The 57671-nt window shown below is 72.4% G+C and carries 49 protein-coding genes (1 of these 49 only partly in view); 22 read left to right on the forward strand and 27 right to left on the reverse strand.

Features of this window, described 5'->3' with window-relative positions; genetic code table 11:
• Nucleotides 1–236: 236 nt before the first annotated feature.
• The 5 genes from ABZ780_RS00365 to ABZ780_RS00385 form a co-directional block, all read right to left on the reverse strand.
• On the reverse strand, nt 237–1046 hold the full coding sequence (locus ABZ780_RS00365) for a metal-dependent hydrolase (RefSeq protein WP_357012525.1): 810 nt from the start codon (nt 1044–1046) through the stop codon (nt 237–239).
• Nucleotides 1047–1148: 102 nt separating this feature from the next.
• Complete coding sequence (locus ABZ780_RS00370) at nt 1149–2783, reverse strand: serine/threonine-protein kinase (protein ID WP_357482647.1); 1635 nt, start codon at nt 2781–2783, stop codon at nt 1149–1151.
• Nucleotides 2784–2901: 118 nt separating this feature from the next.
• Nucleotides 2902–4806, reverse strand: a complete 1905-nt coding sequence (locus ABZ780_RS00375) for a protein kinase (protein WP_357482650.1) — start codon at nt 4804–4806, stop codon at nt 2902–2904.
• A gap of 85 nt (nt 4807–4891) precedes the next feature.
• Nucleotides 4892–6226, reverse strand: coding sequence for a glycosyltransferase family 4 protein (locus ABZ780_RS00380; protein WP_357482654.1), 1335 nt, complete (start codon nt 6224–6226; stop codon nt 4892–4894).
• Nucleotides 6227–6363: 137 nt separating this feature from the next.
• Nucleotides 6364–8307, reverse strand: a complete 1944-nt coding sequence (locus tag ABZ780_RS00385; protein WP_357482657.1) for an amylo-alpha-1,6-glucosidase — start codon at nt 8305–8307, stop codon at nt 6364–6366.
• 42 nt (nt 8308–8349) lie between these two features.
• On the opposite strand from ABZ780_RS00385, the gene ABZ780_RS00390 reads away from it, so the two are divergent.
• Complete coding sequence (locus ABZ780_RS00390) at nt 8350–11058, forward strand: glucosidase (protein ID WP_357012531.1); 2709 nt, start codon at nt 8350–8352, stop codon at nt 11056–11058.
• Between the two features lie 206 nt (nt 11059–11264).
• Here the strand turns inward: ABZ780_RS00390 and ABZ780_RS00395 are convergent, their stop codons facing one another.
• Entirely contained in the window at nt 11265–11648 is a 384-nt protein-coding gene (locus ABZ780_RS00395) for a DoxX family protein (protein WP_357482660.1), read from the reverse strand.
• A gap of 172 nt (nt 11649–11820) precedes the next feature.
• On the opposite strand from ABZ780_RS00395, the gene ABZ780_RS00400 reads away from it, so the two are divergent.
• Nucleotides 11821–12495 (forward strand): nucleotidyltransferase domain-containing protein, encoded by a 675-nt coding sequence (locus ABZ780_RS00400; protein WP_357482662.1) that lies wholly within the window; start codon nt 11821–11823, stop codon nt 12493–12495.
• A gap of 76 nt (nt 12496–12571) precedes the next feature.
• A complete protein-coding gene (locus ABZ780_RS00405; RefSeq protein ID WP_357482664.1) occupies nt 12572–12871 on the forward strand; it encodes a ribosomal protein L7/L12 in 300 nt (99 codons plus the stop codon).
• A gap of 22 nt (nt 12872–12893) precedes the next feature.
• Here the strand turns inward: ABZ780_RS00405 and ABZ780_RS00410 are convergent, their stop codons facing one another.
• Complete coding sequence (locus ABZ780_RS00410) at nt 12894–13511, reverse strand: TetR/AcrR family transcriptional regulator (RefSeq protein WP_357012535.1); 618 nt, start codon at nt 13509–13511, stop codon at nt 12894–12896.
• Nucleotides 13512–13632: 121 nt separating this feature from the next.
• Here ABZ780_RS00410 and ABZ780_RS00415 point away from each other — a divergent pair, with 121 nt between their 5' ends.
• From ABZ780_RS00415 to ABZ780_RS00425, 3 genes are all read left to right on the forward strand, one after another.
• Nucleotides 13633–14478: an SDR family oxidoreductase gene (locus ABZ780_RS00415; RefSeq protein WP_357482667.1), complete on the forward strand. Its 846-nt coding sequence runs from the start codon at nt 13633–13635 to the stop codon at nt 14476–14478.
• Nucleotides 14479–14562: 84 nt separating this feature from the next.
• A complete protein-coding gene (locus ABZ780_RS00420) occupies nt 14563–15141 on the forward strand; it encodes a WHG domain-containing protein (RefSeq protein WP_357012537.1) in 579 nt (192 codons plus the stop codon).
• Between the two features lie 86 nt (nt 15142–15227).
• Nucleotides 15228–15935: an HAD family hydrolase gene (locus tag ABZ780_RS00425; RefSeq protein ID WP_357482671.1), complete on the forward strand. Its 708-nt coding sequence runs from the start codon at nt 15228–15230 to the stop codon at nt 15933–15935.
• A 426-nt stretch (nt 15936–16361) separates the two neighbouring features.
• On the opposite strand, the gene ABZ780_RS00430 is transcribed toward ABZ780_RS00425, so the two are convergent.
• The 5 genes from ABZ780_RS00430 to ABZ780_RS00450 form a co-directional block, all read right to left on the reverse strand.
• A complete protein-coding gene (locus ABZ780_RS00430; RefSeq protein WP_357012540.1) occupies nt 16362–16640 on the reverse strand; it encodes a hypothetical protein in 279 nt (92 codons plus the stop codon).
• A 47-nt stretch (nt 16641–16687) separates the two neighbouring features.
• Nucleotides 16688–17119, reverse strand: a complete 432-nt coding sequence (locus ABZ780_RS00435; protein WP_357012541.1) for a hypothetical protein — start codon at nt 17117–17119, stop codon at nt 16688–16690.
• A gap of 185 nt (nt 17120–17304) precedes the next feature.
• Entirely contained in the window at nt 17305–18009 is a 705-nt protein-coding gene (locus tag ABZ780_RS00440) for a VOC family protein (protein ID WP_357482674.1), read from the reverse strand.
• Between the two features lie 37 nt (nt 18010–18046).
• Nucleotides 18047–18229 (reverse strand): DUF397 domain-containing protein, encoded by a 183-nt coding sequence (locus ABZ780_RS00445; protein WP_357484036.1) that lies wholly within the window; start codon nt 18227–18229, stop codon nt 18047–18049.
• The gene (locus ABZ780_RS00450; protein ID WP_357482677.1) at nt 18226–19023 is read right to left on the reverse strand and encodes a helix-turn-helix transcriptional regulator; all 798 of its coding nucleotides are present in this window, start codon (nt 19021–19023) and stop codon (nt 18226–18228) included. The genes ABZ780_RS00445 and ABZ780_RS00450 overlap by 4 nt, the downstream gene beginning before the upstream one ends.
• A 253-nt stretch (nt 19024–19276) precedes the next feature.
• Between ABZ780_RS00450 and ABZ780_RS00455 the strand changes: the two genes are divergently transcribed.
• Nucleotides 19277–19567: a flavin reductase gene (locus ABZ780_RS00455; protein WP_357482680.1), complete on the forward strand. Its 291-nt coding sequence runs from the start codon at nt 19277–19279 to the stop codon at nt 19565–19567.
• 37 nt (nt 19568–19604) lie between these two features.
• On the opposite strand, the gene ABZ780_RS00460 is transcribed toward ABZ780_RS00455, so the two are convergent.
• Nucleotides 19605–20003 carry a hypothetical protein gene (locus ABZ780_RS00460; protein WP_357482683.1) on the reverse strand — a complete coding sequence of 133 codons (399 nt, stop codon included), beginning with the start codon at nt 20001–20003 and terminating at the stop codon, nt 19605–19607.
• On the reverse strand, nt 20000–20323 hold the full coding sequence (locus tag ABZ780_RS00465; protein WP_357012549.1) for a hypothetical protein: 324 nt from the start codon (nt 20321–20323) through the stop codon (nt 20000–20002). Before ABZ780_RS00465 ends, ABZ780_RS00460 begins: the two co-directional genes overlap by 4 nt.
• 223 nt (nt 20324–20546) lie before the next feature.
• Between ABZ780_RS00465 and ABZ780_RS00470 the strand changes: the two genes are divergently transcribed.
• From ABZ780_RS00470 to ugpC, 4 genes are read left to right on the forward strand one after another with little or no spacing between them, the layout of a single operon-like run.
• Nucleotides 20547–21833: an ABC transporter substrate-binding protein gene (locus ABZ780_RS00470; RefSeq protein WP_357012550.1), complete on the forward strand. Its 1287-nt coding sequence runs from the start codon at nt 20547–20549 to the stop codon at nt 21831–21833.
• Entirely contained in the window at nt 21830–22804 is a 975-nt protein-coding gene (locus ABZ780_RS00475; RefSeq protein ID WP_357012551.1) for a sugar ABC transporter permease, read from the forward strand. Before ABZ780_RS00470 ends, ABZ780_RS00475 begins: the two co-directional genes overlap by 4 nt.
• 1 nt (nt 22805) lies before the next feature.
• Nucleotides 22806–23648 carry a carbohydrate ABC transporter permease gene (locus ABZ780_RS00480; RefSeq protein ID WP_357482687.1) on the forward strand — a complete coding sequence of 281 codons (843 nt, stop codon included), beginning with the start codon at nt 22806–22808 and terminating at the stop codon, nt 23646–23648.
• Between the two features lie 10 nt (nt 23649–23658).
• The gene (ugpC, locus tag ABZ780_RS00485; RefSeq protein ID WP_357012553.1) at nt 23659–24867 is read left to right on the forward strand and encodes a sn-glycerol-3-phosphate ABC transporter ATP-binding protein UgpC; all 1209 of its coding nucleotides are present in this window, start codon (nt 23659–23661) and stop codon (nt 24865–24867) included.
• Nucleotides 24868–24941: 74 nt separating this feature from the next.
• Here the strand turns inward: ugpC and ABZ780_RS00490 are convergent, their stop codons facing one another.
• Complete coding sequence (locus ABZ780_RS00490; RefSeq protein WP_357482689.1) at nt 24942–26042, reverse strand: winged helix DNA-binding domain-containing protein; 1101 nt, start codon at nt 26040–26042, stop codon at nt 24942–24944.
• Between the two features lie 160 nt (nt 26043–26202).
• On the opposite strand from ABZ780_RS00490, the gene ABZ780_RS00495 reads away from it, so the two are divergent.
• The 4 genes from ABZ780_RS00495 (at nt 26203) to wrbA (ending at nt 28485) form a co-directional block, all read left to right on the forward strand.
• Nucleotides 26203–26601 (forward strand): DUF4190 domain-containing protein, encoded by a 399-nt coding sequence (locus ABZ780_RS00495; protein WP_357482692.1) that lies wholly within the window; start codon nt 26203–26205, stop codon nt 26599–26601.
• Nucleotides 26602–26646: 45 nt separating this feature from the next.
• A complete protein-coding gene (locus ABZ780_RS00500) occupies nt 26647–27405 on the forward strand; it encodes a HipA family kinase (RefSeq protein ID WP_357482695.1) in 759 nt (252 codons plus the stop codon).
• A complete protein-coding gene (locus ABZ780_RS00505; protein WP_357482697.1) occupies nt 27402–27770 on the forward strand; it encodes a DUF3037 domain-containing protein in 369 nt (122 codons plus the stop codon). Before ABZ780_RS00500 ends, ABZ780_RS00505 begins: the two co-directional genes overlap by 4 nt.
• 97 nt (nt 27771–27867) lie before the next feature.
• Nucleotides 27868–28485 (forward strand): NAD(P)H:quinone oxidoreductase, encoded by a 618-nt coding sequence (gene wrbA, locus ABZ780_RS00510; protein ID WP_357012559.1) that lies wholly within the window; start codon nt 27868–27870, stop codon nt 28483–28485.
• Nucleotides 28486–28580: 95 nt separating this feature from the next.
• Here the strand turns inward: wrbA and ABZ780_RS00515 are convergent, their stop codons facing one another.
• On the reverse strand, nt 28581–30497 hold the full coding sequence (locus tag ABZ780_RS00515; RefSeq protein WP_357482700.1) for an anthranilate synthase family protein: 1917 nt from the start codon (nt 30495–30497) through the stop codon (nt 28581–28583).
• A gap of 261 nt (nt 30498–30758) precedes the next feature.
• On the opposite strand from ABZ780_RS00515, the gene ABZ780_RS00520 reads away from it, so the two are divergent.
• The 3 genes from ABZ780_RS00520 to ABZ780_RS00530 all read left to right on the forward strand — a co-directional run bounded on the left by ABZ780_RS00520 (nt 30759) and on the right by ABZ780_RS00530 (nt 35239).
• On the forward strand, nt 30759–32171 hold the full coding sequence (locus ABZ780_RS00520) for an FGGY family carbohydrate kinase (RefSeq protein ID WP_357482703.1): 1413 nt from the start codon (nt 30759–30761) through the stop codon (nt 32169–32171).
• A gap of 99 nt (nt 32172–32270) precedes the next feature.
• Complete coding sequence (locus ABZ780_RS00525; protein WP_357012563.1) at nt 32271–34820, forward strand: nitrate- and nitrite sensing domain-containing protein; 2550 nt, start codon at nt 32271–32273, stop codon at nt 34818–34820.
• A gap of 5 nt (nt 34821–34825) precedes the next feature.
• Complete coding sequence (locus ABZ780_RS00530; protein ID WP_357012597.1) at nt 34826–35239, forward strand: roadblock/LC7 domain-containing protein; 414 nt, start codon at nt 34826–34828, stop codon at nt 35237–35239.
• Nucleotides 35240–35316: 77 nt separating this feature from the next.
• Here ABZ780_RS00530 and ABZ780_RS00535 read toward each other — a convergent pair whose 3' ends face one another.
• Complete coding sequence (locus ABZ780_RS00535; RefSeq protein ID WP_357012564.1) at nt 35317–36657, reverse strand: GH1 family beta-glucosidase; 1341 nt, start codon at nt 36655–36657, stop codon at nt 35317–35319.
• Between the two features lie 840 nt (nt 36658–37497).
• Between ABZ780_RS00535 and ABZ780_RS00540 the strand changes: the two genes are divergently transcribed.
• Nucleotides 37498–40404: a glycoside hydrolase family 48 protein gene (locus ABZ780_RS00540; RefSeq protein WP_357482706.1), complete on the forward strand. Its 2907-nt coding sequence runs from the start codon at nt 37498–37500 to the stop codon at nt 40402–40404.
• Between the two features lie 316 nt (nt 40405–40720).
• On the opposite strand, the gene ABZ780_RS00545 is transcribed toward ABZ780_RS00540, so the two are convergent.
• Nucleotides 40721–41386, reverse strand: coding sequence for a DUF3159 domain-containing protein (locus tag ABZ780_RS00545; RefSeq protein ID WP_357484038.1), 666 nt, complete (start codon nt 41384–41386; stop codon nt 40721–40723).
• A 161-nt stretch (nt 41387–41547) separates the two neighbouring features.
• On the opposite strand from ABZ780_RS00545, the gene ABZ780_RS00550 reads away from it, so the two are divergent.
• Nucleotides 41548–42435: a phosphatase PAP2 family protein gene (locus tag ABZ780_RS00550; RefSeq protein WP_357482709.1), complete on the forward strand. Its 888-nt coding sequence runs from the start codon at nt 41548–41550 to the stop codon at nt 42433–42435.
• A gap of 43 nt (nt 42436–42478) precedes the next feature.
• Here the strand turns inward: ABZ780_RS00550 and ABZ780_RS00555 are convergent, their stop codons facing one another.
• Nucleotides 42479–43342 carry a DUF1028 domain-containing protein gene (locus ABZ780_RS00555; RefSeq protein WP_357012569.1) on the reverse strand — a complete coding sequence of 288 codons (864 nt, stop codon included), beginning with the start codon at nt 43340–43342 and terminating at the stop codon, nt 42479–42481.
• Between the two features lie 179 nt (nt 43343–43521).
• Here ABZ780_RS00555 and ABZ780_RS00560 point away from each other — a divergent pair, with 179 nt between their 5' ends.
• Nucleotides 43522–44505, forward strand: a complete 984-nt coding sequence (locus ABZ780_RS00560) for an LLM class F420-dependent oxidoreductase (RefSeq protein WP_357484041.1) — start codon at nt 43522–43524, stop codon at nt 44503–44505.
• Nucleotides 44502–45293, forward strand: a complete 792-nt coding sequence (locus ABZ780_RS00565; protein ID WP_357482712.1) for an SDR family oxidoreductase — start codon at nt 44502–44504, stop codon at nt 45291–45293. The genes ABZ780_RS00560 and ABZ780_RS00565 overlap by 4 nt, the downstream gene beginning before the upstream one ends.
• A gap of 7 nt (nt 45294–45300) precedes the next feature.
• On the opposite strand, the gene ABZ780_RS00570 is transcribed toward ABZ780_RS00565, so the two are convergent.
• From ABZ780_RS00570 to ABZ780_RS00605, 8 genes are all read right to left on the reverse strand, one after another.
• On the reverse strand, nt 45301–46074 hold the full coding sequence (locus tag ABZ780_RS00570) for a MerR family transcriptional regulator (protein WP_357482715.1): 774 nt from the start codon (nt 46072–46074) through the stop codon (nt 45301–45303).
• Nucleotides 46075–46119: 45 nt separating this feature from the next.
• Nucleotides 46120–46881: an ABC transporter permease gene (locus tag ABZ780_RS00575; RefSeq protein ID WP_357482719.1), complete on the reverse strand. Its 762-nt coding sequence runs from the start codon at nt 46879–46881 to the stop codon at nt 46120–46122.
• Nucleotides 46878–47675 carry an ATP-binding cassette domain-containing protein gene (locus ABZ780_RS00580; protein WP_357482722.1) on the reverse strand — a complete coding sequence of 266 codons (798 nt, stop codon included), beginning with the start codon at nt 47673–47675 and terminating at the stop codon, nt 46878–46880. Before ABZ780_RS00580 ends, ABZ780_RS00575 begins: the two co-directional genes overlap by 4 nt.
• Before the next feature lie 69 nt (nt 47676–47744).
• The gene (locus tag ABZ780_RS00585; RefSeq protein WP_357484044.1) at nt 47745–50036 is read right to left on the reverse strand and encodes a transglutaminaseTgpA domain-containing protein; all 2292 of its coding nucleotides are present in this window, start codon (nt 50034–50036) and stop codon (nt 47745–47747) included.
• A 125-nt stretch (nt 50037–50161) separates the two neighbouring features.
• A complete protein-coding gene (locus ABZ780_RS00590) occupies nt 50162–51331 on the reverse strand; it encodes a DUF58 domain-containing protein (RefSeq protein ID WP_357484048.1) in 1170 nt (389 codons plus the stop codon).
• 14 nt (nt 51332–51345) lie between these two features.
• A complete protein-coding gene (locus ABZ780_RS00595) occupies nt 51346–52341 on the reverse strand; it encodes a MoxR family ATPase (RefSeq protein ID WP_357012577.1) in 996 nt (331 codons plus the stop codon).
• A 28-nt stretch (nt 52342–52369) separates the two neighbouring features.
• Nucleotides 52370–54994: a fibronectin type III domain-containing protein gene (locus tag ABZ780_RS00600; RefSeq protein WP_357482724.1), complete on the reverse strand. Its 2625-nt coding sequence runs from the start codon at nt 54992–54994 to the stop codon at nt 52370–52372.
• A gap of 181 nt (nt 54995–55175) precedes the next feature.
• Nucleotides 55176–57671, reverse strand: the 3' portion of a protein-coding gene (locus ABZ780_RS00605; RefSeq protein ID WP_357482728.1) for a tetratricopeptide repeat protein. Its footprint extends 93 nt past the window's final position; the window shows 2496 of its 2589 coding nt (coding positions 94–2589); its start codon lies beyond the right edge, outside the window; the stop codon is at nt 55176–55178.

The following is a 57671-nucleotide window of genomic DNA, read 5'->3' on the forward strand; positions in this document are numbered from 1 at the left end:
GGACACGGGACACGGGACACGGGACACGGGACACGGGACACGGGACACGGGACACGGGACACGGGACACGGGACACGGGACACGGGACACGGGACACGGGACGCGAGGACGCGAGGCGGGGCGCGGAGGCGGCATCCAGTGCACGTGTGCGGCGGCCAGCTTGGGCAGCCGCAGCGTGCGTCAGGACTCCGGCACCCGCTCGTGTGGTGCCGGAGGCGACGATGGCGCCGCGCCGGTCATAAGTCGATGTTGAACCGCTGGAGCACCGAGGGGGCGATCAGGCCGGCGGTGGCGAGCACCGACACCACGGTCAGGACGGTGCGCAGCACGACCACCTCGGCCTTGCTGCCGGTACGCAGCGCGATGCTGTTCGGCAGGCCGATCATCGTCCACATGCGGCGTCGGATAGGGATAGGCCAGAGGATCGGCACCCCGGCTTTAGTGATCATGTCGCCGAGGATGTGCACGAAGCAGCCCACCCCGACGGCCGTGCCGATCAGCGGGTAGCCCCGCCCGCCGGGCAGGTTGACGAAGGTGAACCAGGCCGCGCCGGCCGACGCGAGGGTCACGATCACCCAGCCGGCCCGCTCGGCCCAGCGGTCGAACAGCCCGCGCAGGGCGAGGCCGAACATGAAGAACAGGATCGTGATCACCGCCCACTTGCCGTACGCGGCGCAGAGCGTGGTGGTGCCCCAGCCGACCAGCAGCGTGAACGGGATGGTGTGGGTCAGCGTCCGGTGCCCGTTGTTGCGGCGCGGATCCTTGCTGAGCTTCGTCGCGTAGTAGACGCCGAGGGAGATCTTCTCCATGACCTCGGCGACGAAGAGCGAGAAGACCCCGAACGTGCGGGCCACGGTGGCGCCACCTTGGTTGCGGGTCACCTTGCCCGACAGGTCCAGGTCAGGAAAGAGCGCGCCACCCGCGCACACCGCGGTGCCCACCGCCAGTGCCAGCGGTGACTGCTGGTAGTCGGCGAACTGGTCCAGCGCCCAGGACCCGGCCAGCCATACCGCCGCGCCGGACAGCGCGTGCGACGGTCCCATCATCTCGGCTCACCCTCCCCAGGGATCTTGAGCGCCAAAGCTACGCCACTGTAGTCAGCGTCCGTGCCGCAGGGGCATCCGCCGAGTCGTCTACAACGGACAGTGTCAGAGGGTGGGTGTGAAGCTCTGCCGGATCATCACGAAGTATGCCGCGTTGACCTGCCAGTCGAACTCTTTTGTCAGCCACGAGACGGTGTACGCGCGCCCGGGCGAGGTGTTGGCGAGGAACCGGATGCTGTGCACCCGCTCGCCGGCGGCGTTCTCCCAACTGCACTCCCAGAGCGCGCTGCCGTCGAAGACGTCCAGCGCGGAGATGTCCACCTTCCGGTAGCCCGGCAATGCGTCGCCACCGACGAGCCGGATCTCCTCGGACCTCAGGTGCGCCACCGGATCCACCCGCGTCGGCCCCGCCTCGACGCTGAGCACCCGAGCCCCGCTCGGCTCCCGGAAGCAGGTCACCGCACCCTCCGTCCAGCGAGCCCAGCCCACCGGTGCCGCGATCCGAAAGCCAGCCGGGTCGTCGTGCCAGGTCCAGCCGTCCCGCAGCCGGTACCGCGAGTCGGCCGGCGGAGACACCGACGGCACCGGGGTGGCCGCCGGCGGCGGGACCGTCGCGCAGGCGAACGCGACAGGTCGGGTGGCGGTCGCGCCGCCCCCGGAGCCCGACGGTGGTGTCCGCTCGTCGTGGCGGTTCACCAGCGCCGCCGTGACACCTCCGGCGATGAGCAGGAGGGTGGCCGTGAACGCCCCGGCCAGGGCGATCATCTGTCCGCGCCTACCGCCCCGGCGTCCCGCCGGGCGGGCGGGCGGAGTCGGTGGGTCATCGGCCTGATCCGGGTGGTCGACCCAGGTGGGGGACGCGGACCGGGCCGCGTCGCGCACGGCTGCCACCGCCGCCGAGCGCGCCGGTTCGGTGGGCTGGTCGTGGCCCGCCGAGGCGGCGCGCAGCAGCGGCTCCACCTCGGCGGCGGTCAACCGCCGCCACGGGTCGCGCTGCAACAGGCCGGTGAGGGCGGGACGCAACGGCCCGGCACGGCGCATCGGGTCCGGCGGTTCGACGGCCAACGCGCTGAGCGTCGCCATCGCGCTGGATCTGGCGTACGGGGACTGCCCCTCGACCGTCGCGTAGAGGGTCGCGCCCAGCGACCACAGGTCGGTACGCGGGTCCGACACACCTTCGCGGGCCCGCTCCGGTGCGACGAACTGCGGTGAGCCGAAGACCATGCCCGGACCGGTCATCGCCCCGTCGCCACCGTCGAAAGTCGCCAGCCCGAAGTCGGTGAGCACCACCCGCCCGTCGTCGGCGACCAGCACGTTGTGCGGCTTGACGTCGCGGTGCAGCACACCGGCGGTGTGGGCGGCCCGCAACGCGGCGAGCACCGCCAACCCGATCCGCGCCGTACGCTGCGGACTCAGCGGACCCTCGGCGCTGATGATCTGCTGCACCGACCGGGACGGCACGTACTCCATCACGATCCACGGGCTGTCCCGGTCGTGCACGACGTCGTAGATGCGTACGACATTGGGGTGGTTGAGCCGCGCGGCCGTGCGGGCCTCGCGCAGCGTCCGAAACCGTAGATCCGCGCGGTCGGACTCGGCCAGCCAGGACGGCGGCACGACCTCCTTCACCGCGACGTCGCGGTGCAACATCTCGTCGCGGGCCAGCCACACCCGGCCCATCCCGCCGATGCCGACCAGGTCGAGCAGCCGGTACCGACCCGCGATCAGCAACTGCTGCACGGTCGCGCCCCCTCGGTCACCCCGAGTTACACGATAACCACCGATGCGGGATTTCTCATCCGCTGAGCGGCCTCGATCCATGTCGGACAGGGGCTCAGCCACGGCCGTCCGGCGCAGGTCAGGGGGGTGGTCGGAAACTGTTTCGCACCGTCGTCCAGTCCGCGCCGGCGGCCGTCCAGTCCCTGTCGTGGGTGATCCAGCCCAGGGTCCAGCGCTTGCTTCCGACCACCTGTTGCCGTGCGTGCAGCATTCCGCCGTGCGGGGTCCGCCACCGGCACTCCCACTCCGCGCCCGCGCCGGTGAGGGCGAGCCGAATCTCGTCGTACCCCACCAGGGCCCCGGCCGTGGCCGCCGCGTCGCGCAGCGCGCGCAGCCGGGTCATCGGGTCGGACGCGCCACCCTCGGTGACGCTGAAGGCCCGGCCGGTCGCCGGGTCCTGGAAGCAGGCCGCGGCGCCGTCGCGGGAGTAGCGCCAGGTCGCCGGTACGGAGACCCGGAAGCCAGCGGTGTCGGCGTGCCAGACCCAGCCGGGCGGAGGCCGCAACCGCTCGCCTCGTGGCGGCGATGCGGCCGGCACCGGCGCGCCGACGATGTCCGGGCGTACGCAGGCAAATGGCGGAGGGGCGATGTCCCGACCATCCGGCGGCGGGAGGGGCCATCCCCGGGCGTCCCCGGGCGGCGGCCCGTCACCGTACGGCCCGTCGCGGTCGCCGGGCAGATGGTCCGGCGTCGACGCGGTGGGTTGGGCGGCGGTGTCGCTCGGGCCGTCGCCGTCGAACGCCAGCGCGGTGCCGATGCCGGCTGCGGCCGCTACCAGCAGCGCGGTGACGACGAGGGTGGCCCGGCGTGCCGTGGACCGCCCTCCCGATCGGGCGGGCACCGCAGCCGGTGCGGGGGAGGCCACCTCCGCCGGAGACACGCCACCCGGGCCGGTGTCGGCTGGCCGGGCATCGGCCGCGCGGGTGTCGGCCGGGCCGGCGTCGCCCGGGCTGGTGTCGGCCGCGCTGGTTTTGCCCGAACGGGTGTCGGCCGGGCTGGCGTCGACCGGGCTGGTTTTGCCCGGACGGGTGTCGTCCTGACGGGTGTCCGCCGGACGGGCGCCGGATGCGTCGGGCTCGGGCAACGGGATGGTGGGGTCCCAGCCGGCCACGTCCTCCGGCCGCGGCGTCGAGTCGGCCGGGGCCGCCTGCGCCGGGGCCGCTGGATGCGGGAGGGTACGGCCGGTCGCGGCGGCGGTGAGCAGCTCGTGGGCCTCGTCGTGGCCGAGGCGTTGGCGCGGGTCGCGGCGCAGCAGCCCGGCGAGGACCGGCGCGAGCGGCCCGGCGTGGGGTGCCGGGTCCGGCGGACCGGCGGCCAACGCGCTGAGCGTGGCCATCGCGTTGCTGCGGGCGTACGGGGAGCGGCCCTCCACTGCGGCGTGCAGGGTGGCGCCGAGTGACCACAGGTCGGCGGCCACGGTGGACACGCCTTCCGCGGCGCGCTCCGGGGCGACGTACTGCGGGGAGCCGACCACCATTCCGGGGCGGGTCATCGCGCCGTCGCCGCCGTCGAAGGTGGCCAGCCCGAAGTCGGTGAGCATCACCCGCCCGTCGTGGGCCATGAGCACGTTCTGCGGTTTGACGTCGCGGTGCAGCACCCCGGCGGCGTGCGCGGCCCGCAGCGCGTCGAGCAGGGCCAGGCCGATCCGGGCGGCGCGGGCCGGTTCCAGCGGCCCTTCGCCGTCGAGGACGTCCTGCAGGGTGCGCGAGGGGACGTACTCCATCACGATCCACGGGCTGCCCTCGACCGGGACGACGTCGTAGAGCCGGACCACGGCGGGGTGGTTGAGCCGGGCCGCGGTGCGCGCCTCCCGCAGGGTGCGCGAGCGCACCTCGGCCCGATCGTGGTCGGTCAGCCACGTCGGCGGGACGACCTCCTTGACGGCGACGTCGCGGTGCAGCATCTCGTCGCGGGCTCGCCACACCCGACCCATGCCTCCGCGACCCACCAGGTCGAGCAGCCGGTACCGACCAGCGATCAGCACCTGCGCACGCTCCTCCTCAGCCGCTGTCCGGGCTACACCCTAACCAGCGGATCGGAAGTCACCTATAGGTCATTTGACGTAGAACTCAGCATGCGGCGTGGTCGACGGCGGCGAGCAGATTGCCCTCCGGGACGGCGATCCGGCTACGGCCACCCGCCAGTCGGGCGGCGGCGCGTCGGGCTTGCAGCGGACCATGCTCGCGGCGGGCGGTGGCGTAGCTGTTGGCGGTGCGGGCCGCGATGGCGGCCCAGCCGTACCGCTCGCCGACCATGGCGCGGGCGCGTCGGGCCATCCGCCTGGCGAAGACCTCGTCGCCGAGGAGTTGACCGACCGCGCCGGCGAGGGCGTCCGGGTCGCTGTGCGGAAACGTCACTCCCGTCACGCCGGGCTCGACGATCTCGGCGAGACCGCCGGTGCGGGCCACCGCCAGTGGTGCTCCAGCGGCCGCCGCCTCCAGCGCCACCATGCCGAACGGTTCGTAGAGGCTGGGAACCACTGTCGCGTCGGTGGCGCCCAGCACCGCCGGCAGTTGGGTGGCGTCGAGGAAACCGGTGAAGCTGACGGTCGCGTTGAGCGCCAGGCGGCGAGCCTCGGCCTCCAACTCGGCGCGGTAGGGACCGTCGCCGGCGATCACCACCCGCAGCCCGGGGTGCCGCTCGCGCAGCCGGGGAACCGCGTGCACGAGGTGCTGCACACCCTTCTCGTAGACGAGCCTTCCGGCGTACCCGACCAGGGGGCCGTCCGCGGCGAACCGGGCCCGGGCCGACGCGACCGCGCGCGGCCGGGCACGCCAGGCCCGGTCGTCGACCCCGTTGGGCACCACGTCGACCTGCTCGGCCGGTACGTCGAAGAGCGCGCCCACCTGGTCGCGCATGTAACCCGAGCAGGTGATCACCCGGGTGGAGGAGCCGGTGAGCCAGTGCTCGACGCCGTGGATGGTGCGGTTCATCTCGTCGGGCAGCCAGCCCTGGTGCCGACCCGCCTCGGTGGCGTGCATGGTCGTGACCAGCGGCAGGTCCAGGTGTTCGGAGAGGGTGATGGCGGTGTGGGCGACGAGCCAGTCGTGGGCGTGGATGACGTCGTAGGTGCCGGCCTCGGTGGCGCGCAGCGCGGTGCGGGTGAGGGTGTGGTTGAAGGCCATGGTCCAGGCCAGGAGGCTGTTGGTGGCGAGGGGGAAGGTGACGGGGTCCTCGGGGGCGCGCAGGACGCGGACGCCGTCGGCGTACTCCTCAAGGGGTGCGCCCTCGGCGTGGCGGGTGACGACTGTGACGTCGTGGCCGGCGTTGGCGAGCGCGACGGAGAGGGCGTGGACGTGTCGGCCGAGGCCGCCGACGAGCACCGGCGGGTACTCCCAGGAGAGCACCAGCACCCGCAGGCGTCTGGCGGGGTGGATGTCGATCACGTGGGCGTCGGGTGACATGGCGGCCCCCTTTGAGTTGTCCCCGGGCGCGCGCCGACCGGCACCGAGCCGGTGCCGCCGTCGCGTCTGGATCGGGCCCCATCCTGCCGGGACCGAGATAACCAGCGGAGACACCGCCGTTGCGGTCATGTAAAGCGCTACTGGCCCTTTCGGCGCACCCGCAGCAGCTCGGCGACCGACCATGCCTGGAACGGGCAGCCGGTCGCGGCGTGCGGCGCGAGGCCGTCGGCTGTCTCGCTCACCGAGCCTAACCCATATTCGGTCAGATGAGCCTCAATACTGACCAATACGTCAGCGACCGACATCTTGCCCCTGCGGCACGCGTCCACGTACGGGCCGAGCAGCCACGGCCACACCGTGCCCTGGTGGTAGCCGCCGTCGCGCTCGGCCGGGCCACCCCGGTGCCGGCCCACGAACTCCGGCGAATCCGGGGCGAGACTGCGCGGCCCGAGCGGGGTGAGCAGCCCAGCCGCGACCCGGCGCAGCGTCGGCTCGTCCGGCTCCAGCGGCGCGAACGGCAGCGACCAGGCCAGCAGCTGATTGGGGCGCAGCGCGTCGTCGTCGTGCAGGGCGGCACCACCCAGCGGGTACGCGGGCGCGGGCGCGTCCAGCACGTCGTGCAGCCAGCCGGTCGGCGCCGGGAAGCGCTCCCGGAACGAGGCGGTCGCCTGCCTGTGCCGCCGCCACAGGTCGGCCGCGTCCTGCCCGGCCAACTCGGTCAGCTCGGCGAGCCCGGCCAGCCCGTTGATCCACAGCGCGTTGACCTCGACCGGCTTGCCGGTACGCGGAGTGACCGGCACCCCGTACACGCGGGCGTCCATCCAGGTGAGCGCGGTGCCGGGGGCGCCCTGGGTGAGCAGCCCGTCGGCCGGGTCGACGGCGATGCCGTAGCGGGTGCCGGCCACGTGGGCGTCGACGACCGTCCGCAGCGCGGGCAGCAACTCGTCGCCGAGGTCGGTGTCGCCGGTGACGGTGACGTGCCGGCTCACCGCGTGCAGGAACCACAGCGTGCCGTCGACCGTGTTGTACTCCACCCGTCCGGTGTCGGCCGTGTTGGCGAGCATCCCCTCGGAGAGTGTCGCCGCGTACGCCCGCAGCAGCGCCCGGCCCTCGTCGGCGCGACCGGTGCAGAGGAACAGCCCCTCGTACGAGATCATCGTGTCCCGGGACCAGGCGCCGAACCACGGGTATCCGGCGACCACGTCCACCGCCGCGTGGTTGGTTCGCACCACGAACGCGTCGGCGGCCAGCGCCAGGGTGGCCTCCACGTCGTCGGCTGGCTTCGCGGTCGCCACCACCTGCCGGTTGCGCCGTCGGGCGGTCGCCACGATCTGCTCCGCCGACATTGGCTCCAGGTCGAGTGGAGCGGTCCAGGCCCGTACCGAGACCGTGTCTCCGGGTCGCTCCAACTCGCCGACGAAGCGCCCCGCGTACCAGACGTCCTCGTCCGGCTGTAGACCCCGGGAGGCCTCCTCCCGGTGGTGCACGCCCAGCCACCACTGCCCCTCCGGTGCCCAGCCCGGGCCGGCGAGCCGGTACGCGCCCTCGACCACCGCGCCGTCGGCCACCGCCTCGACCTGCGGCGTCGGACCGTCGGCCCGCCGCTCGCCGTGCGCGTCGCGCCAGGTGCAGGCGGCGGAGAGCTCCAGCCGGACCGGCCCGCCGGCGATCAACCGGTGCACTACCGCCACGCAGGAGCGGCCGGGCAGCATGGCCACCTCCCGCTCGATCACGACGCCGCCGATCCGCCACCGCCACCGGGGCAGGCCGTCGACCAACTCGAAGCGTTCCAGCAACTCGAAGCCGCGCGGGTCGACGTCACCGGAGGCCCACTCGTGCGCGCCGAGCCGAACCCGCGCGCCCGACGGCAGGGTGACCGCCGGATCGAGACTGGTCAGTCCCACTCGGCGGGACGCCGGGGTTTCACCCGGCACCACCAGCAGACCGTGGTACCGGCGGGTCCGCAGCCCGGAGACCGTGCCCATCGCGTACCCGCCGAGACCGTCGGGCACCAGCCACTCCCGGCTGGAGGCGCTTGCCAGATCGCCGCAGACCTGCGGGCCGAAGCGAATGTCGATCAACTTTCCTCCACCGGCGGCGAGGTGTAACACGCCACGACGAGAATGGCCGCTGTGGTCAAGTACCGTGACGGCGTCAAGGATGTGTACGTGATCACTGACCGATCGTCCTCCGACGCCTCGCCACCCGACGCTGAGCGGCTCCGGCTCGCCCAGGCCGACTCGGGGGAGCAGGACTGGCGCGCATGGGGTCCCTATCTGTCCGAACGGGCGTGGGGGACGGTGCGGGAGGACTACAGCGAGCACGGTACGGCCTGGGACTACTTCCCGCACGACCATGCGCGGTCCAGAGCCTACCGGTGGAATGAAGACGGGATGGCCGGCGTCTGCGACGACCGGCAGACCTTCGCCTTCGCCCTGGCGCTGTGGAACGGCAAGGACCCCATCCTCAAGGAGCGGATGTTCGGCCTGGGCGGTGACAGCGGCAACCACGGCGAGGACGCCAAGGAGTACTGGTGGTATCTCGACAGCACTCCGACGCACTCCTGGATGCGCTGGCGCTACCACTACCCGCAGGCCGCCTTCCCGTACGACGAACTCGTCGCGGTGAACGCGCTGCGCGGCCGGGACGACACCGAGTACGAGTTGGTGGACACCGGGATCTTCGACCAGGACCGCTACTGGGCGGTGACCGTCGACTACGCCAAGGCGTCGCCGACCGACCTGTGCATGGTGGTGACCGTGGCCAACCGGGGCGACCGGGCGGCGACCCTGCACGTGCTGCCCACGCTGTGGTTCCGCAACACGTGGGCCTGGGGTCTGCCCGGCGGTGACCGGATCCCCCGGCTGACCGGCGACGGCACCCGGCTCGTCGGCGAGCACCGGGTGCTGGGCCAACTGCTGCTGGAGGGCGACGGCGGCCCGGTGCCGCTGCTCTGCGACAACGACACCAACGCCGAGCGGCTCTGGGGGCTGCCCGGCCGCTCGGCGTACCCGAAGGACGGCATCAACGACCACGTGGTCAACGGCGCGGACACCGTCAACCCGGCCCGGGAGGGCACCAAGGGGGCGCTGCACTACGTCCTCGACGTGCCGGCCGGCGGGCAGCGCCAGATCCGGCTGCGGCTGACCCGTACCGCGTCGCCGCCGGCCGCCGCGCCGCCACCCCCGGCCGACCTCCGCGACGGCTTCGAGGCCGTGGTGTGGGCGCGGCGGGCCGAGGCGAACCGCTTCTTCGCCAGCGTGATCCCGCCGGCCGCCACCGCCGACGAGGCACTGGTGGCCCGGCAGGCCATCGCCGGGCTGATGTGGGGCAAGCAGTTCTACCACTTCGACGTCAAGCGCTGGCTGGACGGCGATCCGGGCTCCACGCCGCCGCCCGCTGGCCGCCGACACGGGCGCAACAGCGCCTGGTGGCACATGACCAGCTTCGACGTGATCTCCATGCCCGACCCCTGGGAGTATCCCTGGTACGCCGCGTGGGATCTCGCCTTCCACTGCGTGAGCATCGCCCGGGTCGACCCGGGCTTCGCCAAGGAGCAGCTTCTGCTCCTGCTGCGCGAGTGGTACCTGCACCCCAACGGGCAGATCCCGGCGTACGAGTGGGCCTTCGGCGATGTGAACCCGCCGGTGCACGCCTGGGCGGCGCTGAAGGTGTTCGAGATCGACGGCGGCGGGGACTACGAGTTCCTGGCCCGGGTGATGCACAAGCTGCTGCTCAACTTCACCTGGTGGGTCAACCGCAAGGACACCGGCGGCAACAACGTCTTCGAGGGCGGCTTCCTCGGGCTGGACAACGTCGGGCCGTTCGACCGCTCGGCGGCGCTGCCGGTGGCCGGTGTGCTGGAGCAGTCCGACGGCACCGGCTGGATGGCCATGTACGCCCTCAACCTGCTGGACATCGCGATCGTGCTCGCCGAACACGACCGCACCTGGGTGGACACCGCCACCAAGTTCTTCGAGCACTTCGCGTACATCGCCGCCGCCGCGTACGAGCAGGGGCTCTGGGACGACGAGGACGCCTTCTTCTACGACGTGCTGCGCCTCGCCGACGGCACGAAGGTGCCGCTGAAGGTCCGCTCGGTGGTCGGGCTGCTGCCGCTGGCCGCCACCACCCGGCTCACCGCCAAGACCCTGCACCGGCTGCCGGAGTTGGGCGCGCGGTTGCGCTGGTTCCTCACCAACCGACCGGAGTACGCCCAGGTGATCGGCACCCGCCGGCTCGGCCCCGACGGGCGGCAGCAGCGGCTGCTGTCCATGGTCGGCCCGGAACAGGTGGTTCGACTGCTCGCCCGGATGCTCGACAGCGACGAGTTCCTGTCGGAGTTCGGCCTGCGTACGCTGTCCCGCGCGCACCTGGACAAGCCGTTCTCGGTCACCCTGGGCGGGCAGGAGTTCTCCGTCGGCTACGAGCCGGCCGAGTCGACAAGCGGACTGTTCGGCGGCAACTCGAACTGGCGCGGCCCGATCTGGATGCCGACGAACTTCCTGTTGATCAGCGCGCTGCGCGACTACGCGGCGTTCTTCGGCGACGACCTCCAGGTGGAGTATCCGACCCGCTCCGGGGTGAAGCGGTCGCTGGACGAGATCGCCGACGACCTCTCGGCCCGGCTGATCTCGCTCTTCACCCAGGACGACTGGGGCCGCCGGCCGATCTACGGCGCGGCGCGCCTGTTCCAGACCCACCCGGACTGGCGGGACCTGATCGCCTTCCCGGAGTACTTCCACGGCGACAACGGGGCCGGCCTGGGCGCCTGGCACCAGACCGGCTGGACGGCCCTGGTGGCCGACCTGATCCTCACCCTGCGCCGCTAACCCAGCCCCGGCCCGGCCCGGACCTGCCCGGCCCCTGCCCGCAAGGGCGTGAGCGCGGGGGTGGCGGTGGTCAGGCGATGACCAGGCCGATGTACCGGTCGGCGGGTCCTCGATCGCGCTCGATCCTTGTTGTAGTGGTGTCCCCGGTGCGGGAAGCGACCAGATCCTGGATCGAGCGCGATCATGCTGGGGTGCCGTTTCGGTGGTCAGCCGCCGAAGGGCTCGGGCCCGAGTCGACCCCAGGCCACGAAGGCGGCCACAGCGAGGTAGACCAGATCCAACACGATGAACTTCGCTTCGCCGTGGCGCAGGTGGGTGATCATCGCGCCGACCATCAGCAGGACCCAGCAGATGGCGGTCACCGGCACCAGCACCGGTGCGATGTCCAGCACGGCGGGCAGGACCAGGCCGACCGCAGCCAGGAGTTCGAGGACCCCGAGGGTCTTGACGAAGCCCACGCTGGCGTCGTCGGTCCACCCTCCGCCATTGGTCGCCGCCAACTTCTGCTTGGGTACGAACGTCTTGGTGACGCCGCCGAGCAGGGCGATCGCGGCCAACAGTCCGGCCGCGATCCACAGAGCCAGGTTCATGGGATTCCTCCGTCTCGGGTCGAACACGAGACACCGCCGGCCCGCTCGCTGTGACAGATCGCCGGATGAGGCGGCCCACGGCTGCTTGGTGTCACAGACGGCGCGGCACCGGCCCGGCCCGGCCCGGAAAAGATCACGCGTGCCGGGCGGGGCTTGAGTAGCGTTGTCGGACGTGATCGATCTTGTCGAGCGGCGTACCGTCCTCGCCGTTGTGGTCGGGTCGCGGGCGTACGGGCTGCACGGCCCGGATTCCGACTACGACCGGCGTGGTGTGTACGCGGCGCCGACCCGCGACTTCTGGCACCTGGACAAGCCGCCCACCCACCTCGACGGGCCGGCGGTGGAGCAGTTCTCCTGGGAGTTCGAGCGCTTCTGCGTGCTCGCTTTGCAGGGCAACCCGACGGTTCTGGAGGTGCTCTGGTCCCCGCTGATCGAGACGATCACCGCGGACGGGGAAGAGTTGCTGGCGGCGCGGCGGGTGTTCCTGTCGCGCCGGGTCGCCGAGACGTACGGCGGTTATGCCCGGGACCAGCTCAACCGGGTGGCGGCCCGCCGGCAGCGCACCGGGGAGACGAATCACAAGCAGGCGATGCACATGATCCGGCTGCTGGTCGCCGGGGCGCATGTGCTGCGTACCGGGGAGGTCCTGGTCGACGTGCGGCACCTGCGCGACCGGCTGCTCGCGGTGCGCCGCGGTGAGCTGGAGTGGGACGCGGTCACCGCCTGGGCGGTGGACCTGTTCGCCGAGCTTGCCGACGCCGCCGCCACCACCGCGCTGCCGGCGCAGCCCGACCGGGAAGCCGTGGACCGGCTGCTCATCGCCGTACGGGAGAGGAACCTGTCGTGACCATCGAGGTGCCGTCGTAGGCGGGCGTGGTGTCAGGACCCTCGCCCGTGTTCAATGGCGCGTTATGGAGTGGACCGTGCCAATCGCCGTCGTGTTGTCGCTCGTGCTCGTGTTCCTGGTCGCCGGCGGTGGTCGTCGTTCCGACGCGGATCAGCTGGCTCGCAGGCTCGCCGTCGTCGAGCGCAAGCTGGATCTGATCATGGCGCACCTCGACATCCGCGAGCCGGAGCCCGAGGCCCCCGGAGCGGTCCTGCAAGAGCTTCTCGCCGGCCGCAAGATCCAGGCCATCAAGGCGTACCGCGAGGCGACCGGTGTCGGTTTGCGGGAGGCGAAGGACGCCGTCGAGTTGCTCGCCCGGCAGCGCGGCCTGGGCTGACGGTGAGGGTGGCGGGGTCGGTTCAGCGGTCGGGCTGGCGGGGGCGCAAGCCGTTGAGGGCTGTGGTGACGACACGGTCGGCGTACTCGGCGGTGAGCGGCCCGCCCCGGTGCAGCCAGCGGTTGAGCAGGGGCCCCCAGATCATCTCCACGGCCACGTCGAGGTCGAGGTCCTCGGCGAGTTGCCCCGCCCGCTGAGCACTGCGCAGCCGTTGCCGCTTGGCTTCCTTCAACGGCCCGTCCAACCGTTCGACGTAGACGGCGGCCAGGTCGGGATCGTGCGCGATCTCGGTGGCCAACGCCCGCATCGGCTGGTCGTAGCGGGGATCGTTCAGCTCGTCGACGGTGGCGCGTAGCACCGTGCTCAGGTCGGCTTCCAGGTCGCCGGTGTCGGGCAGGACCGGCGGCTCGCCCTCGCTGGCGCTGAGCAGGAGGAAGGCGTCGAAGATGACGGCGCCCTTGGACGGCCACCAGCGGTAGATGGTCTGCTTGCCGACGCCGGCGCGCGAGGCGATGCCCTCGATGCTGAGTTTGGCGTACCCGACCTCCCGGAGCAGGTCGAACGCCGCCGTCAGGATGGCCTGCCGCGAGGCTTCTTTCCGGCGAGCCGCGTTGGGCGCGGCTCGGTGCTGCGTCGACATGCGGCGACGATAGCAGACACGAGACGGACCGTATCGTCTTGACTGGTGCGTCAGAGGGGCCCTAACCTCATCCAGCGGCGAGACGGACCGTCTCGTCTCTGTTGAGGGATGGAGATCGACCGTGCGCGCACCACGTACCTGGTTCATCACCGGCGCCAGCCGCGGTCTGGGCCGCGCCTTCACCACCGCCGCGCTCGAACGCGGCGACCGGGTGGTCGCTGCCGCCCGCACGGTCGCCGCAGGCGACTTCGACGAGCGCCACGGTGACCGACTGCTCGCCCTGCCGCTCGACGTGACCGACCGCGCGGCGGTCTTCGCCGCCGTGGCGACTGCGGTCGAGCACTTCGGACAGCTCGACATCGTCGTCAACAACGCCGGTGCCATGTCCCTGGGCATGCTCGAAGAGTTCACCGAGGCCCAGGCGCGGTCTCAGTTCGAGGTGAATGTGTTCGGCGCGCTCTGGGTCAGCCAGGCCGCGCTGCCGCACCTGCGCGCCCGACGGGCCGGCCACATCGTGCAGATCTCCAGCATCGCCGCACTCGGTGGCTTCCCGAGCACCGGAATGTACAGCGCGAGCAAGTTCGCGCTGGAGGGCATGAGCGAGGCACTGGCGATGGAGGCGGCGACCTTCGGTATCACGGTCAGCATCGTGCAGCCCGGCGGCTACTGGACCGACCTGTACACCAGCATGACCTCCACCAACCCGATGGAGGAATACGGTCCACTGCGCACCGAACTGGAGCGGCAGTGGGCCGAAGGCTCGATCGACAGTGACCCCCGGCTGGCCGCCGAGGCGCTGCTGAAACTGGTCGACAGCGACGAGCCGCCGCTGCGGCTCCTGCTCGGCAGCATGGTGTACGACCTGGCGTTCGACATCTCACGCCGCCGGATGGACACCTGGGCGGGCTGGGAGCAGGTCAGCCGAACCGCCGAGCACGCCGTCCCGGCCGCGGGCGACCCGCACTGACGACCCGTCGGCGACGCCACGACACCAGTCACCAATCCGTCACCGCACCACCACGCACCGTCTCGTCGACTTACGCTCGTGGGCGTGTCCGCACCCACCGAAGGCGCCACCGAAGAGGCCCGGCGTGACCTGATCGTCGGGCTCGCGCGGGAGTTGGCCGAGGCCGAGGGCTGGGCGGAGATGAGCACCCGGAGGCTCGCCGAGCGGGCAGCGATCGACCTCGGGGAGGTCTACCGGCACTTCGCGGATCTGGAGGCGCTGCTCGCCGCCGTCGCCGCATGCGCCCTCGTCGACCTGGCCGCCGATCTGGCGGAGGCGCACGCGGAAGCCACCGGCAGTCCCGAGGGGGCCTGGCCGGCCGTCGCGACCGCGTACCTCGACTTCGCGTACACGAATCCGGAGGTCTATGACGCGATGCTCGCGATGACCCCCGACCTCGCCCTCGGCGTGGATGGTGTGCCGGCCGCGCCCCGGGCGGTCTTCGCCGAGCTGCGGGCGGCCCTCGCCCCGCTGGCCGAGGGGCGGGACCCGGACACCCTCGCCGAGGTGGGCTGGAGTCTGCTGCACGGCGTGGTGATGCTCACCCGGGGTGGCCGCCTGCGACCCGAAGGGCAGGAGGAGCGGGAGGTGATGATCGCGGAGAGGCTGCTGCGGTGGCCGTGACGGCGGGCGGAAAGTCGCTGGGTCCGCTGGTCATGACGCCCTAGAGTTCCGGATCGTCAACGGAGTCCATCACGGGAGGTGGCGGCATGACGGACGCGATGGCTCGACGGCAGGCGCAGGTGCTGGTCTTCGACGCGGACGACACCCTCTGGGAGAACAACGTCGTCTTCGAGCGGGTGATCGACGACTTCCTCGGGTGGCTCGACCACCCCACCCTGGACCGGGCGGAGATCCGGGCGATCCTCGACGACATCGAGCGGGCCAACGCGGTCGCGCACGGGTACGGCAGCAAGGTCTTCCTGCGCAGCCTGGGGGACTGCCTGGCACGGCTGCGCGAACGGCCGGCCACCGACGCCGAGCGCCAGGACATCGACCGGCTGGCCCTGGCGCTGGTGGAGCACCGGGTGGAGCTGATGCCCGGTGTGGCCGAGGCGCTCGACGAGCTGGCCGGCCGGCACGAGCTGCTTCTGTTGACCAAGGGCGAGCGGGAGGAACAGCAGCGCAAGCTGGACGCGTGCGGGCTGCTGCACCACTTCCGGGCCGCGCACATCGTCGCCGAGAAGAAGGTCGACACGTACCGGTGGCTGATCCGGGAGCACGGCTTCGACCCGGCCGGCGCGTGGATGATCGGCAATTCCCCGAAGTCGGACATCCTGCCGGCCCGGGCGGCCGGACTGAACGCCGTGTTCATTCCGAACGAGAACACCTGGGTGCTGGAGGACGACGAACTGGACCCGACCGATCCCGGCGTACTGCGGCTGGCGGAGTTCCGCGACCTGCTACGGCACTTCTGACGGATCCGCCGGCTGCGCGACCAGGTCGGCCCCGGAGCCCGAACAGCGCCAGCGATCATGGGTGCGTTACGCCGACGTGCCGCTTTTCCCCCTTGAGATCAGTCACGCCACCCGTGGCCCGGCATCGCTTGGCCGGCCGTCGCGGCCCGCCTAGCCTGGGCCGGCGCTCACGGTCCTTTGGGGTGTGCCGGGGGCGTACCGGCGGCCGGCGGGTGAGCACCGTGGAGCTGAGTGCGCAGCGGTCGGCTCTCTCCGTCGAGCCGCGAGGCGTCGTGCCACGTCCGCGACGGGTGCCGGAGCTGTCCGCTTCCTGCCGGTCCGCCGGGGTCAGGGCCGGGTAGTTGCGGACCCGGCCCTGACCACGCCCCGCTCGGCCCGACGTTCGGCGACACCGTCCGTACGCGCTGACGGGCATCGGCGCCGGGCTCAGGAGGTCGCGCCGCCGCGAACGATCGCCACGGCCACCCGGCAGAACTCGTTCATGTCCGGGTTGAAGCCGGCCGCGATGTCGGGATGCAGCCCGGAGCGGGTCTCGTCCAGGAGCCGCTGGCAGACCTGCTCGACCGGTTCGCCGGCGTAGCCGGCGCGGACCCGGTCGGTGGCCGCCTGGAGCGCCGAGGTCAGCTGGTCCTCCAGCGGCCCGCGCAACTTCTGCTGCACGCTGTCGAGCCCGCGTGGGTCGAGCGTGACATGTGGCTCCGACATCGGTGCTCCCTTCGTCGGCGTCCGCGATACCCCACCGCGGCCGTCGGTCAAACGCCGGTTGGTACGGCGGTGACCCGCACCTGGTACGAGAATTCTTCCGCCGGCTCCTCCTGGTACGACAAACGGCGGATCTGCCGGTCGTCGTCGTAGAGCGCGACGTCCACCAGGACGCCCAGGTGCGCCAGGCCGATGTTCGACACGCGCTTCTTGTCCTGCAACACGGCGCAGACGCCGCCGAGCAGGGTGCTGGCATCGGCCGTACGGTGCCCGGGAGGGCAACGAAGGACCAGGTCCACCTCGATCGGCCCGGGCAACGGCGTCCAGCCGGTGCGCTGGGCCGCTTGCAGGGCGGCCTGGAGCAGGGTGCGGACCCTCGTCGCCTGCCGATGCCCGGCGGCGAAGATGGACAACGCTTCGGTCTTGACCGGTGGCAGGCCGCTCACCTCGAATGTCAGGGCGAGAGCGCGGGTGTCCTGCACGACGGCACCTCCTCGTTGGGACGATCCTGCCGAACCGGTGCGGCGGCGGTGGGATGTTCCCGCGATAACCAACCGATCGGGCAGGCTGGGGTCGGCCGAGGCGTGTCGACGGCGGCGGCGAACGCGCCGGCTGCGGCGCTAGGGAAAACGCTAGTCGACGCTGCCCGCGCTGGGTAGTCGGCCGCTCACCCGATGGGCCGTGGCGCGAAGGCGCAGAACTCGTTGCCCTCCGGGTCGGCCAGCACCCACCACCAGTGCGCCTCGTCCAGCGGCTCGTGCAGCAGCGTCGCCCCGGCCGCGATCAGCGCCATCGGTTCCGGCTCGACCAACTCGACGTCCCAGTGCATCCGGTTCTTGACTGTCTTGGGCTCGGGCACCCCGTCGAACACCCATCGCTCCCAGGGGAACCCGGCCGCGCCGACCACCGAGGCGCTGCCCGAGCCGTGCTCGACGGTGCCGCCGAGCACGCCGGCCCACCAGGTCGCCTGGGCGGCCGGGTCGGTCGAGGCCACGACCAGTGCGAACGGACCCGGTCGAGTGTCCTCGTGGGCTCCGAACGCGCAGAACGCGTTGCCCTCCGGGTCGTCCAGGACCCACCAGGCTGCGTCGCCGGCCGGTTCGCGGACCAGCCGGGCGCCGGCCGCGAGCAGCGCCGCCGGATCCGCATCAGGCAACCGCAGATCCAGGTGTACGCGGGTCTTGCCGGCCCGCGGTTCGGGCACCTCGTTCACCCAGATCGACTCGGCGTCGGAGCGGGCGGACCGGGGGTCGACCCGGGTGTCGTCGCCGCCAGCGTCGGCCAGCTCCCCGTCGAGCACCCGCGCCCAGAAGGTGCCCAGCGAGCGCGGGGCAGAGGCGTCCAGGCAGAGGTCCTTGAAGCGCGCGATCATGATCCCAGCATGCCTGGTCGGGGTGGATCTGTGGGGGTCAGTGCCGCTTGGCGTAACCGACGAACGCCCTCCAGGCCGCCGGATCGACGTGCAGGGTGCCGCCGTCCCGGTCCTTCGTGTCCCGTACCAGCACCACGTTCGGCAGGTTGTCGGCGACCTCGACGCAGGCTCCGCCGTTGCCGCCGGACCTGGTCGACTTCCGCCACTGCGGGGTCATCATGTCCATGACTTCGCCACTTCCCTGATCAGCTCGATTGACTGCCGGCGGGGGAGCGCCTCGTTCCGCACGATCTCCCACGTCTTCGCCAGCTTAGCGATGTCGCCCGACGTATCGACGATCTGCGCGGTCAGTTGGTTGTCGGCATAGGCCACGCGCTCGCCATCCGGCATTTCGGCGATGATGAACTGGCCGCCCATCCCCAGGTACATGCCAGCATCCGCAGGCACGATGTGCACCTGAATATGCTCCGCTGCCGCCAGTTGGGCCAGGTGCTCACACTGCTCGACCATCAGCCCCGGCTGATCGAGCACCGGCCGACGGAGCACCGCCTCGTCCAGGACGGCGATGAGCTGCGGCGGGCGCGGGCGGTGCAGGATCGACTGCCGCTCCAGCCGAGAGGCGACGATGCGGTCGACATCCTCGGCATCGAACCGCCCGCCGGCCAGCGTGGCGCGAGCGTACCGCTCGGTCTGTAGGAGGCCCGGCACGTACGACAGCTCGAACCAGCGCAGTGTGGTGGCCTCGCGTTCGAACTCGATCCACTCGCGCAGCCAGGCCGGCTCGGCGTCGAGTTGGGCCAACCTCTCCAGCATGCGCAGGAAGCGCCCGCCGGTCTCGTGCTGGGCGTCGACCGCCCGCATGTACTCCTTCGTGGGTGGTCGTCCGCCGGTCTCCACCGAGCTGACGTGCGAACCCGAATAGCCGATGCCTCTGCCGAAGTCATCCTGGCTGAGCCCGGACCCCGCCCGGAGCAGACGCAGCTCCTCCAGCACGTAGTCGGTGACGGTCCCCATCAATTCCCCAAACTCCGCTCACTGTGGATCGGCGTGTCCGCCAGGGCTGCTCACCTGGGCCGTTGAGCTGCACGGATGCCCTGAGCACGTATCGACGGTAGTCGTGTCACCCCAGACTGTCACCAGTGGCGGGTCCGCTGGTGGCCGGAATTGGCGGCGGCGGGCCTGCCCGGGGTCGCTCCCGTTCCCCCGTGCGGGAGCGGCCCCGCCCCCCACCACCCGAGGAGGTCGATGTGCGGAGCACTGTCACGTGGTGGAGCGACCACCAGCACGCGATGCGGTGGCGGTGATGGTGGTCCGGCCGCCCGTCCCGCACGTCGCCATGCGCCCGCTCTGGCGGTGCCGCAGTTGCGGAAAGGAGTGGCCCTGTCAGCCGGCCAAGCTCGCACTGTTGACCGAGTACCGGGGCAGCCGGACGGCGCTGCTGATCTACCTCGGCACCCTGATGCATGAGGCGACGAACCAGCTCACCCAGCTCCACCCGGACCACCCGCCGGCCCGGATGACCGAGCGCTTCCTCTCCTGGGCGCGGGCCCGGGGCTGACTCCGCTCGTACCCCTCCTCGTGCGGCACACCGGAGTTCATCCGGGGAAGTGGATCAGCGGCACCCCTTCGGAGTACCCGGGCCCCTCGCCGGTGAGCACCGCGGCGTCGTGGGTCAGACCCGCCACGGCGGCAGCGGCCAGGTCGAAGCGGTGGGTCCTGCGCTGCCGAAAGGTCAGCTCCGGCAGGTCCTGCGCCCGCTCCGGCAGCAGTGCGCAGGCGGGCAGGGCCAGTAGTTGGTGCAGCAGGGCCAGGTCCTTGCCGGTCGCCATGTTCAGCGCTTCGGCGGCTGCCACCACCGGCACACCGAACCGCACCCCGTCCTCAATCACCTCGTGGACGGGCTCGCCCACGTGCACCGTCCGGAGGACCGCGTATCCCAGCAGAGCTGACCGGTCCAGGATCAGCCGGACTGGAGGCTTCGTCTCCGAGGTCATCCGGCGTCAGCGCGGGGAGCAGTGTCATCGCCGTTTATCTCGGCCTCCATGGCGGCGCGGATCTTGGCGCGTTCGGCTTCGAACCGCTCCGGGGGCCACTCGGCTTCCACACCCAGGCGGCGGGCCCGAGCCTCGGCGACACCCTGCTCAGTGACGTGAATGCCGGCCGCGAGCAACAACTCCTTGTGCTGCTCCACCCGCCTGCGGCGGCGCACCGACTCGGTGACGTAAGCGCTGGCCATGCGGTGGCCCTGGCTCTCCAGGATCTGACTCACATCCGGGGGGACGGAGATCGTGAAGCGACGCTGCGGCTCTGTCATACGCGCAGCTTACGCCTGTCATACTGCGGCGCCCTCACTCATCCGGCCGGGTCGGTGCAACGGCAGCGCGCAGGCAGGTTTCGTGACTTCGCGGGTGGGGCAGTGTAGCCGCACAGAGCATCCGAGTCGGGGCGTTTCCGCAGCTCCAGGGCTCGGAAGTCTCGCCGTGCACCGGGGCGCGGATGCCCCTCCCCGGTCTTTCGCCGAAGAGAGGGGGAGGGCGATGACGGACCCCGAAACGGCCCGGCGGCGGCGTCGGCCGATTGTTCGGCTCGGAGCGGCGGCAGCCGCGCTGGCGCTGGTCGCGCCGCTGGCCGCCTGCGGTTCCGGTGACGATGGTGGCCCACCGACGATCAACCTGTACTACTCGCCCGAGCAGAACCTGCAGAAGGTCGTCGACGACTGCAACGCGCAGGCGCAGGGGCGGTACAAGATCGCCTACCGGGTGCTGCCCCGGCAGGCCGATGACCAGCGGGTGCAGATGGTGCGACGGCTGGCCGCCGAGGACAGCGGCATGGACGTGCTCGGGCTGGACGTCACCTGGACCCAGGAGTTCGCCAGCGCCAAGTGGATCCGTGAGTGGACCGGCCAGGACAAGGCCGAGGTCGAGCAGGGCACCCTCGCCGGGCCGCTGGACACCGCCCGCTACGAGGACAAGCTGTACGCCGCGCCGAAGAACACCAACGTCCAGCTGCTCTGGTACCGCAAGGACCTGGTGCCGCAGCCGCCGACGACCTGGGATCAGATGATCGATGCGGCCCAGCAGCTCAAGGACCAGGGCAAGCCCCACCAGGTGCTCACCATGGGCGCCCAGTACGAGGGTCTGGTCGTGCTCTACAACACGATGGCCGAGAGCGCCGGCGGAAAGATCCTCAGCGACGACGGCAAGCAGGCCGTGATGGACGAGGGCACCGTGCGGGCGCTGGAGCAGTTGCGACGCCTCGCCACGTCCGGCGTGACGTCGCCGTCCTTCAGCAACGCCACCGAGGACCCGGTCCGGCTGGAGTTCCAGTCCGGCAACGGCGCCTTCCAGGTCAACTGGCCGTTCGTCTATCCGGCGCTCCAGGAGGCCAACCCGGAGCTGGCCAAGCAGGTCGGCTGGGCGCGGATGCCCGGCATCGACGAGAACACCCCGAGCCGGGTCACCATCGGCGGGTTCAACCTGGCCGTCAGCTCGTACTCCAAGCACCCGGAGTTGTCGTTCGAGGCGGCCCGGTGCCTGCGCAGCCCCGAGCACCAGAAGTTCTCCGCCATCAACGACGGGGTGCCACCGACCATCGAGGCGGTCTTCGACGATCCGGAGATGGTCGAGGCGTACCCGATGAAGGACACCATCCTGGAGGAGCTGAAGGAGCCGGCGACCCGCCCGCTGACCCCGGCCTACCAGAGCATCTCCACCGTGATGTCGGCGATCCTGTCGCCGCCGTCGGCGATCGACCCGCAACAGACGGCCGACGAGCTGCGCGACGCCATCTCCGATGCCCTCGACTCGAAGGGCGTCCTGCCATGAGCCGGCCCGCCAGCACGGAAACTCCCGAGCAGACCGACGGCCAGCGGCCCACCGTGCCCGCTCAGCGCGCCGGCCGCCGTAAGCCGCCACTGAGCGAGAACAAGAAGGCCGAACGCAAGCTCGGTTGGTTGCTCTGCGCGCCCGCCGCGTTTGTCATGGTCGCGGTGACCGCGTACCCGATCATCTATTCGGTCTGGCTGTCGTTGCAGCGCTTCGACCTGCGCTTCCCCGACCAGCGCGAGTTCATCGGCCTGGAGAACTACGTCACCGTGCTCACCAACGAGTTCTGGTGGACCGCGTTCGGGGTGACCATGCTGATCACGGTGGTCACCGTGGCCGTCGAGCTGGTGCTCGGCATGGGGTTGGCGATCATCATGCACCGCACCCTGGTCGGCCGTGGCCTGGTGCGGACCTCGGCGCTCATCCCGTACGGGATCGTCACCGTGGTCGCGGCGTTCTCCTGGCGGTACGCCTGGACGCCCGGCACCGGCTACCTGGCCAACCTGTTCAGCGACGGCGCTCCACTGACCGAGCGGGCCAGTTCCCTGGCGATCATCATGCTGGCGGAGATCTGGAAGACCACCCCGTTCATGGCGCTGCTGCTGATGGCCGGGTTGGCGCTGGTGCCGGAGGACCTGCTCAAGGCCGCCTCCACCGACGGCGCGACCGCGTGGCAGCGGTTCACCAAGGTGATGCTGCCGGTGATGAAGCCGGCGATCCTCGTGGCGCTGCTGTTCCGCACCCTGGACGCGTTCCGGGTCTTCGACAACATCTTCGTGTTGACCGCCGGCGGCAATGAGACCTCGTCGGTGTCGATGCTCGCCTACAACAACCTGATCCGGGGTCTGAACCTCGGCATCGGCTCGACGATGTCGGTGCTGATCTTCATCACCGTGGCGATCATCGCGTTCGTCTTCGTGAAGCTGTTCGGCACCGCTGCCCCGGGCAGCGACGACGGGGAGAGGCGCTGACATGGCCACCGGTACCGCAACCACCACCCGGGCGAAGCTGCGTTGGGGCCTGCTCGACGTCCTCGTGATCGTCTTCGCGCTGGTCCCGGTGCTGTGGATCGCGTCGCTGTCGTTCAAGACGCCGGCCACCCTGACCGACGGCAAGTTCTTTCCGCGCGAGTGGACGCTGGACAACTACAAGTCGATCTTCGACACCGACCAGTTCGTCCGGGCGCTGGTGAACTCCATCGGCATCGCCCTGATCGCCACGCTGATCGCCGTGGTGCTCGGCGCGATGGCCGCGTACGCGATCAGCCGGCTGGACTTCCCAGGCAAGAAGCTGCTGGTCGGCGTCTCGCTGCTGATCGCCATGTTCCCGCAGGTGTCGCTGGTGTCGCCGCTGTTCGAGATCGAGCGGCAACTCGGCCTCTTCGACACCTGGCCCGGGCTGATCCTGCCGTACATCACGTTCGCGCTGCCGCTGGCGATCTACACGTTGTCGGCGTTCTTCAAGCAGATCCCGTGGGATCTGGAGAAGGCGGCGAAGATGGACGGCGCCACCCAGGCGCAGGCGTTCCGGCGGGTCATCGCCCCGCTGGCCGCGCCCGGCCTGTTCACCACGGCGATCCTGGTCTTCATCTTCTGCTGGAACGACTTCCTGTTCGCGATCACGCTGACCTCCACCGAACGCGCCCGTACGGTGCCGGTCGCCCTGTCGTTCTTCACCGGCGAGTCGCAGTTCGAGGACCCCACCGGGGCGATCTGCGCCGCCGCCGTGGTGATCACCGTTCCGATCATCCTGTTCGTCCTCTTCTTCCAGCGCCGCATCGTGTCCGGTCTGACCTCCGGCGCAGTCAAGGGATAGGTGAGTAGTCATGGCTGACATCGTGCTCGACAAGGTGAGCAAGAGTTTCCCGGACGGGACCGTCGCCGTGCAGGACGTCGACCTGGAGATCGCCGACGGCGAGTTCGTGATCCTGGTCGGACCCTCGGGCTGCGGCAAGTCCACCACCCTCAACATGATCGCGGGCCTGGAGGACATCAGCTCCGGTGAGCTGCGCATCGCCGGCCAGCGGGTCAACGACAAGGCCCCCCGGGACCGGGACATCGCCATGGTGTTCCAGTCGTACGCGCTGTATCCGAACATGACCGTGCGGGAGAACATGGCGTTCCCGCTGCGGCTGGCGAAGCTCGACAAGGAGACGATCAACTCCAAGGTCGACGAGGCGGCCAAGGTGCTGGAGCTGACCCCGCTGCTGGACCGCAAGCCGGCCAACCTCTCCGGCGGGCAGCGGCAGCGGGTGGCGATGGGCCGGGCGATCGTCCGCCAGCCGAAGGCATTCCTGATGGACGAGCCGCTGTCCAACCTCGACGCCAAGCTGCGGGTGCAGATGCGTACGGTGGTGTCCCGGTTGCAGAAGCAGCTCGGCACCACCACCGTCTACGTCACCCACGACCAGACCGAGGCGATGACCCTCGGCGACCGGGTCGTGATCATGCGCGGGGGAGCGGTGCAGCAGGTCGGGCCGCCGCAGGAGCTCTACGACCACCCGCGCAACCTCTTCGTGGCCGGCTTCATCGGCTCGCCGTCGATGAACTTCCTGCACGCCGCCGTTCGGGACGGCGGGCTGCACACCGCACTGGGCGACGTGCCGCTCGGGGACCGGGTACGCCGCGAGCTGGAGGCGGCCGACGCGCCGCGCGAGCTGATCCTCGGCATCCGCCCCGAGCACTTCGAGGACGCCGCACTGGTCGACGACGACACCCGCCGCCGGGGCCTGGAGTTCGAGGCGCCGGTGGACATCGTCGAGTCGATGGGCTCGGACAAGTACGTCTACTTCACCGTCGAGGGTGAGAAGGCCACCGCAGCCGAGCTGGAGGAGTTGGCCGCCGACGCGGGCGCGGCCGACTTCGCCGGTGCCGGCGGCAACCTGGTGACCCGGCTGTCCGCCGAGTCGGCGGTCGCCGAGGGGCAGTCGCACCGGGTCTGGTTCAACCTGGAGAAGATCCACCTGTTCGACCCGTCCAACGGTCGCAACCTCACCCTGCACGAGGGTCGGGCGGCAGGCGCCCTGGCCGAATAGGAGCGTCCATCGTGGTGGGGCCGGCGGGCGAAACCCGCCGGCCCCGTCGTCGACGTGTTCGTGGCGAGCGGCGGTCAGGGCCGCCAGTCGAAGCGGGGAGGCAGCCCGAGGAAGCCCGCGTACCGGCCCAGCGCCTGCTCCACCCGGGCCTGCGCGGCGGCGTCGAGAGCCGTCAGCGGTTGGATCGTGATGGTGACCGCAGCCCGGCCGACCTTGCGCTTCCAGACGCCCGCCACCCGGCCGGCGCGCACCACGGTGGCCTGGAAGACGCCGTTGTTGCCCGGCACCACGGCCGCCTGGTGCGCGGGATCGAGCATCAGGGTGCGGTCCCGGTAGCCGAGCAGGTATTCGTCGAAGCCGGGCAGCACGAGCATGTCGTCGACCGGGCTGAGTGGGGTGTCGACAAGCGCCGCGTCGACGTACATCGGCTCGCCGTCGACGCGTACCGTGCTCAGCCCGTCGGCGGCGGCCAGGCCGCGCCGCGCGTCGGTCAGGGTGAGGCCACTCCAGCCGGCGAACTCGCGGTCGGTGACCGGCCCGTGCCCGCGAACGTAGCGGTGGGCGAGCAGGGCCAGCGCCTCGTCCCGCTCCGGTCGGCGTGGCTCGGGTGCCCACTCGTCGAGCAGGGCGAAGGTCTGCTCGGTGCCGACGTTCGGTGCCACACAGGTCACCCCGCGCACACTCGCGTACCAGAGAAGGTGATATCCCCGCTGGCCGTCGGTCGCCACGCCGGCCGCGCGGAGGGTCGCCAGGCACTGCGCCCGGGTGAGCCGGCCGCCGCCGGCCAACGCGGTGCCGAGGACGTCGACGGCCCGCTCCGTCTCGTCCTCGGTGAGCCCCAGCTGCGCCCGGCGGGTCGCCGCGCCGGCCAGCGAGCGGGTGCCGGTGAGCTCCAGCATCCAGCGGGCGTCGGCGGGTGGGACGAGGTGCACGGTGCCGCGCATCGGCCAGGTGCGCAGGGCCTCGCGGCGCTCCAGGGCTGCCTGCACGTCGACCATGGTGTGGCCCGGTAGTCGGGCACCGAGAGACCACAGGCCGCTGGCCAGGTCCTGTGCCTGCATCGCGCCGAACCACTCGACCACCTCGGCGACGGAGCCGGGTCGGGTGCGCGGGCGCAGCAGCAGGCTGGTCATCCGCAGCGCCAGCGCGTCGGCCGCGCTGAGGTCGGCTGTCATCGCACCCCTCTCGGTCCCCGGGGCGCAGCCTAGGCCCACCCACCGACACCCGCGTGCCACCCACGGCCCGCGCGAAGGTCAGCGACGAGGGCTTAGCGGCCGAAGCAGTGGGAATGCGCCCGCCGGAAGTACGCGCACCGCGCGTACGGAAGGGAGTCCCATGACTGCCGCAAGCGAGCCGGCCCGGGGTGCCGGCGCACCGGCCGGGTCCCGGACACATCGGGCGCCCGCGTCCACCAACGCCAAGACCAGCGCCGCCGCCACCTTCGCCCTGGTCTTCGGGGTGGCTGGCCTGCTCAGCGTGCTGACCGCGATCCTCGCCTGGATCGGGCTGATCCTCGGCATCATCGGCGTCATCCTCGGCATCTTCGGCCTGAAGATGAGCCGGCGGCCCGGGGTGACCGGTCGGGGAGTGGCCATCGGCGGCCTCGTGCTGAGCATCCTGGCGGTGCTGATCGGTCTGGGCCTCGCCGCGGGAATCACCACCTTCGTCAACAACGAGGGCGCGGTGAACCGTCTTCAGCAGCAGGTCGACGACCTGCGCGACAAGCTCGACTGACGGCACCTCGGGTGGCCGAGCGACCGTCACAGTAGGGTGGGCGGCGTGCTCCGCCAGGTCGCCGCGATCCGTTACGTCACCCCGCTGCGCGAGGGTGGCTCGCTGCCGGGCGTGGTGGAGGCCGACGACCTCGGCACGTACGTGGCGAAGTTCCGAGGGGCCGGGCAGGGCCCGAAGGCGCTCGTCGCCGAGGTGATCTGCGGCGAGCTGGCCCGCCGGTTGGAACTGCGGGTCCCGTCACTGGTGGTCCTCGACGTCGACCCGGTGATCGGGCGGGCCGAGCCCGACCAGGAGGTGCAGGAACTGCTGCGCAACAGCGGCGGCGCCAACCTGGGGATGGACTTCCTCCCGGGCGCGTTGGGCTTCGACCCGGTCGCGCACCCCGTGGACCCGCTGCTGGCCTCCCGGGTGCTCTGGTTCGACGCGTACGTGCAGAACGTCGACCGGAGCTGGCGCAACCCGAACCTGCTGATCTGGCACCGGGAGCTGTGGCTGATCGACCATGGTGCCGCGCTGTACTTCCACCACAACTGGCCAACGGCCGAAGCCGCCGTGCACCGGCCCTACCGGGCCGAGGATCACGTGCTGGCGCCGTACGCCGACCGGGTCGCCGAGGCCGACGCCGAGCTGGCGCCCCGGGTGACCCCGGATCTACTCGCCGAGGTGCTGGCGCTGGTGCCCCCGGAGTGGCTGACCGCGGCCGACTTCGACTCGGCCGACGCGGCTCGGGAGGCGTACGTGGCGCACCTGTCGCGCCGGGTCGCCCGGACGGCGGACTGGCTACCGGCGGGGAGCGTCGCGTGAAACACCCCTTCGAGTACGCCGTCATCCGGCTGGTGCCCCGCATCGAGCGCGGCGAGCAGATCAACGTCGGGGTGCTGCTCTACTGCCAGCAGCGCGACTTCCTGGCCGCGCGGACGCACCTGGACGCCGACCGGGTCCGCGCGTTGGCCCCCGACGTCGACCTGCCGGCCGTGGCCGCGGTGCTCGACTCCTGGGACCGGACCTGCTCCGGTGACGGGCCGGCGACCCGGATGCGGCTCGGCGAACGGTTCCACTGGCTTGCCGCACCCCGCAGCACGATGATCCAGACCGGGCCGGTGCACACCGGGCTCACGGCCGACCCAGCGGCCGAGCTGGACCGGCTGATGGCGGCGCTGGTCCGCTGATCAGCGGAACCGGAGGCCCGATGGGCCGGGACCTCGTTTGTCTCGGGAAAGCAGGGGTAGTCGCAGGAGTTGATCCGCGACGAAGGGGACACATCTGATGGCTGCCCAGACGAAGGTAGCGGTGATCTACTACAGCGCCACCGGCATCACGTACCAGATGGCGCAGGCCGCGTGCGAGGCCGCCGGGGAAGCCGGTGCCGAGGTGCGCCTGCGCAAGGTGCGGGAGCTGGCACCGGACGAGGCGATCCGCTCCAACTCCGGCTGGCAGGCGCACCACCTGGAGACCCAGGACGTGCCCGAGGCGATGATCGACGACCTGTCCTGGGCCGACGTGGTGATCATGGGTGCGCCGACCCGGTACGGCATGGTCGCCGCCCAGTTGAAGCAGTTCATCGACACCACCGGACCGCTCTGGGCGCAGGGCGCGCTGGCCAACAAGGTCTACTCCGCCTTCACCTCCACGGCGACCTCGCACGGCGGGCAGGAGACCACGCTGACCTCGCTCTTCAACGTCTTCTACCACTGGGGTGGGGTCGTGGTCGCCCCCGGGTACACCGACTCCAGCCAGTTCATCGCCGGCAACCCGTACGGCGCCTCGCACACCAGCAACAACGGTGAGATCGCCCCGGACGCGGTGGCGCTGGGCGCCTGCGCTCTCACCGCCCGACGAGCGGTGCTGATCGGCGCGGCGTTGAAGCAGGGCATGGCGGGCTGACCCCGGTGGCAACGGCGGGGCCGCGCAGCCGTGGCGGGAGACCGGTGGCGCGGGCGGGGGCTCTCAGCCCGCTCGCACCACCGGCCCCCGCAGCCCTACCCCCGCACCGTGGTGGCTATGCCCGCCGGGGCCGCCGGCAGCAGGTCGGCCAGTAGCTCGGCCAGCACGGCGAGCCCGTCCGGGCTGAGCACCGACTCCGGATGGAACTGCACCCCGGCGAAGCCGCGCCCACGCAGGGCGTGCACGGCGCCGTCGCTGGCCTCCCGGGCCAACTCCACCATCCCGTACGCGGTGTCCAGGTGGTCGACGTCGGCGCGGGCGGTGAACGACGAGTAGAAACCCACCCGGCGGTTCTGGCCGAACAGCGACACCTCCCGCTGCAACCCCTGATAGGGCGCCTGGCGGCGGTGCAGCGGCAGGCCCAGCAGCCCGGCCAGCACCTGGTGCCCCAGGCAGACCGCGAGGGTCGGCCGCCCGCTCGCCAGCAGCCCGGCCAGCAACTCCCGCAACGCCACCATCTTCGGCTCGTCCGGGCTGCCCGGGTCACCCGGCCCCGGCCCGGCCACCACCAGGTCGTAGGTGTCGACCGGCCCCACGGCATGCCACGGCCGCAGCGTGACCGCCAGACCCAACGCGCCCAGTTGGTGGGCCAGCATGCCGGTGAAGGTGTCCTCGGCGTCGACGATCAACGCCCGGCGGCCCGCCAGACCGGGCAGCCCCGGCGCGTCCGGCGCCCGCTGGTCCAGCCAGAACCGGGCCAGCGGCGCGTTGCGCGCGGCGAGCGCGGCGCGTACCGCCGGATCGTCGGCCAGTCGCGCGACGGGCCCGCGGTCGCCGACGGGCGCCGCCGGGCCGAGACCGAGCGCGGCCAGCACCCCGGCCGCCTTGGCGTGCGTCTCGGCCACCTCGCCGGCCGCCGTCGAGTGCCGGACCAGGGTCGCGCCGACCGGCACCCGCAGCCGTCCGGTGGGCGAGATCTCGGCGGTCCGGATCAGGATCGGCGCGTCCAGCGTCTGCTGGCCTGCCTCGTCGTGGCCGAGCAGGGCCAACACCCCCGCGTAGTAGCCCCGGCCGCGACCCTCGTGCCGCGCGATCACCCGGCAGGCGTTCTCCATCGGGCTGCCCGTGACGGTCGGCGCGAACATCGTCTCCCGCAGCACCTCCCGCACGTCGCGGGTGCCCCGCCCGGCCAGCAGGTACTCGGTGTGCGCCAGGTGCGACATCTCCTTGAGGTACGGGCCGATCACCTGGCCGCCGTGCTCGGCGACGGTGGCCATCATCTTCAGTTCCTCGTCGAGCACCATGTACAGCTCCTCGACCTCCTTGGGGTCGGCGAGGAAACGCAGCAGCGCCGCGGTGTCCGGTGCGCCGCCGTCAGGCCGGAAGGTGCCGCTGATCGGGTTCATCATCACGAGCCCGTCGTCGACGCTGACGTGCCGTTCCGGGCTGGCGCCGACCAGGGTCCGGGTGCCGGTGTGCACCACGAACGTCCAGTACGCGCCGCGTTCGGCGACCAGCAGCCGGCGCAGCGCGGCGAGCGCGGCCACAAGCGGCGCACCCTGCACGGTGGCGTGCAGGGTGCGGTGGATGACGAAGTTGGCGCCCTCGCCCCGGCCGATCTCCTCGGCGAGCACCCGTTGCACGATCTGGGCGTACTCGTCGTCGGTGACGTCGAACGCGGCGTCCATGGTGCGGACCGGCTCGTCGGGCAGCGCGGCCAGCGCCTCGGCCAGGGGGATCCGCCGGTGCTCGCGGACCTGGAGGCACTCCAGCGGGGCGCCGTCGTCGACGCAGGCGAAGCCGCGTTCGGCGATCTGCCGGTACGGCACCACGGCAAGCGTCCGCGCACCGGGCGTACCGGGCGGCAGCGGGATGTCCGCCAGCCGGTCGACGGTGCCGACCGGGCCGGTGAACAGCTCCAGCTCGTCGGCGCCCTCGCGGCGCACCAGCGCGAAGGGGCCGGGGTCGGCACCGCTGGTGACGGCGGCGAGCAGGTCGGTCAGGTGGGTCATCAGAATCTCCGTAGGCCGGGCGCCGCCAGCGGGGGCGGCCATCCGGGCCGGGAGTTCCGGCGGCCGCCTCGATGGCGGCCGCGTGATTGAAGCTACGCGCGGGGGGTGGCCGCCAGGTTGGCGGGCCACCAGCAGGTCAGGTGCGCGAGCATGCGACCACCCTACGCGGTCACGGGCGGGCCTGGAACCCGTTAGGCCCTACCGGTGTGCCCGGCCGGACCGCCGTTCCCGCCCGGCCGGCAGCGGGTAACTTGACCGGCGATGAACATTCTCGCGCTCGACCTGGGCACCTCCTCGGTACGCGGGCTGGTGCTGGGCAGCGATGCCCAACCGCTGCCCGGCGCGCTGGCTCGGCGGAAGGTCGCCCTCGCCCTCGGCGACGACGGCACCGGCACGCTGTCCGGGCCCGACTACCTGAGCCTGCTCGTCGAGTGCCTGGACGAGCTGGCCGAGGCGGGGCACCTGCGGGACGTACACCTGGTGGCGATCTCGGCGCAGTGGCACTCGGTGCTTCCGCTGGGCCGCGACGGCAGCCCGCTCGGCCCGGTGGTGACCTGGCTCGACACGCGACCGACGCCGGCCGACGGCGCAGCGGGCCCGACCGACCCGGACGACTTCCACCAGCGCACCGGCTGCTGGTGGCACCGCTCCTACTGGTCGGTGCGCCTGCCCTGGCTGCGGGAGCATTCCGGCACCTCGATCAGCCGGTTCGTCGGCCTGCCCGAGTACGTCCTGGGCGAGCTGCTGGAGGCGGCACCCATGTCGGTCTCCCAGGCCTCCGGCACCGGCCTGCTGGACCTGGGCAGCCTGCGCTGGGACGAGGAGGCGCTGACGCTGGCCGGCGCGCGACCCGGTGAGCTGCCGTCCCTGGTGGAGCTGAGCTGGCACGGCCGACTCCGGCCCGACTGGGCTCGACGCTGGCCGCAACTGACCGAGGCCCGCTGGTCACCGCCGGTCGGCGACGGCGGGGCGTCGAACGTCGGCTCGGGCTGCGTCGACCCGAGCCGGGCCGCGATCACCGTCGGCACCTCCGCCGCCGTACGCCTGATGCAGCGGATCCCGGCCGGCGAGCCCATGCCCCGGCTGCCCGAACGGCTCTGGCGTTACCGGGTTGACCACGACCACGTGGTGACCGGGGCGGCGTACTCCAGCGGCGGCAACCTGTTCGCCTGGGCCGACCGGGAGTTGAGGTTGCCGCGGGGCGACGAGCTGGACGCGGCGCTGGCGCTGGTGCCGCCCGGCGGTGGTCGGCCGACCGATCCGCGCTTCGGCGGCGACCGGGCGCCCGGGCTCGCACCGGCCGGCACGGGCGAGCTGCGTGGGCTGAGCTTCAGCACCACAGCGGTGGACATCCTGGCCGGCCTCATGCAAGGGCTCTGTGAGCTGGTCGCCGACGACCTCGCGGTGTTGGAGTCCACGATCGACAGTCCGGTCGACGTGGTGCTGGGCGGTGGCGCGGTGGCTGCCTCGGTGTGGTGGCGCCAGGCGTTCGCCACCACGCTCGCGCCGCGACCGGTGTCGCACCAACGCAACCCCGAGGTCGGCGCCACCGGTGCGGCTCTGGTGGCGCTGGGCCGCTTCGGTGACGCGGCGGAGCTCGCCGACATCGGCCGGACGGATGAGCTGGTCCTGCCGACGACGACAGGACGGTCGGACCCCCAGTATCCTTCCTGAACTTTCGCCCTGCCCGGACCGTTGACAGCGCTCCCGAGCCTGGTTGGATGGACTGCGCTCCCCGGGTCGCGGTGGACGCGGCACGATGGAGGAGGCAGGGTGGCGGTAGGTCCGGACCCGGCGAAGGGCGACGTGTCGAACCATCGCCGACGCCGCTTCGACGTCCGGGTCATTCCGCATCGACGTCGCTCGCCGTTCCGGCTGCGCGACTGGCGGATGAGCACCAAGCTGGCCACCGTCCTGGTGGTGCCGTCGGTGGCGTTCCTGGTGCTGGCCAGCGTGCAGACCAGCGCCCTCGTCGGACAGACGACCGCGCTCAACGACTTCGCCCGGCAGGTCGGCATCGGCCGGCAGATCACCGCCGTGGTGCACCAGCTCCAGCAGGAGCGCGACCGTTCGGCGGGTGAGCTGAGTGAGCTGCGCCGGGGTGGCGACCGGGAGGCCGCGGCCACCGCCCTGAGGCCGTTGCAGTCGGCCGCCGACCGGGCCGTCGAGGATCTGCGTCGCGCCGCCGAGCCGCTCGCCAACGCCGACGCGTCCTGGCGGGTCGCCTTCTCCGAGGCGCTGGAGGCGTACGAACAGGTGGTCAACATCCGGGTGGCCATCCCGCCGGCGGTGCTGAGCAACGACACCGTCCTGAGCAACTACCACCGGGCCATCGACGCGCTGCTCGATCTGCTCGACGAGCCGACGCCAGGTCAGGAAAACCCGGCGTTGAGCGACGCGGTGCTGCGCTATGTCCAGCTGGCCCGGGTCAAGGAGCTGTCGTCCCGGGTCCGGGCCCAGCTCTACGCCGCTGGCCGCGCCGGCCGGTACGGCACCGAGGACCGGGTGCTGCTCAGCGACCTGCGCGCCCAGCAGCTGACCGCGCTGGGCGCGTTCCGGGTGGCCGCCACCAACGACCAGATCCGCCGGTACGACGAGACCTCGGTGAACCCGATGTTCGTGGTCGCCACCCAGCTGGAGGAGCGCAGCCTGCCGGTCGGTGACGCGGCACCGGAACTGCTGCCGTCGGAGCAGTGGTGGTCGGCCAGCCAGCAACGCCAGGAGTTGCTGCGGCAGCTCGAGGCGGGGGTGCTCGACGACGCCGTACGGCAGGCCGACGACGCCAGCTCCGGCCAGCTGCGGGCCACCCTGCTGGTCGTCGGCGGAATCGTCACGGTGCTGCTGGCCGCCCTGTTGATCTCGCTGCTCGTCGGCCGGTCGGTCGCCCGGTCGATGCGGCTGCTGCGTAGTCAGGCGCTGCGGATCGCGCAGATCGAGCTGCCGGACGCGCTGGACCGGCTGCGGACCGTCACCGGCGGGGTGACCGACATCGAGGTCCCGCCAGCGGTGGTGCGCTCGCTCGACGAGATCGGCGAGCTGGCCGAGGCGTTCGTCGCGGTGCACCGCAGCGCGGTCACCGTCGCCGTCGAGCAGGCGCGGATGCGGCGCAACGTCAACGGGATGTTCGTCAACCTGGCCCGACGCAGCCAGGTGCTGGTGGAACGCCAGCTGGAGCTGCTGGACGATCTGGAGCGCGAGGAGAGCGACCCGGAGCAGTTGGAGAACCTGTTCAAGCTCGACCACCTGGCCGCCCGGATGCGCCGTAACGACGAAAGCCTGCTGGTGCTGGCCGGCACGGACTCCACCCGCCGGTGGAATCGCCCGGTCGGTCTCGGCTCCGTGCTGCTGGCCGCCGCCGCCGAGATCGAGCAGTACCAGCGGGTTCGCCTGGAGCCGGTGGGTGACGTCAACGTGGTCGGGCACGCGGTCGGTGAGCTGGTGCACATGCTGGCTGAGCTGCTGGAGAACGCGACCGCCTTCTCCCGTCCGGACACCGTCGTGATGGTGACCGCCCGGGTCGAGGCGTCGGCCGCGCTGATCGAGATCGTCGACAACGGCCTCGGCATGACCCCGGCGGCTCTGGCCGAGGCGAACGCGGTGCTGGCCAGCCCGCCGGCCGCGAACGTCGCGGCGGTCGAGCGGATGGGCCTGTTCGTGGTCAGCCACCTGGCCGCCCGGCTGGGCGTACGCGTGCAGCTCGACGGCGGTCAGGGCGGCCTGGTCGCCCGGCTGGTGCTGCCCGCCACCCTGCTGGCTCCGGCCGGCGCGGTGGAGTTGGGTCCGCCGATGCCGGCACGGATGCTGGCGGCGAGCACCGCGCGGGGCGTCGGAGCGCAGCGAACGGGCGGGGACTTGCGGCCGGCCGGCCCGCGCGGGCCGGCCGTCGCGCCGTTGGACCTGCCGGTGGCCGGTCGCCCGCCGGCAGCCGCCGTGCCGCGGCAGGCCCGCCCGGTGCCGGTGCGCGCCGAGGACGTGCTGGCCCCTGCGGGCGTCCAAGCCGACGCCTCGGACAGCGGCTGGTGGTCCCGGCAGGGTCCGGTCGGGCCGACGGTCCCCGGGCCGGCCGTGCCGCCCGCCACGCCGGTGACCGCCGGCACGAACGAGCGGGGTCTGCCGATGCGGGTGCCGATGGCACAGCTCTCGGCGGTCACCCGTTCGGCCCAGCCGACGTCGGCGCCGGCGCGCGTCGACCTGGACCCGTCGGCTGTCGGCGGCATGCTTTCCCGGCTCTACAGCGGGGTACGGCGTGCCGAGGCCGAGGACACCACCGAGATACCCGTGTCACCCTCCTGGGGGCACGACGAAGGGGGACGACGACAGTGACAACCTTGAGTCAGGAGGCGCGGGACCTGAGCTGGTTGGTGAGCGCGTTCGCGGAGCGGGTGCCCGGCGTGGCGCACGCGGTGGTGGTCTCCTCCGACGGGTTGCTGGTCGCGATCTCCGATCACCTGCCGCGCGACAACGCGGACAAGCTCGCCGCGGTGACCTCCGGGCTGATGAGCATCACCGCCGGTGCGGCGCAGCTGTTCGACGGCGACATCGTCAAGCAGACGGTGGTCGAGATGGGCCGAGGCTATTTCCTGGTGATGCAGGTGCGCGACGGGTCGATCCTGGCCACGCTGGCCGCCGGGGACGCGGACATCGGCGTGGTGGGCTACGAGATGGCCCGGCTCGCGAAGCAGGCGGGGGAGATGCTCACCCCCGCGCTGCGGGCGGAGTTGCAGCAGGCGCTGCCCCGCTGAGCGGTCCGGGCGTGACCCGGACGGTCACCGGCTCACCGGAGCCGAGCCGTCCGGGCCCGGCCGTCCGGGCGGCCCGCTCAGAAGCCGCCCTCGGCGATGACGGAGCGGTACCAGTGGGCGCTGCGCTTGAGCACGCGCCGCTGGGTCGGGTAGTCCACATAGACCAGACCCCAGCGCTGGTCGTACCCCTCGGCCCACTCGAAGTTGTCCAACAGGGACCAGACGTGGAAGCTCTCCAGCGGGACCCCGTCGGCGAGGGCGCGGTGGGCGGCGGCCAGGTGGTCGCGCAGGAAGGTGATCCGGCCGGCGTCGTCGACGGTGCCGTCGGTGGCCAGGGTGTCCGGGGTCGGCAGGCCGTTCTCGGTGACGGTGAGCGGGATCGGGCCGTAGTCACGGGTGACCCGGGTCAGGATGTCGTACATCCCGTCGGGGTAGATCTGCTGCCATTCGGCCTCGGTGGTCGGCCAGCGCTGCTCGCTGCGCCCGTCGGCGGTGACGTAGATCGGCGTGTAGTACTGCACGGCCAGCAGGTCGACCGGCGAGGAGATCACCGCCAGGTCGCCGTCGCGGATGCCACGGACCATCCGGCTGCGTGAGCCCAGGTCGGCCAGCACGTCCTGCGGGTAGCTGCCCTTGAGCAGGGAGTCGAGGTAGAGGCGGTTCTCGTAGCCGTCGTAGAGCTGGGCGGCGGCGGCCGCCTCGGGGGAGTCGTCGGCGGGGTAGCAGGGGTGCAGGTTGAGCGCGGGGCCGATCCGGCCGGTGCTGGTGGTGGCGCGTAGCGCGCGGACCGCCAGGCCGTGGGCGAGTTGCAGGTGGTGGGCGACCAGGTAGGCGGCGTCCGGGTCCTGCCGGCCGGGCGCGTGGTGGCCGATGAGGTAGCCGTTCTGCACCACGGTTTTGGGCTCGTTGATGGTGAGCCAGACGGGCACCCGGTCGCCGAGGGCGGAGAAGACCGCGTCGGCGTAGTCGGCGAAGCGGTGGGCGGTGTCGCGTGACTCCCAGCCGTCGGCGTCCTGCAACGCCTGCGGCAGGTCCCAGTGGAACAGGGTCGCCATCGGTGCGATGCCGCGCTCGTGCAGGCCGTCGATCAGACGGCGGTAGAAGTCCAGCCCGCGCTGGTTGGGCGCGCCGGTGCCGTCGGGCTGGATGCGCGGCCAGGAGATGGAGAAGCGGTAGCTGCGCAGCCCGAGGTCGCGCATCAGGTCGAGGTCTTCGGCGTACCGGTGATAGTGGTCGGCGGCCACGTCGCCGGTGTCGCCGTTTCGGGTTCGCCCGGGGACGCGGCTGAACGTGTCCCAGACCGATTCGCCTCGGCCGTCCTCCTTGGCGGCGCCCTCGATCTGGAAGGCGGAGGTGGCCGCCCCCCAGCCGAAGTCGCGGGGGAAGCGCAGCGGGCCAGGCCCAGTGGGTATCGACATGGATTCTCCTCGTGGATACGGGGCCACCGCCGAGATTCGGGAGCGCTCCCATGATAGGCCAGGGGAGGCCGGCCCGGGCAGCCGGCCGTCCTGACGGGCGGGTGCTGCCGGGTTGAGGCGGAGGTGAGCCCCGGACAGCGAACGAGGCCGACCGGGCGGCGTGTCGCGCCTGTCCCGTCGGCCTCTTTTCCCATCGTGTACGGGGGTTTAGTGTGGGGACGGGGGAGGGCAACCCCCGTCCCCACCGTAACTGCACACGCACGGGCGGATGTTGGGTCCTGCCGTGCGTGTCGCGCGGGAGCCGGGCCACGCGAGTGGCTCTGGTTCCACCTCCCTTCCCAGTGACGGGATGATGGCTGACGGCGGTGTCCGGGCTGGCCCGCCGTCGGCCTTCGGGTTCCCCGGGCTCGCCACAAGGACAACCCCGGTGATCTTCTAGTTGGAACCTTTGTCGATGGAAGCGCTCCCATCGACCGATGTTGCGACTGTAACGCCCGTCACGCCTTTGTGAAAGACCCAAAACGAGATCGAAACAAGTGGCTGATCCTCCCCGCCGCGCGCTTGTTGTGGGAGCGCTTCCATGGCACACTGTCGATTCAACGCGACAGAGCCAGATCGCGTGGCGTGGGTCCGCCGAGGGCAGCCGGCAGCATCAACACCGGTCGCGGCACCCGATCGCAGCCGGCGGGACCCCCTCCCGCGCGGGCCGCACCGCCGCACCCCCGGCCGGGCCCGGGGCGACCACCATCCCGGCGCCTCGAATCCCCCGCGCACCACCACACCCGCGGGCAGGCGCCTCGCCGGGACCATCCCGGCCTGGTCCGAGGAGACACCGCGCACATGAGACAACTGGCACGACGCCGCCGAGTGGCGATCCTCGCCGCCGCCGCGCTCGCCGTCGGCGGGGTGACCCTGCCGGCCGGCGCCGCGCAGGCCGCACCGGCCTGCGACGTGGTCTATGCGACAAACGACTGGAACAACGGCTTCACCGCGAACGTGACGATCAAGAACCTCGGCGACCCGGTCACCGCCTGGACGCTCAAGTGGACCTTCCCGAACAGCGGTCAGCGCGTGACCCAGGGCTGGTCGGCCAGATACAGCCAGTCCGGCAGTGAGGTCACCGCGACCAACGAGTCGTGGAACGGCAACCTGGGCACCGGGGCCTCCACCACCATCGGCTTCAACGGCGCCCACTCGGGGAGCAACCCGAAGCCCACCTCCTTCACCCTCAACGGCACCCCCTGCAACGGCACCCCGGCCAACCAGCCGCCGACGGTCTCCCTCAGCCTGCCGACCGGGCCGTTCACCGCGCCGGCCGACGTGCCGCTGACCGCCACCGCCAGCGACCCGGACGGGACGATCAGCAAGGTCGAGTTCTACCGCAACGGCCTGCTGATCAACACCGACACCACCGCTCCGTACGCCTACACCCAGGAAGACCTCCCGGCCGGCAGCTACACGGTCCAGGCCAAGGCGTACGACAACGCCAACGGCGTCGCGGTCGACGAAAAGGCGTTCACGGTCACCGCCGCCACCGGCCCGACGCTGGTCGCCACCCCGTCCGCGGTGAGCGTCAGCGAGGGTGGCACCGCCACCTTCAACCTGAAGCTCAGCGCCGCGCCGACGGCCAACGTGCCGGTCACCCTCACCCGCACCGGCGACACCGACGTCACGGTCTCGCCGGCCACCGTCGCGCTGACTCCCAGCAACTGGAACACCGGGGTCACCGTCACGGTCGCCGCGGCGGAGGACGCCGACACCGTCGGCGGCACCGCCACCATCACCGCCTCCGCCACCGGTCTCGCCCCGCTGGCGGTCACCGCCACCGAGATCGACAACGACACCCCGGGCGGCGACAACACCTACATCGCCCGCTTCCTCGAGCAGTACGGCAAGATCAAGAACTCGGGCTACTTCAGCCCCGAGGGCGTGCCGTACCACTCGGTGGAGACGCTGATCGTCGAGGCGCCCGACCACGGGCACGAAACCACCTCGGAGGCGTTCAGCTTCTGGCTCTGGCTGGAGGCGAACTACGGGCGGGTCACCCAGAACTGGGCGCCGTTCAACAACGCCTGGACCGTGATGGAGAAGTACATCATCCCGAGCCACGCCGACCAGGCCACCGCGGGCGCGGCGGGCACCGCCCAGTACGCCGCCGAGCACGACCTGCCCAGCCAGTACCCGTCCGCCCTGGAGGCGAACGTGTCGGTCGGCCAGGACCCGCTGCGCGGCGAGCTGCAGTCCACCTACGGCACCGGTGACATCTACGGCATGCACTGGCTGATCGACGTGGACAACACGTACGGCTTCGGTCGCTGCGGCGACAAGACCACCCGGCCGGCGTACATCAACACCTTCCAGCGGGGCACGCAGGAATCGGTCTGGGAGACCATCCCGCAGCCGTCCTGCGACACCTTCACCGCGGGCGGCCAGTACGGCTACCTCGACCTGTTCGTCAAGGAGTCTGCCGCTCCGGCCAAGCAGTGGAAGTACACCAACGCGCCGGACGCCGACGCTCGCGCCGTGCAGGCCGCGTACTGGGCGCTGACCTGGGCCAAGGCGCAGGGCAAGCAGGCCGACGTCGCGGCCACCGTGGCGAAGGCCGCCAAGATGGGCGACTACCTGCGCTACTCGATGTTCGACAAGTACTTCAAGAAGATCGGCAACTGCGTCGGGGCGAGCGCCTGCCCCGCCGGCAGTGGCAAGGACTCCGCGCACTACCTCATGTCCTGGTACTACGCCTGGGGTGGCGCGTACGAGACCAGCCAGAACTGGTCCTGGCGGATCGGCTCCAGCCACAACCACTTCGGCTACCAGAACCCGTTCGCGGCCTGGGCGCTGACCAACACCCCGGAGCTCAAGCCGCAGTCGCCGACCGCGGTCACCGACTGGACCAAGAGCTTGGAGCGGCAGCTGGAGTTCTACACCTGGCTGCAGTCCGCCGAGGGCGGCATCGCCGGCGGCGCGACCAACAGTTGGGGCGGCAACTACGGCCAGCCGCCGGCCGGCACCAGCACCTTCTACGGCATGTTCTACGACGTCGACCCGGTCTACAACGACCCGCCGTCCAACCAGTGGTTCGGCATGCAGGCCTGGTCGATGCAGCGGATCGCCGAGCTGTACCTGCAGACCGGCAACGCGAAGGCCAAGGCGCTGCTGGACAAGTGGGTGCCGTGGGCGATCGCCAACACCACCGTCGGCACCAACTGGTCGATCCCGTCGGACATGAAGTGGACCGGCCAGCCGACCACCTGGAACCCGAGCAACCCGCAGCCCAACTCCAACCTGCACGTCGAGGTCACCGTCAAGGGCCAGGACGTCGGCGTCGCCGCCGCCTACGCCCGGACCCTGATCGCGTACGCGGCCAAGTCGGGTGACACGGCGGCCAAGACGACCGCCAAGGGTCTGCTCGACGCGCTCCACGCCGCCAGCGACGCCAAGGGTGTCTCCACCACCGAGAAGCGTGGCGACTACCGGCGCTTCGACGACACCTACGACGCGGCCAGCGGGCAGGGCCTCTACGTCCCGTCGGGCTGGACCGGGAAGATGCCCAACGGCGACACCATCGCCGCCGGCAAGAGCTTCCTCGACATCCGGTCCTTCTACAAGAACGACCCGGACTGGCCCAAGGTGCAGGCGTACCTGGACGGTGGTGCGGAGCCCAGCTTCAACTACCACCGGTTCTGGGCACAGGCCGACGTCGCCATGGCGTACGCCGACTACGGGAGCCTGTTCCCGAACGGCTGACAACGACCCGGGGTGGGTGGACGTGCCCTGCCCACCCCGGGGTTCGGCCGGGTTCGGGGGAACGACGGAACCCGGCCGGCGGACGGCCTGACACCCACGGTCAGGCCGGGGTGGGCCGGTCATCTGGCCAACGCAGCGGATCGGCCGGCCCACCCCACCGCCCGGAGTGGAGGTTGCCGCGAAAAAGCCCAGAAATTCGGGCCGACGCGGGATCACACCCACGGCTACGACGGAGTAACGTACCTGACCGGAGAGGCCGCTCCCCCCGTGGCGGCCTCTCCACTTATTTGCCCGCGAGCGCTGCTGCCGCCGGGTTTCAGCCCCGCCCCGGCCCACCGCGCGGAGCCTCCGGGCCCTCGGTGACCGGGTGACGCGGCCCCGGGTGCCCCGCCGGCAACGACCGGCGCAGCACCACCCAGCTCACCGCCAACGCCGCCGCCACCAGCGGCCAGGTCAACGCGACCCGGGCCACCACGAGCGCGAGGACCTGCCCGCCCAGGTACAGCGGCACGAACACCGCCAACCGCAGCACGTAGGTCGCCGTCCACACCCAACTGGCCCGGCCGTACCCGCGCAGCAGCGCCGGGTCCCGCCGCCAGCGAGCACGCTGACCCAGCGCCGCGCCGGCCACCACCCCGAGCAGCGGCCAGCGCACCACGATGCTGACCGCCCACGCGAGGGCGCTCGCCGCGTTCGACAGCAACTGGATCAGGAAGAAGTTCTCGGCCCGGCCGGTACGGACCGCGATCAGTGCCGCGACGCAGACCGCGAGCAGCCCGATCAGCACCGAACGGGGCCGGTCGCCCCGCCGCAGCCGTACGCCCGCCACCACCGCGCCGACAGCCAGCGCCGCGCCGACCCCGGCCCACAGCGACTCGCCGCCGATCAGCCAGCCCACCGCGAACGCCACCGGCGGCAGGGTCGCGTCGATGGCTCCGCGCCGCCCGCCCAGCAGATCCGCCAACGACTCGGCCGGCGCCACCCCGTCGGGCTCGGCTGCCTCCCGCCGGTCGGGGTCGGGCCTGACCTGGCCGGACTGCCGCTCCGGTGTGCCGTCCACGGCAACCTCCTCATCCCCGTCCCAACCTAACCGTCGACAGGCGGTGGGCCACCAGCCGACCGGCCCGCTCCGGCCGCTACGGTGTGCGGATGCGCGCGACGGCACGGGGTTGGACCGCGGTCTGGTTGGTCGTACTGGCCCTCGTCCAGGCGGCCGCCTTCCTCGCCGTCTGGCGCGTGGCCGTACACACCGGGATCGGCCAGTGGGTCGACACGGTCGCGTTGACCGGCAACCAGATCGGTCAGGATCGCATCGACGGCCCGGTGGACCATCTGCTCAACGCGATGTCGGTGGTGTCCCTGCTGGCCGCCACGGCGATGATCGGCTTCATCGCGCTCATCCGGGGGCGGATCGCCCTGGCCGTCACCGCCACCCTGCTCATCGCGGGCGCGAACGTCTCCACCCAACTGCTCAAGTACGGGCTGGCTCGCCCGGACTACGGCGTCGACCCGGAGCGCGCCGGGGTGGGCAACAGCCTCCCCAGTGGGCACACCGCCGTGGCCGCGTCGGTGGCGGTCGCGCTGATGCTGGTCCTGCCCCGCAAGGTACGGGCCGCCGGCGCGTTCATCGGCGTGGCCTACGCCGCCGCCGCCGGGGTCGCCACCCTCTCCGCCGGCTGGCACCGACCCAGCGACGCGGTCGCCGCGTACCTGGTGGTGGGCGTCTGGGCGGCGCTGGCCGGGCTGGTGCTGCTGATCACCCAGCGGGAACAGGCCGAGGTCGCCCCCGGCGACGCGCACCGGGTCGCCAGCGCGGTGCTCGGCGTGGCCGGCGTGCTGGCCCTGATCGCCTGCGGGCTCGCCCTGGCGTGGCTGGTGGGCCTGCGCGACACCTGGCCGACCGAGCTGAGCCGTCGGCCACTCTTCGTCGCGTACGCGGGCAGCGCCGCCGGCATCGCCGGAACGATGGCGGTGGTCATGGCCCTGGTGCTCACCGTCGTGCACCGGCTGGTGCCACGGGTCAAGGGCTGAGCCGACCGGGGGACCGCGTTCCGGCGTGGTGGTCGCCGGCGGATCAGCTCGCCGGACGGGGCGCGGGCACGTGCGGGGCGACGCCGCGCAGGTGCGTCAACACCACCGGGTCGATGCGCCCCGGCACCAGCCGCTCCTCCAGGTTCTCCACCGCGGCCCAGGAGAACAGCGCCTCCTCCGGCCCGTCGGCGGCCACCGGGTGACCCAATGCGGTGAGCAACGCCGCCACCTCCTCGGCGACCGCGCCGCTCAGGTCGAGCAGGGTCGCCGGGTCGGGCCGGCTGAACAGCAGGGTGTGCACGGCGAGCAGCCGGCCCAGTTCGGCGACCGGCTCCGGGTGGTCGTCCACCCGCAGGTCGACCAGCACGTCGCTGGTGCCGGCGTACCCCCCGCCGCGCTCGACCACCAGCAGGCCGGCGCTCTGCCGGCCGCGCCGGTCGCCGCCGGCCTCGTCACCGGCGCGCAGCGCGGCGACCAGCCGCTCGGCGAACGGCAGCGCCGACCCGGCGAGCCACGCGTCGGCCAGCGCGTCGACGACCTCCGGGCCGGTGAGGATGTTGCCCTGCGCCGCCCAGCCGTCGCCGGCCCGCCCGCCGGCCCACGGATGACAGGCCGGGCCGGTCCAGGTCGCGCCCGGACCGCTGGCCCCCACCACACCGAGCTGACGGTGTGCACGGTCGCCGTCGGCGGCGACCAGCCCGGCCACCACGTCGGCGGCGGCCACGCCGGTGCGCAGCAGGGTCAACCCCTGTGGGCGGTAGGCGAGGTTGACGTGCGCCTGGGTGGCAAGCGCGCCGACCTCGGCCTCGGCGGCCGGCACGAGTGCCCCGGCGGCGAGGAACTTGCTGGCCACGACCACACCGTGCAGGCGACCGTCGGCGGAGCGGGCGACGAGGGAGAAGGTCACCCGCCGAGATTAGCCGGCCGAGCCGACCACGTACCGCCCCGCGCGGACGGCTCGGAACGTGCCGTCGCGGGGATGCCGACGACTGTCGATCCCCGGAACCGGCGATTCTGCCCAGGACGGGGATCTTGCTCGCGGACCCCGTCAACGGGCACGATCGATCGGTGACGAATCGATGGGGTATGACGGTGCCGTTGGGCGGGATCCCGCTGGCCGACCACGGCGCGGTCTACGCGACGCTCGACCGCGCCGGGTTCACCGACGTCTGGTCCTCCGAGGTCGCCGGGGCCGACGCGTTCACCCCGCTGGCGCTCGCGGCGGCCTGGCAGCCCCGGCTGCGGCTGGGCACCGCGATCACCCCGGTCTTCACCCGGGGCCCCGGACTGCTCGCGATGAGCGCCTCGGCGCTGGCCGAGGCCGCGCCCGGCCGGTTCTCGCTCGGCATCGGCGCGTCCTCGCCGGTGCTCGTGCGGGACTGGAACGCGGTGCGGTTCGACGAGCCGTTCCGGCGTACCCGGGACGTCCTGCGTTTCCTGCGCGCCGCGCTGCGGGGCGAGACGGTGGACGAGGTCTACGACACCTTCACCGTGCGGCGATTCACCCTCGAACGGCCGCCGGCCGTGCCGCCGCCGATCCTGCTCGCCGCGCTGCGCCCGGGGATGCTCCGGCTGGCCCGCGCGGAGGCCGACGGGGTCATCCTCAACTGGCTCAGCGCCGACGACGTGCCCCGCGCCCTCGCCGAGCTGGGCGAGCGCCGTCCCGGGTTCGAGGTCGCCGCCCGGATCTTCGTCTGCCCCACCGAGGACGCCGCGTACGCCCGCACGCTCGGCCGCCGGCTGATCACCAGCTACCTCACCGTCGGAGCGTACGCCGAGTTCCACCGCTGGCTCGGCCGCGACCAGGTGCTGGCACCGATGTGGGACGCGTGGGCCGCCGGTGACCGGCGCGGGGCCAGCGCGGCCGTGCCCGACGAGGTGGTCGACGCGCTGGTGCTGCACGGCTCACCCGAGCGGTGCCGCGCCCAGGTGCAGTCCTACGCCGACGCCGGGGTGGACGTGCCGATCTTCGCGCTGCTGCCCACCCCGGAGGTGACCGCCGGCGGCGTCGCCGCACTGACCACCCTCATCGCCCAGCTCGGCACCGAGCCCTCAGGAGCGCCCGCGTGAACCTCACCGACCGGATCGTGGTGGTCACCGGCGGCGCCGGCGGCATCGGGGCGGCCCTGTCCCGCCGGTTCGCCGCCGAGGGCGCCGCCGCCGTGGTCATCGCCGACCTGAACGCCGACGCGGCCCAGGCGGTGGCCGACGGCATCGGCCCGGTCGCGCACGCCACCGCCCTCGACGTCACCGACGAGGCCCAGGTCCGCGCGCTGGTCGACGACACCGAGCGCCGCTTCGGCCGGATCGACCTGTTCTGCGCCAACGCCGGAGTGACCACCGGCGGGGGAGTGGAGATCGACGACGCCGCCTGGGACCGGGCGTGGCGGGTCAACGTCCTCGCCCACGTCTACTCGACGCGGGCGGTGCTGCCCGGGATGCTCGCCCGCGGCGGCGGGCACCTGCTGCACACCTGCTCGGCGGCGGGCGTACTGACCGCGGTCGGCGACGCCGCGTACACCGCGACGAAGCACGCCTCGGTGGGGTTCGCCGAGTGGCTGGCCATCACCTACCGGGACCGGGGCATCCGGGTCAGCGCGCTCTGCCCGCAGGGCGTGGACACCCCGATGCTCGCCGACGGGATCCGCGACGGCCACCTCGGCGCCCGGGTGATCGAGGCGTCCGGCGCGGTGCTCACCCCCGACCAGGTCGCCGACGCGGCCATCGCCGGGCTGGCCGAGGAGCGGTTCCTGATCCTGCCGCACCCGGAGGTCGCCGACTACGCGCGCCGCCGCGCCGAGGACCCGGACGGCTGGCAGGCCGGCCTGCGCAAGCTCGTCCGTCGCCTGACCGCCTGACCTGGTCCTAGGCGGGCGGCTCTGCCAGCCGCTCCATCCGGGTCCAATCGGACCAGCCACGCTCGCGCATCAGGTCCCGCAGTCGCTCCGCTCGCGGGTCGGTCTCGACGGCGAGCGCGTCCAGAAGGTCAGGCAGATCGCCCTGCGCCTCGTCGTCGAGGACGTCGCCGGACCTGTGGGCCTGCTCGGCGAGGGCGGCCATGATGTCGGCGGCCTCCTCCAGTAGCGCGTCCCCGCCCGCGTCGCTGTCGAAGATCTCCGACAGGACCCGATAGAGCCGGACGACCTGCGGGTCGTCGAGCTGCGCGAGCTTCGACGGCATCCACTCGACGACGCCATCGGGCCAGCGGGCCGCGACGAGGATCCACCCGTCCCGTTCAGCCTCCACCATCCGCTTCGACGCCCCGATGTCCCGGAGCCGATCGAGGTAGGAGACCACCTGCGGCGGGAGCGCCAGACTGTCCCCGGCGGTGAGCTGCGCGATCTGCTTGCGGCTGGTTTCGAGCCGTTCGATCTCGTCGAGCAGGTGGCTGTCGATCCGCTGGACCGCTTCGGTGAAGGTCGCCGCGTCGGCCTCCAGCATCCGACCGATCTGGGACAGCGGCACGCCGGCGTTGGCGAGGGTACGGATCTTGATGAGGGACACGACCGCACTCGCGCCGTACCGCCGATAACCCGACGCGTCCCGCTCCGGCTCGGGCAGGAGCCCGACCTGGTGATAGTGCCGCACCGCCCGCACCGTGACGCCCGCGTACGCGGCCAGTTGACCGATCGTCAGCATGCTCTGATCCTGCCCTCAATTCCTCGCGACCCGATGCGCATCACCTCAGGAGATTCTGCGGCGGTAGGTGACGGTGGCGAACACGTACGCGACGACGAGGATCCCGACGCACCAGGCGAGGGCGGTCCAGATGTCCGCACCGACCGGCTGCTGGGTGAACAGGTCCCGGATCGCGTTGACGATGGAGGTCACCGGCTGGTGCTCGGCGAAGGCGCGTACCGGGCCGGGCATGGTGTCGGTGGGCACGAAGGCCGAGCTGACGAACGGCAGGAAGATGAGCGGGTACGAGAACGCGCCCGCGCCGTCGGCGGATTTCGCGCTGAGGCCCGGGATCACGGCGATCCAGGTCAGCGCCAGGGTGAACAGGATGAGGATGCCGCCGACCGCCAGCCAGGCGAGCACTCCGGCGCCCGAGCGGAAGCCCATGGCCAGGGCAACGAGGACGACCACCACGAGCGAGATCACGTTGGCGACCAGTGAGGTCAGGACGTGGGCCCACAGCACGGCCGGTCGGGCGATCGGCATGGACTGGAAGCGCTCGAAGATCCCGCCCTGCATGTCCAGGAAGAGCCGGAACGCGGTGTAGGAGATGCCCGAGGCGATCGTGATCAGCAGGATGCCGGGCAGCAGGTAGTTCACGTACGAGTCGGTCCCGGTCTGGATCGCGCCGCCGAAGACGTACACGAACAGGAGCATGAAGGCGATCGGCATGACCGCCGTGGTGATGATGGTGTCGGGACTGCGGCTGATGTGCCGCAGCGAACGACCCAGCAGGACGGCGGTGTCGCCGAGGAAGTGCTTGTTCATCGTTGTTCCTTGTCTGCTCTGGCACCAACGAGGGTGAGGAAGACGTCCTCCAGGGTCGGCTGCTTCTCGACGTACTCGACCTCGGCGGGCGGGAGGAGCCGCTTCAGCTCGTCGAGGGTGCCGTCGACGATGATCCGGCCCTCGTGGAGGATCGCTATCTGGTCGGCGAGTTGCTCGGCCTCGTCGAGGTACTGCGTGGTGAGCAGCACGGTCGTGCCGCCCTCGGAGAGTTCCCTGACGGCCTGCCACACCTCGATGCGCGCCTCTGGGTCCAGCCCGGTCGTCGGCTCGTCAAGGAAGATCACCGGCGGGTTCCCGATGAGACTCATCGCGATGTCCAGGCGGCGGCGCATGCCACCGGAGTACGTCGCCACCCGCCGGGCGCCCGCCTCGGTCAGCGAGAAGCGCCGCAGCAGGTTGTCCGCGATGTCGCCGGGGTTCCTGAGGTGCCTCAGTCGGGCGATCAGGACGAGGTTCTCCCGCCCGCTGAGGATCTCGTCGACCGCCGCGAACTGGCCGGTGAGACTGACCGACTCGCGCACCTCGGCGGCCTGCGTGGCGACATCGAAGCCGTTGACCAGGGCGGTCCCGGCGTCGGCCTTGAGCAGCGTGGACAGGATCTTCACCACCGTGGTCTTGCCGGCGCCGTTCGAGCCGAGCAGGGCGAAGATGCTGCCCCGCGCCACGGCGAGGTCCACGCCGCGCAGCACACGCAGCTCCTTGTACGACTTCTCCAGCCCCTGCACGTGGATCGCGGGTCTCTGGCCCTGACTGGTTGTTGCCGGAATGCTCATGGCAGCCAGCATGGAGGGTTGACGCAGCGTCAGGGTCAAGCCGATTCAGGCGTGAATATCGGCGCCGGGTCAGCGGCGGCGCAGCGGGCCGGGGTGGATGGACCAGAGCAGCCGTCGCCACCAGGGGCGGGCGGCGCGCAACCCATCCACATAGGTGGTGGCCACCGCACCGGCACGGTCGGCCTGGGCGGCGGTGGCCGCGTCGGGCGCGAAGGCCACCTGGTTGAGCAGGGCGGCCAGGTCGTCGACCCCGGGGACGCTCCCGTCGGATTGTCTGCTGCGGGCGTCGAGCAGAGCCTGCCGAGCCTGGTCCGCCACCTCGGTCGCCGCCAGGTCGTCGCCGACCGGTCGGCCGGCCAGCCGTAGCGCGTCGGTGACCTCCCGCCAGGCGCCGGCGATGCGCTCGCCGGGGTCACCCCGGCCGAGTCGGGCCCGGGTCAGCGAGCGGCGCATCGCCAGCAGGGTCAGCAGCAGCGCACCGACCACCAGCAGCAGGCCGCCGCTGCCACCGGCGACCAGCACCGGGGTGGACACGCCGCGTCCGTCCGGCCCGTCGGGGGCGGCCACCGGCTCCGGCGACGCGGTCGGCTCCACCGTGGGTGCCGGCGCCTCCGACGGAGGCGGATCATCCGGCGTCGGGCGGAAGTCCTCCTCCACCGGCCTCGGCTCGTTGTCCGGGCGGGGCAGCGGGTCGAACGCCACCCAACCCAGCCCGTCGAACAGCACCTCCGGCCAGGCGTACGCGTCACCGGCCCGCACCGGCCCCTGCCCGCTGGACTCGAAGCCCACCACCACCCGGGTCGGCAGCCCGGAGAGCCGCCCGAGCACCGCGAACGCCGCCGCGAACTGCTCCGAGGTGCCCTCCTGCCCACCGCCGTTGCGCGGCCCGAAGAGGAAGAAACCCAGATTCGGGTACGCGTGCCCGCTCGGCGCGTCCGCCGCCACCCGGTAGTGCTCGGCCAGGAACTGCTCGATCGCCGTGGCCCGCGCGTACGGGGCGCCGTTCTCCTCGGCGAGCTGCGTGGCGAGCCGGCGCAGCGGGTCGGGTGCCCCGTCGGCGACCCGCAGCACCCGGGCCACCTCCTCGCCGGCCGGCACGTTCGCCGTGGCCAGCAGGTTGACGTCCGGGCGCTCCCGGGCCGACGTCACCGTGTACCGCAACCCCGGGGTCAGCCCCTCCGGCCGGATCAGCGTCCCGGTCTCCGGGTCGTACGCCACCCGCGCGCCGCTGACCTCCCGAGGCGTCGCCACGGCGGGTAACAGCCCGCCGCTCAGCTCGGCAACGGTGATCTGCTGCCGCACGGTCTCCACCGTGCTGTCCCGCGCCGGTGCCGTGGCCGGCAGGATCCGACCGGCGTTGCGGTACGTCGCGCCGACCCGCCAGGTCACCCCGTCGTAGTCGCTGAGCACCGCCAACCGGATCCGGATGCTGCGGCCGGTGTCGTTTGCCTGGGCCGGGTCGTCGGTCCCGTCGCCCGGCGCGGTGCCGCCCGCGCTCGGTGAACCGCCGCCGGTCGGGGTGCCGTCGCGCACCGTGCTCACGTCGAGGAGCTTCTGCTCCGGGTGCAGCGCCCAGCCGGAGATCCGGATCAGCGGGTTCTCGTCGAGCGTCTCCACCTGCGGAGGCTCCACGTACCGGCGTGGATCCACCGGCCGGCCGTCGACCTGGCCGGCGATCACCGGGCCGAGCAGCGCGATCAGCCCGATAACCAGGGCCACGCCCAGGGCCGTCGTCGCGGTCAGCCGGAGCCGTACCGCGGCGCGTACCCCGGGGGCGAGGCCGGCGACCGGATCGCCGCCGGCCGGCGCCGCGCCCGTCGACGCCGCCAGGCCGACCGCCGCGACCGCGACGAACGCCAGCGTCGCGCCGATCGCCGGTTCGGCGTTCGGGCCGACCACGTAGAGAGCGGCGGCGTAGAGCCCCGCCGCCGGCAGGTAGCCCAGCAGCACCCGACCGGTGCGCAACGCCACCTCCGCGCCGGCCAGGCCCGCCAGCCAGGCCGCCACCACCGGCACCAGCACCGTGTCCGGGCTGGGCTCCACAGGAATCATCGCGGTGAGCAACCGGGGAATGCCGTTGCGCGCCGCGTCCGCGCTCACCTCCAACAGGCCGCCGGGCAGGTCGGCGTGGGCGGCGGCCAGCCGCAGCGACCACAGCGTCCAACCGGCCATCGCGGCCACCGACACCGGTGCGACAAGCCAGGACGGCAGCCGCCGGGCGGCCACGCTGACCAGCACCGACCCCGCTGCGGCACCGGCGACCAGCCAGGTCAGCAGATCGCCCGCGTACACCCGGCCGAGCACCACCCCGGCGAGCGCGGTCAGCCCGATCAGCGCCAGCGGGACGACAGCCGCCCGCAGCGCCCGCCCGACCCTGCCGGCACCCGAAGGTGTCGAGCCGTCGAGCGGCGGGTCCGGTTCCGGGCCCGGCGGGCCCGCCGGGCCCGCCGGGCCCGCGCCGTCGAGCCGCTGCTGGCCCACGCCCGTCACCACCGGCGCACCCCGTCCCACTCGGCGGCGAACTGCGCGCCGTCCGCCGCGTCGACCACCACCAGGCCGGTCGCGCCGGTCGCCGTCGGCTCGGTCGCGCCGAACACCCCGACCACCACCGACGGGTACGCGCCGCGCAGCGCCCCGACGTGCCCCAACTCGCCCCGGCCCGCCGGCCCGGTCAGGAAGATCAACGTGTCGCCGAGCCGGTCCTGCCGCAACCGGGTGGTGGTCGCCCGCAACGCGTCGCCGTCGCCGGACAGCTCAGCGGCGGCGAGCCGGTCCAGTGGCCCCGGCGCCGGCCCGGCGGCCCCGCCGGGGTCGCCGCGCTCCGGCTCCGCGCCGACCAGAAGCAGCAGCACCGGCAGGTCCGCGCGGTGCGCCGCGGTGACGACCGACGCTGCCGCCTCGCACGCCGACTCGAACGACTCCGCCACCCCGTCCACCACCTGCGGGTGGGCGACGGCACGGTTGTCCAGGAGTACGACCAACCGGGGCAGGCTGGTGTCCACGTTCTCACGCACCATCAGCTCGCCGACCCGGGCGCTGGTGCGCCAGTGCACCCGCCGCAACTCGTCACCGACCACGTACTCCCGCAGCGAGTTGAAGGTGATCGACCCGTGCGGCACCCCGTCCACCCGGCCGTCGAGGCTGCGCCCCGCACCGGTGGGTACCGCCGTCAGCGGATGGATCCGGGGGTGCACCCAGACCGGCGCCGTCTCGCCGTACGGGCGGGCCAGCGCCACCAACCCCAGTGGATCCCGCCGGGTCACCCGCAGCGGCCCCACCGGCACCACCCCACGACGGTGGGTCGGCACGTCGTAGCGGACCTCGGTGTCCCGGCCGGGTCGCAGCCGCAGCACCGGCACCGGCACCGTGCGGTTGCCGCACCGGTCCTCGGCCAGCAGGTTCGCCGAGCGCAGCCGCCCGGCGTTGCGGACGGTCAACGTCATACTCGCCGGCTCGCCGCGCGCCACCCGGTCCGGGTCGGCGCTACGCGTCACCAGCAGCCGGGGCCGCCACGCCGCGGTCAGCGCGGCGTAGCCCACGGCCGCGCCGGCTGCCGCGCCCAACACCGCCAACTCGGGGTACGCGAACCGAAAGCCCACGCCCAGCAGAACGACGGCGGCGACGAGCAGCCCGACCCCCCGGGCGGTGATCCCCATGGCGGTTCTGCCGGTCAACCCTGCACCGGGGCGGGCTGCCCCGACGGCAGCGGCACCGGCACCGAGGCGATGGCCTGGCGCAGCACCTCCCCGGCGGTCATCCCGCGCACCTGGGCGTCCGGAGTGAGCAGCAGCCGATGCGCGAACACCGCTTCGGCGAGCGCCTTCAGGTCCTCCGGCATGATCCAACCCCGACCGTCGATCAGCGCGTACGCGCACGCCGCACGGGTCAACGCGATCACGCCCCGAGGGCTGACCCCGACCCGCACCTGCGGGTGGGTGCGGGTGGCGGCCGCCAGCCGGACCGCGTACGCGTAGAGCGGCTCCGCGATGTGCACCCGCCGAGCCATCCGGACCATCTCTCCGACGGTGGCGGTGTCGGTGACCGGGGCGAGCGCCTCGGGGGAGCGTACGGTCGCACCGCGCAGCACCTCCACCTCGACCGCCTCGTCCGGGTAGCCGACGGAGAGCTTCACCAGGAACCGGTCCAGTTGCGCCTCGGGCAGCCGGTAGGTGCCGTCCATCTCCACCGGGTTCTGGGTGGCCACCACCAGGAAGGGCGATGGCACCGGATGCCGCACCCCGTCCACGGTGACCGTGCGTTCCTCCATCACCTCCAGCAGCGCCGACTGGGTCTTCGGCGACGCCCGGTTGATCTCGTCGGCGATGACGATGTTGGCGAAGACCGGCCCCGGATGGAACTCGAAGTCCCTGCTCGCCTGGTTGAAGATCGTCACCCCGGACACGTCCGAGGGCAGCAGGTCGGGAGTGAACTGGATCCGCCGCCACTCACCCTTCACCGTGGCCGCGATCGCCCGCGCCAGGGTCGTCTTACCGACCCCCGGCACGTCCTCCAACAGCACATGGCCCTGAGCGAACAGCGCGGTCAACGCCAGCCGAACCACCTGCGGCTTGCCGAGCACCACCGCGTTGACGTTCTCGGCCAACCGGGCGGCCAGGGCGGCGAAACCCTGCACCTCCGGCTGGGTGAGCGGCTCGTGGGTGTTCACGGTCGGCGGTGCTCCTTGCCTGACAGGTCTAGCAGGTGGGCAGGACGTTGATGTTGTCGCCGCCCTCCAGGTTGAGCCAGGCCCAGGGAATGTAGTTCTTCCCCTCGTAGTTGACCTGCACCCACCAGGTGCTGCGCTTCTCGCTGTTGTAGATGTAGGCGTACACCTCTTCGCCCGACTTCTTGCAGTACGCCTCCAGGCGCGTGCCCGGCCTCGCCCAGCCCACCTGCCTGTCGTTGTCCTGCCGGGGGACCGAGAAGACCTCGTTGCCGTTGCGACCGCTCACGTCCCGGTCGCAGTAGGTCGACTCCGGCCCGGACGCGCCGTTGCGACAGGTCGCGATGCCGTACAGCGGGTCGGTCGGCTGGGCCTTCCTCGCGGTGCCGTTGCCAGCGGCGTTCGTGGCGGTCACCGTGAACGTGTACGCCGTGCCCGGCGTCAGCCCCGACACCGTGATGCTGGAGCACGCGCCCGCCGTCGCCGGCTCACCCGGTGTACTCACCGAGCAGGTGGCCTTCCCACCGCCCGCGTCCACCGTGAACGTCACAGTCGCCGACGTGGCGGTCGCCGACGAGCCGGTCACCGTCACCCGTGGCGCGGCGACCGTCCGGGCCGTGGCGGTCGCCTCCGGGCCGGGCCCCGCCTCGTTGACCGCCTTCACCTTCACCGTGACGTTCTGACCGTCGCCCAGCCCGGTGACGGTCGTGCGGGTGTCGGTCACCTCGCTCGCCTTGCCGCCGACGTCCACCAGGTACTTCGTCACCGGACGGCCGTTCGCCTCGGCCGGCGACCACTGCACGGTCACCGCGCCCGGCTGGTCGGCGACCGTGGCGGCCCGCAGGTCGAGCGGGCGGCCGGGCGCCGCGAACGGCACAACCGTGTTGCTCACCGGGGACGCCGCCGAACCAGCGCCCTTGTCGTTGACGGCCACCACCGTGAACGCGTACTGGGTGCCGAACTCCAACTCCCCGGCGGGCACCACCAGCTCCGTCTTGGTCGACTCACCGGCCGGCGCGTTCGTCCCCGCCGAACTGGCCGCCACCGTGTACTTGGCGATCTTGTTGCCCTGCCCGTTCGCGGCCGGCCACTTGACCAGCACCGTGCCGTCCGGTCGCTCCTGCGCGGTGACGCTCGCCGGCGGGTCGGGCACCGCGGCGGTCGGGGTCACCGGGTTGCTGTTGCGCGCCGGACCGTCGCCCTTGGCGTTGACGGCGTGCACCGCGAACCGGTACGTCTCGCCGTTGGTCAGGCCCTTGACCTCCACCGCACGCTGGTTGGCGCCCACCTCCAGGCGCTGACCGGCGCCCTGCACCACGTACCTGATGATCTCGGCGCCGTTCGCGGCGGCCGGCCGCCAGCTCACCCGGGCCTGAGCGTTGCCGGCGGCGGCGGTGACACTGCGCGGCGCACCCGGCTTGCTCACCTGGGGCTTCTTCGGCGGAGGCGGCGGCGGTGGAGCCGGCGGCGGGTCGCCGCCCAGCACGTCGTTGGCGTACTTGTTGACCTCGCGCACCTGGTGCTTGTCGTCCACCACCCGGGCGGTCGCCGAGTCGGGCGAGTTGATGAAGAGGTGGTTCTCGCGCACCTCCAGCTCCAACGGCCCGGTCGTCTTGCCCTGGACGGTGTCGACCAGTTGACCGCCCGCGTCGAAGGAGTAGATGGTGCCGGTGGCCTCGTCCGCGCAGTAGAACCGGTCCGCCCAGGCCACCGCCGGGCTGAGCCGATCACCGCCGCCCGGCACCGTGAACGCCTGCTCCTCACCGGCCTCACCCACCACCAGCACCCGCCGCTCGGCGGGCACCGTCACCGGCACGCGCGGGCCCGACGTGCGGGCCGGCAGCGCCGCCGGGCCGGGCAGTGTCAACGGCGTCCGGCGGACCTCACCGCGCTGCACCCGCACCAGCCTCCCGGCCGTACGGTCCAGCACCGCCACCCCGTCATCCAGGGTGGAGACCACCAGCTCGTGGCTGGCATCGGCCACGTCGTACGTCTCGACCCGCTCCGGGCGGAGCCCGCCGTTCGCCGGCGCGGCCGAGGCCGGCGCGGACGGCAGCTTCGCGGCGGTGATCGCCGACACGGTGCCCTCGCTGGGCACCGCGATCCAGAGTCGACCCTCGCCGTCGAACGTGCCGCCGGTGATGCCCGGGGGATAGCGCACCGGCTCGCCGACCGGGCTCAACGACCGTGGATCGAGCTGACGCACGATCCCCTGCACGGCGTCGACGACGAACGCCGCGTCCTCGTGCAGGGCGACGCTCACGCCCAGGCCAGGGGTGGTCGGGGTGGTCGCGGTGAGTTGCAGGGTGGCCAGATCCAGTGAGCTGACCTGCCCGGTCTGCAGGTCACGCAGGATCAACAGCCGATCGGTCTGGGTGACCTGCATCGGATGCCGGCGGGCACCAGGAAGTTCGGTACGCGTGTCCACCCGGGCGGTCACCCCGTTGACCCGGGCCAGCTCGCTGCGCGCCGCGCTCCACAGCCAGGAACTCGCGTCGTAGTTGGCCACCGCGTTGTCCGCCGCACCCAACCCGAGGACGGTCAGCCCCATGGCGGCCAGCAGCGCGGTCACCGTGCCGACCGTCACCAACCCACCGCGCAGCCGGGACCGGGAACGTGGGGCGTCGGTCCGCTCGGCGTCGTCGATGCTGGCCACAGCCGGCTGCCTCTCCTGAGTCATGGCAGGTGGCGTGCGCCTCGCGGCGACCCCTCCCCAGAGCCGGGTGCCATCATATGGCCCGGCCGCTGGCGGGGGAACCCGCACCGTCACCCCTGTGGATACCGAGCGTGTGCGTTGTGGACACCCAGGTCAGCCGACAGCGACCGGCCGGCGTCGCTCAGGACGGCGGGGTGGATCGCTCCCGCTCGGTGCAGACCTGACCGGAGGTGGCGAAGCTGTCGGTGGAGTAGACCGCCAGCACGGTGAAGCAGTAGTCCACCCGCGAGTTGAGGCCGCTCACCGTGTAGCTGGTCCGACCCGGATCCACCGTGGCCAGCACCCCCAGCGCCTGCCCGGCCCGACCGCCGGCGATCATGAACGGCACCGCGCCGCCCGTCGGGTCCGTCCAGCTCAGCGTGATCGTGGCCGAGTCGTCCCGCAGCGCCAGGTCAGCGGGTGCGGGCCCGGCCGCCGTCGGCGCCGCCGTCGCTGGGGTCGTCGCGGCCCCGGAAGGCGGCGGATCGTCGCGGTTCAGCAGCACCGCACCCAGGCCGGCCACGGCCACCACGGCCACCCCGGCCGCGACCGCCGCGCCGATCAGCATCCCCCGGCCACGCCCCGACGTCCCGCTCTCATTGGCGTACGCCGACGGATAGCCGTCCTGCGGGTGCCCCTGGCCCGGGTACTGGTACTGCTGGCCTGGGTAGGGGTGCTGCCCCGGCACGGTGTGGGGCTCCGGGGCCGTCGAGTGCGGCTGGGCCGCGTACCCCTGGTGGTGTGGGTGTTGCTCCGGGGACGGTCGCGGCGCTGGCACGGTCGGTGGCGGGTAGGTCGCGGCCGTGAGGGGGCCCGGCGCGGTCGGCACCGGGCTCGCGTGCCCGTCGGAGGCTGGGGTGGGCGGTGTCCGGCCCGCATCGGACGGCGGCGCCCAGGCCGGCGTTGCCAGCCCACCCGGAGTTGCGAGCGGGGTCGGGTGGCCCGGACCGGCATCGCGCCCGGGCCCGTCATCGGTCGTCGGACGGACGGCCGGGAACACCTCCGTCTGCGCGGACGCGACGCCCGACGTGATCTCACCGCCCACGATGGTCTCGGCCGTGTCCACGGGGGACGGGCCGGTCGGCTCGCTGCCGGCCAGGGGCAGCGGTTGCGGCGGGGCGCTGCTGCTCCACGGCGGGACGGTCAACCCCCACGGCGGCGCGCTCACCGGCGGCGCGGACACGGGGTGGCTGTACCCAGGTGGCGCGGACACGGGGTGGGTGTGCCCAGGTGGTGCGGACACGGGGTAGGTGTGGGCGGGTGGTCCGGATACCGGGTAGGTCGGCGCTGGCGGTCCGGACACGGGGTGGGTGGGGCCGGGCGGTCCGGAGACCGGTCGGGCGTCCCCGGGAGGTGCCGAGACGGGGCGCGGGTAGGCGGGCGCCGCACTGACCGGGTGGTGGGCGGGCGACCCGGTCGACGCGCTGGTCGGCCCGGAATCCGCGCTGCCTGACCTACTCGCGCCGGCGGCGGCGACTCGGGCGGCCTCCTCGGCCAGCAGTGGTTCGATCTGCCGTACCTGGATCGTCGGGTTGTCCCATCCAGGGGCAACCGGCGGCGGCGCGGGCGGTGTGGTGGCCGACGCCTCGACGGCGCGCGTCGCCGGAGGTGCGTCGACCGCAGGATGGGTCGGCCGGTCCCCGGTCCGCTGGCGCGGCGGCACGGCCGGCGGCTGCTGTCGGGCCTGCTGCGTCGAATGGCCGTCCGCCTGGGGCTGCTGTCGGGCCTGCTGCGTCGACCGGCCGTCTGCCTGCGGCCGGGGCGGCCCTGACGGTTGCCGCGCGGTGCGCTGGTGTGGCGGCACCGGATGCCCGGGAGAGGCGGGCGGAGGCGTGGCGGAGGCGGGGGACGTCTGATGGGCGGGGAACGCGGGCGGCACTGAAGGCGCGGGCTGCTCCGGAGGCGCCGACGCGACGGGGGCCGGAGCCGGCTGGGGCGGTGCCGTTGGTGGAGCGGGCGGTGGCACCGGCCGCGTGCCGCCGACGGGCGGTGCCGGCGCGGCGGGCACGCGTACCGCCGGAGGGGTTGGTGGGGGCGCCGCTGGCGACGCGGCCGGGGGAGGGCCGCCCGCAGTGGGTGGGGGTGCAGCCGGCGCGGCGGGCGGAGGGCCGCCCCCAGCCGGGCGCATCGCGGCCAGGGTCGCCAGAGACAGCGTAGGGCCGGACAACGCCGAGCGGGCGCCGGAATCGGTCACCGTGCCGGTCGGGGTCGGCGTCGGGTTCGGGGCTTGGGCCGGGGCTGACGTCGGGGTTGGGGTCGGACCGGGTGTCGGCGGCGCGCCGTGCGGCTGGGCCGGACCGGGGGTGGTCTCGCCGAGGTAGGCGCGGGCGGCGCGTACCGCCGGATGGTCCTCCCCGAGCACAGCCGGCCCGGCGGTGGCGACCCGGGTGTAGTTGCGGCGGGCCTCGTGCCGGTTGCCCAACTCCTCGGCAACCTCGGCCAGTTCCAGGGCGAGCGCGAGCATCGTCGGCTCGGCGTGATCCCAGCGCCGCTCGCCCGCCGCGAAGGCCTCCTCCAGCACCCGCCGGGCGGCGAGCGGGTCATCCGCCTCGCGATGCAGCCGGGCCAGCAGGTGCGCGGTGTGCAGCATCTCGGGGTGGTCCTCGCCGTACGGCGGGCGGGCGGACCCGACGGCCTC

The sequence above is a fragment of the Micromonospora sp. NPDC047467 genome, assembly GCF_040643095.1.
GTDB lineage: Bacteria > Actinomycetota > Actinomycetes > Mycobacteriales > Micromonosporaceae > Micromonospora.

Excerpts from the sequence above, each read along its gene's own strand:
- ABZ780_RS00395 (WP_357482660.1), bottom strand. The coding sequence starts at position 11,648 with ATGAACCTGGCTCTGTGGATCGCGGCCGGACTGTTGGCCGCGATCGCC.
- wrbA (WP_357012559.1), top strand. The coding sequence starts at position 27,868 with ATGGCTGCCCAGACGAAGGTAGCGGTGATCTACTACAGCGCCACCGGC.
- ABZ780_RS00465 (WP_357012549.1), bottom strand. The coding sequence starts at position 20,323 with ATGACAGAGCCGCAGCGTCGCTTCACGATCTCCGTCCCCCCGGATGTG.
- ABZ780_RS00475 (WP_357012551.1), top strand. The coding sequence starts at position 21,830 with ATGAGCCGGCCCGCCAGCACGGAAACTCCCGAGCAGACCGACGGCCAG.
- ABZ780_RS00390 (WP_357012531.1), top strand. The coding sequence starts at position 8,350 with ATGGCCGCTGTGGTCAAGTACCGTGACGGCGTCAAGGATGTGTACGTG.
- ABZ780_RS00495 (WP_357482692.1), top strand. The coding sequence starts at position 26,203 with ATGACTGCCGCAAGCGAGCCGGCCCGGGGTGCCGGCGCACCGGCCGGG.
- ABZ780_RS00570 (WP_357482715.1), bottom strand. The coding sequence starts at position 46,074 with ATGCTGACGATCGGTCAACTGGCCGCGTACGCGGGCGTCACGGTGCGG.
- ABZ780_RS00410 (WP_357012535.1), bottom strand. The coding sequence starts at position 13,511 with ATGTCGACGCAGCACCGAGCCGCGCCCAACGCGGCTCGCCGGAAAGAA.
- ABZ780_RS00520 (WP_357482703.1), top strand. The coding sequence starts at position 30,759 with ATGAACATTCTCGCGCTCGACCTGGGCACCTCCTCGGTACGCGGGCTG.
- ABZ780_RS00580 (WP_357482722.1), bottom strand. The coding sequence starts at position 47,675 with ATGAGCATTCCGGCAACAACCAGTCAGGGCCAGAGACCCGCGATCCAC.
- ABZ780_RS00590 (WP_357484048.1), bottom strand. The coding sequence starts at position 51,331 with ATGGGGATCACCGCCCGGGGGGTCGGGCTGCTCGTCGCCGCCGTCGTT.
- ABZ780_RS00365 (WP_357012525.1), bottom strand. The coding sequence starts at position 1,046 with ATGATGGGACCGTCGCACGCGCTGTCCGGCGCGGCGGTATGGCTGGCC.
- ABZ780_RS00490 (WP_357482689.1), bottom strand. The coding sequence starts at position 26,042 with ATGACAGCCGACCTCAGCGCGGCCGACGCGCTGGCGCTGCGGATGACC.
- ABZ780_RS00560 (WP_357484041.1), top strand. The coding sequence starts at position 43,522 with ATGACGGTGCCGTTGGGCGGGATCCCGCTGGCCGACCACGGCGCGGTC.
- ABZ780_RS00460 (WP_357482683.1), bottom strand. The coding sequence starts at position 20,003 with ATGACCTCGGAGACGAAGCCTCCAGTCCGGCTGATCCTGGACCGGTCA.
- ABZ780_RS00515 (WP_357482700.1), bottom strand. The coding sequence starts at position 30,497 with ATGACCCACCTGACCGACCTGCTCGCCGCCGTCACCAGCGGTGCCGAC.
- ABZ780_RS00445 (WP_357484036.1), bottom strand. The coding sequence starts at position 18,229 with ATGATGACCCCGCAGTGGCGGAAGTCGACCAGGTCCGGCGGCAACGGC.
- ABZ780_RS00380 (WP_357482654.1), bottom strand. The coding sequence starts at position 6,226 with ATGTCACCCGACGCCCACGTGATCGACATCCACCCCGCCAGACGCCTG.
- ABZ780_RS00450 (WP_357482677.1), bottom strand. The coding sequence starts at position 19,023 with ATGGGGACCGTCACCGACTACGTGCTGGAGGAGCTGCGTCTGCTCCGG.
- ABZ780_RS00470 (WP_357012550.1), top strand. The coding sequence starts at position 20,547 with ATGACGGACCCCGAAACGGCCCGGCGGCGGCGTCGGCCGATTGTTCGG.
- ABZ780_RS00575 (WP_357482719.1), bottom strand. The coding sequence starts at position 46,881 with ATGAACAAGCACTTCCTCGGCGACACCGCCGTCCTGCTGGGTCGTTCG.
- ABZ780_RS00480 (WP_357482687.1), top strand. The coding sequence starts at position 22,806 with ATGGCCACCGGTACCGCAACCACCACCCGGGCGAAGCTGCGTTGGGGC.
- ugpC (WP_357012553.1), top strand. The coding sequence starts at position 23,659 with ATGGCTGACATCGTGCTCGACAAGGTGAGCAAGAGTTTCCCGGACGGG.
- ABZ780_RS00430 (WP_357012540.1), bottom strand. The coding sequence starts at position 16,640 with ATGTCGGAGCCACATGTCACGCTCGACCCACGCGGGCTCGACAGCGTG.
- ABZ780_RS00535 (WP_357012564.1), bottom strand. The coding sequence starts at position 36,657 with ATGTCGATACCCACTGGGCCTGGCCCGCTGCGCTTCCCCCGCGACTTC.
- ABZ780_RS00425 (WP_357482671.1), top strand. The coding sequence starts at position 15,228 with ATGACGGACGCGATGGCTCGACGGCAGGCGCAGGTGCTGGTCTTCGAC.
- ABZ780_RS00540 (WP_357482706.1), top strand. The coding sequence starts at position 37,498 with ATGAGACAACTGGCACGACGCCGCCGAGTGGCGATCCTCGCCGCCGCC.
- ABZ780_RS00440 (WP_357482674.1), bottom strand. The coding sequence starts at position 18,009 with ATGATCGCGCGCTTCAAGGACCTCTGCCTGGACGCCTCTGCCCCGCGC.